Origin of the sequence: Providencia sp. PROV255 (genome assembly GCF_028478065.1) — a bacterium.
GTDB lineage: Bacteria > Pseudomonadota > Gammaproteobacteria > Enterobacterales > Enterobacteriaceae > Providencia > Providencia rettgeri.
Map to the genome: position 1 here is coordinate 1 of NZ_JAMPMI010000011.1, position 57,671 is coordinate 57,671.

Genomic DNA, 57,671 nt, shown 5'->3' on the forward strand with positions numbered 1-57,671 from the left:
CGACTCTATTCCTTATGGAGTTCCCTCTTCACGATAAAGAAGGAACTTAAATTAAAGTTGTTAACCGATAAAAATCGATTATTTAGCGTTACGAGCTTCGATTACAGCTTGTGCAACGTTGTTTGGTGCTTCATTGTACTTCAGGAACTCCATAGAGTATGAAGCACGACCTTGTGTCTGAGAACGCAGGTCAGTAGCATAACCGAACATTTCTGACAATGGTACTTGTGCACGAACGACTTTACCAGTAGGCAGGTCATCCATACCTTCAATCATACCACGACGACGGTTCAGGTCACCAATAACATCACCCATGTAGTCTTCTGGTGTTTCCACTTCAACTTTCATGATTGGCTCAAGCAGAACTGGTTTAGCTTTTTTGAAGCCATCTTTAAACGCGATTGAAGCCGCAAGTTTAAACGCCAATTCAGAGGAGTCAACATCATGGTAAGAACCGAAATGTAAACGAACACCCATGTTAACAACCGGGTAACCAGCTAATGGACCAGATTTCAACTGTTCTTGGATACCTTTGTCAACCGCAGGGATGTATTCAGTAGGAATTACACCACCTTTGATGTCGTTGGCAAATTCGTAATCCATTTGAACGCCGTCTTTATCGTTTTTGTTCAGTGGGAACATATCGATAACGACATGACCATACTGACCACGACCACCAGACTGTTTCGCGTGTTTACCTTCGATATCAGTCACTTTCATAGTGATTGCTTCACGGTAAGCAACTTGAGGTTTACCAACGTTCGCTTCAACTTTAAATTCGCGACGCATACGGTCAACCAGAACGTCCAAGTGCAATTCACCCATACCAGCGATGATAGTCTGATTAGTCTCTTCATCACTTGATACGCGGAATGATGGGTCTTCTTGAGCCAGACGGCCTAATGCGATACCCATTTTTTCTTGGTCAGCTTTAGTTTTTGGTTCGATTGCAACAGAGATTACTGGCTCTGGGAATTCCATACGCTCCAGGATGATTGGTGCATCAACCGCACATAAAGTATCACCTGTAGTTACGTCTTTCAGACCGATAGCCGCCGCGATGTCACCAGCGCGAACTTCTTTGATCTCTTCACGTTTGTTAGCGTGCATCTGTACGATACGGCCAAAACGTTCTTTCTTCGATTTCACTGCGTTCAGAACTGTGTCACCTGAGTTAACAACACCAGAGTAAACACGGAAGAACGTTAAGTTACCAACGAATGGGTCGGTTGCAATTTTAAATGCTAATGATGAGAATGGCTCATCATCACTTGCGTGACGCTCTGCAGGAGTGTCTTTACCGTCGTCCAGAATACCATTGATTGCAGGTACATCTGTTGGCGCAGGTAAGTAATCAACAACTGCATCCAGCATCGCCTGAACACCTTTGTTCTTAAATGCAGAACCACAGGTAACCAGAATAATTTCGCTTGCAAGAACACGTTGACGTAATGCAGATTTAATTTCTGCTTCGGTCAGTTCTTCACCGCCCAGATATTTTTCCATCAGTTCTTCTGATGCTTCTGCTGCGGTTTCGATCAGGTTGTTGTGCCACTCTTCAGCAGCTTCTTGCATGTTCGCAGGGATATCTTCGTATTCGAAGGTAACGCCCTGGTCTTCATCGCTCCACTTGATTGCTTTCATTTTCAGCAAGTCAACAACACCAGTGAACGACTCTTCTGCGCCAACTGGTAATTGCAGTGGAACTGCGTTAGCAGCTAAACGTGATTTTAATTGCTCAACAACACGTAAGAAGTTCGCACCCATACGGTCCATTTTGTTAACGAACGCGATACGTGGAACTTTATATTTGTTAGCCTGACGCCATACAGTTTCAGACTGTGGCTGAACACCACCAACCGCACAGTAAACCATTACTGCGCCATCAAGAACACGCATAGAACGTTCTACTTCGATGGTGAAGTCAACGTGTCCTGGGGTGTCGATGATATTGATACGGTGTGGCTCATACTGTTTTGCCATACCAGACCAGAATGCAGTAGTCGCTGCAGATGTGATAGTAATACCACGCTCTTGCTCCTGCTCCATCCAGTCCATTGTTGCAGAACCTTCGTGAGTTTCACCAATTTTATGGTTTACACCAGTATAGAACAGAATACGTTCAGAAGTTGTGGTTTTACCGGCGTCGATGTGTGCACTGATACCGATATTACGATAACGTGCTATGGGCGTTTGACGGGCCATTTTTTCCTCTCTCGTGGGCGTTCAATGCTTCATATAAAGGGTAGCAAATGGCTACCCTGAGATACATCACTAATGTGGGTAAGAAATAATTACCAACGGTAGTGTGCGAACGCCTTGTTAGCTTCTGCCATACGGTGAACGTCTTCACGTTTCTTAACAGCGGAACCTTTGTTCTCAGCAGCGTCTGATAATTCATTTGCCAGGCGAAGCGCCATAGATTTATCACCGCGTTTACGAGCAGCATCAACGATCCAACGCATTGCCAGGGCATTACGACGAACCGGGCGAACTTCAACTGGAACTTGGTAAGTTGAACCACCAACACGGCGGGATTTAACTTCCACAGTCGGACGCACGTTATCTAGTGCTAATTCGAATGCATCAAGTTCAGTTTTACCAGAACGCTGAGCAAGGGTTTCAAGTGCGTTATATACGATTGCTTCAGCAGTAGATTTTTTCCCGTCTACCATCAGGATATTTACAAACTTGGCCAGTAATTCTGATCCGAACTTAGGATCTGGAAGAATTTTACGTTGACCTATTACGCGACGACGTGGCATGGATATGACTCCGTTGTTAATTCAGGTTTGTCCAAAACTCTACGAGAGTATTTTGACATTAAGATTAAAATGTTTGGCCTTACTTAACGGAAATCCATTAAGCCTTAGGTTTTTTCGCGCCGTATTTAGAACGAGCTTGCTTACGGTCTTTAACACCAGAACAGTCCAGTGCGCCGCGAACGGTGTGATAACGCACACCTGGTAAGTCTTTAACACGACCACCACGGATAAGGATAACGGAGTGCTCCTGCAAGTTGTGGCCTTCACCACCGATGTAGGAAGAAACTTCGAAACCATTAGTTAAACGAACACGGCATACTTTACGTAATGCTGAGTTTGGTTTCTTAGGAGTGGTAGTATATACACGAGTACATACGCCACGTTTTTGCGGGCAAGCTTCCAGTGCTGGAACGTTGCTTTTAACAACTTTCGAGCTACGAGATTTGCGTACCAGCTGATTAATAGTTGCCATTATTAAAAAAGCTCCTGGTTTTATTGCTTCGTAAACACGGATTTTGACCTCGTTCGCCAACATGACGATACACGAGGACGCGAAATTTTATTGCTGACTGGCTCAGGTGTCAAGAAATATACAACTTTTAGTGCCTTTATATGGCAAAATGTTGTTTTTGGACTTCTGTTAGCTTCACAAAACCTTGATATGTGATTACAGAAACTGCGGTTGAGAGGGTATTTTGCAACCCGCGAGCATTGATGTCGGCATCCAAAGCGTACAACTGCGCACCTGTTTTTTGTAATGCAATAAGAAAAGGTGACTGTGCGACTGCCGCAACCACGCCATCTTGCATCAGTAAAACTACGTCTTCCGACGTAATAAAGCCTAGCATCGCAGAAAAATCACATTTAAATGGAGATGTTGCTAATGTATACAGCATAGAAAAGATCCTACTATAGATCAAAACTTAACCCAAGCTCAAAATTCACACAACCGATCAAAAATTAAGCACCACATCACATTCAGCTATTCTCGCTCTGATCTCTTTCTTGTTGAGAATTGTTGGCGTCACGACCCATTTGGTATTTTCCCCTAACCCTCGTTCTTGTAACGAAGAGCTGCAGAGATAAATTTTTTCAATGTCATATAATGGCAATATTTTAAATGTTGCGATGTAATCCCGAGCAAGCACTTCAGCAGGGTGTTGGTTTGCCAGAAGCTGATAGACGCCATCAGAGAGAAAAAACACCTGAATGTCTTCTGTCAGTGCTGAAGTTGCTAATAATGCATCTAGCCCTTCTCGACCACTGGCATTTCCATGGGGCATGGTTGTAAAGACAAAAGCTATTTTTTTCACACGATACCTTGTATTGAGCTGTTCTTAGAATTGAATTGTCCGGTCTGTGGTTATCATCGCTTCCGCAAGGCTTCCTAACCCACTCATTATAAAGCCCTCAGCAAGGTTGGCCGTTGGAAGTGATAAACTTTGCGCTTGTTCTTGGTCAACAACCCCTCGGCGCAAAGCTGCAGAAACACAGATATGCATTTCACACCCTGATTGTTTTGCCAGTTCTTGCCAAGCTGAAACTAAATTGAATTCATCTGTTGCCGGCGAGGTAAGCTGATTCGCATTGAAAACACCTTCACGATAAAAAAATAATGTTTTCAATATATGCCCTTCTTCAAGAAGGGCTTTTGCAAATTGATACGCACTCGCTGCTTGTTGTGTACCGTAAGCGGGACCTGTCACAACTAAGCAGTAGGTTAGCGAATTTGTATTACTCATTCACCGCTCTTGAATTGACGAATATATAAGTAAACCGTGTGTTTAGAAATATTCAGGCGGTCAGCTACTTGGTTGATGGCGTCTTTAATATCAAAAATACCTTTTTCGTATAAGTTAAGAACCACTTGCTTGTTTTTTGCGTTATTCGAGACATTACGATCACCACCCACTTCTTCAATCGTATATTCCAATGTTTGCGCGACAAGGTCATCAACTGAAGAGGCAAAGTTCACATCTGAAGTGACTTCTTGTTTAGTTTCTGGAACAAACGATTGAATAATTTCAGAGAACGGTACATCTAAGTTCATATTGATGCATAGTAAGCCAATCACACGTTGCTTACGGTTACGAATCGCAATAGTAACGGATTTCATTAAATCACCGCTTTTCGCTTTCGTAAAATAAGCTTTCGAGACATTCGATTCTTCGTCTGCCATATCGTGCAGCATTCTCAACGCTAGGTCTGTAATCGGTGAGCCGATTTTACGCCCAGTGTGCTGACCATTTGCGATTCTGACTGCAGAGCAGTTTAGGTCTTCTAAAGAGTGAAGAACAATTTCACAGTGCCCACCGATTAGCATTGCCAGACCATCCACAGCAGCTTCATATGATTTTAAAATCTCATGGTCTGTCTCAGAAAAGGGCTGGTTATCCAATATGTTAATATCGCTGAGGTCGTGTGATTGTATAGAATCAGACATTTCAACATCATCCTTCTAATGTAAAAACTCATCCTGTTGACTAAAAAGGCGTTCATTATTCGACTATTTGGCCTTCATTACTTTGTTCGTAGCCAACAATTGTGATGATAAAAAATAAAATAGAGTCTTCTGAAGTTAAAACTCCACGGCGTTGCCGTCAAGCGAATGAATGCAAGACAGTCTGTTTTATCACAAGTTTTAAACAATTTGAGAATTTTTTTTGATGAGAAATACAAAAAAGCCCAACGCATGAATGTGTTGGGCTTCAAAATACACTTAACTAATGCTTAGTGAATCATTATTTAGCAGCAGGTTTGATATCTAATAATTCAACATCAAAGACTAATGTTGAATTTGCAGGGATACCTGGCACGCCATTTTCACCATAAGCTAACTCAGCAGGGATCACTAACTGCATTTTGCCGCCTTTTTTCAGGTTAACTAAACCTTCAGTCCAGCCTTTAATCACTGAATTTAATGGGATAGTCAGTGGCTCGTTACGTGAATATGAGCTATCGAATTCAGTGCCATCAATCAGAGAACCTTTGTAATGAACGACTACAGTTTCGTCTGCTTTAGGTTTTGCACCTGTACCGTCTTTTTCAATTTTGTACAGCAGGCCTGATTTGGTTTTTACAACGCCTTTTTCTTTCGCGTATTTTTCGCGGTACTCAGCACCTTTTTTCTCATTGTTGGCTGATTCTTCTTTCATTTTTTTGTCGGCAGCTTCTTTGACTTGACCTTCAAACTGACGCAATGTTTCCTCAACTTCTGCATCGGTCATTTTGCTTTTGCCGTTAAATGCATCTTGGACACCAGCAAGTAATTGGGCTTTGTCCAAGTTAATACCAATTGTTTTTTGCTCTTCTAAAGAATTCTGCATGTAGCGACCTAAAGACGCACCCAGTGCATACGCATTACGCTCTTCTGCGTTTTTGAATGCGCTGCTTTGTGCTTTGGCTTCCGCTGCCATCACTTGCGGAGCAGCAAAAGTAAATGCTAGCGTAGTTGCTAAAAGGCTTGCCTTAAACAGTGATTTCATCCTAGTCTCCGATAACTTTTATTCGATTATATTCGAATAGCGAACTATTCGTTTTATGGGTAGGGCTCTTTAAGTTTAGACCCCGTTACCCCATTGAGTATTAAAAAAATATAATAACTACTGAGACCACATTAACAAAAAGTCGTTTCGTCGCCTATATCTTTAACTAAAACTTATCTATTGATTTGTAATGTTCAGTTATTATGATGGTTTAATTACGATATAAACGCTTAAGGAGAGTCGGATATGGACTCATCTGATACATTTGAACAACGCTTAGAACTTTTAGAAAGTAAAGTTGCCTTTCAAGAACTGGCGATTGAGCAACTTAACCAGGTTATTACTGACCAGCAAATGCAAATGAGCCGCCTTCAAGAGCATTTACGCATTGTGGCTGAAAGACTGAAATCATCCCAAGATTCTCACTTAGCAAGGCCAGAAGAAGAAACACCACCGCCACACTATTGATTTCAAAGATAAAACTCTTGATTTCAAATACAAAAAAGGAAGCTTTCGCTTCCTTTTTTTACAAACACTAATACCTTGTATTAGTGGCAGCCGCAGCCGCCTTGTTTGTGTCCGTGACCTTCGCCGCCACCGCAGCAACCGCCTTCTGAACCATGGCTATGACCACCACCGCCACAGCAACCACCTTCGTGATCGTGATCATGGTCGTGACCGCCTGCACCATGGACGTGGCCATGTGCAATTTCTTCTTCTGTTGCTTCACGGATAGCCATGACTTCAACATTAAATTTCAGGTTTTGGCCTGCTAACATGTGGTTACCGTCAACGATAACTTCATCACCTTCAATGCCTGTGATTTCGACAGGAACTGGGCCCATGTCAGTGTCAGCTAAGAAACGCATACCCACTTCTAGCTCATCAACACCCATAAATACATCTTTAGGAACACGTTGAACTAAGTTGTCATCGTATTGGCCATATGCATCGTCTGAAGCGACTTCAACATCGAAGTTTTCGCCCACAGAACGACCTTCTAATGCTTTTTCTAAACCTGAAATTAAAGACCCACGACCATGCAAATAGTCCATTGGTGCGCTTGCTGGTGATTCATCAACTAAAACACCGTCTTCTGTTCTTACTTGATAAGCCAAGCTGACCACCAAGTCTTTTGCTACTTTCATGACATCTCCTACTACCCGTAAGGGAAAAATTTTTTGCCAATTGTACCGAAAAACTATGATGATGTATTGAGAATTGACAAATTTCTATTATTCAGGTGTAAAAATTCCAATAACCTGCTCTTTTTGCCTAACATGACCAGTTGCTTCATCCCCTGCTTGGCGTTGTTGATCGCCGCAATTGACACACTCAACGACATCAATTTTATCTTCACGCCACATCATTAATGTGTCTTGTGACTTACACTTAGGGCAAATCGCCCCAGCAATAAAGCGTTTACGTATTGAAGCCATTTCTAACCCTTACTGTTCATTATTCCAACTATGGGGCTGACGATGCTCTCTTTGCATTTCTTTCTCAAAGAGCTCATTAAGTTCACGACGCGCCTCTTTAATGCGTGAAATTTGCCCGCTATCACTATTTTCATTTTCAGGGTAGATATCCCTGAGCATTTTCATGTCTAAACGGCGAAAATGCTGCTTGGCACGATAAGCTTTATGAGGGTGCATCCCCGTACTGACTAAAGCCTTGCTGCCAAGTTCAAGCGCACTCGAGAATGTTTCACGGCTAAAGTCAGTCACGCCACATTGCAATAGCTCATGAGCCTCAAGACGACCTTTAGCACGAGCAATAATATGCAAGTTAGGGAAGTTTTCTTGGCAAATTTGCACAATGTCCATCACTTCTTCAGGGACATCACTGGTAATCACGATAGATTTGGCTTTATCAGCTCCTGCTGAGCGCAATAATTGCAGTTCACGTGCATCGCCGTAATATACTGTATAGCCGTAGCGGCGCATGGTACTAATCGCCGTAACATCTTGTTCTAGTACTGTAATTTTAACCTTATTGGCCATTAATAATCGGCCAACTACCTGACCCATACGACCAAAACCGACCAAAATAACATGCGGCTCATTATCCTCTACAAACGGTTTTTCACTCGAGGCCGGCTGTTGATTATAACGATAGTTCAAATAAGCATCTATCAATTGCATCACAAGTGGAGTGGTCATCATCGAAAGCGTGACAACCACCAGCAATAAATCCATTTGCCGTTCATTAATCACACTTGCACCAAAGGCGGTTGCATAGATTACAAATGCAAATTCGCCACCTTGGCTAAGCACACCAGAAAATTGCGCTCTCGCACCATTTCGAAGCCTAGCGGCTAAACTCAGTCCGTAAAGTACTAACGCTTTGACAGCGACCAATACTACAACAGCAATCAATACTTGCGGTAAATAGGCCCACAACACATCTAAATTCAATGACATACCTACTGAGATAAAAAATAGCCCCAGTAGCAGACCTTTAAACGGTTCGATATTAATTTCCAATTCATGACGGAATTCTGTTTCCGCTAACATGACCCCTGCCATAAAGGTTCCCAGAGCCATAGAAAACCCAAGGCTTTCCATAATGAGTGCAGAACCTAATACCACCAATAAGGCGGCAGCCGTAAAAATTTCATGAACGCCAGATTTAGCAGCAAGCCTGAACATCGGCCGCAATAAGTAACGGCCAACGACCCATAAGCCTGCGAACGCCACTATCTTCAAACCAATTTTTTGCCAATCACTGGTTGCTGAATCCCCTGCTAACAATGGGATCAGCGCCATAATCGGGATAACGGCCATATCTTGGAATAACAAAACAGAGAAACCGAGTTGCCCGCTTTCTTTGTTGGACATCCCTTTTTCGTTCATCAATTGAAGTGCCATTGCCGTTGATGACATCGCCATACCTAATCCACCGACAATAGCCGCTTGCCAAGAGAATTTGGCTAAAAATAGCAGTGACGCCATGATAGCTGCGGTCACGACCACTTGAAGCGTGCCCACACCGAAAATAGAGCGCCTAAGTTCCCATAATTTAGAAGGTTTTAGCTCTAACCCAATAAGAAACATCAGGAACACCACCCCCATTTCGGAGAAGTGTAAAATATCATCAACATTGCGAATAAAGCCGAAAACAAATGGCCCAATCATGATCCCGGCAAGCAAATACCCAAGCACAGCACCTAAGCGGATTTTTTGTGCGATAGGTACCATAACGACCCCTGCACAAAGGAAGATGATAACGGATTCAAATAGCCCCAGTTCTGACATTAGGATAACCCTCCCGCACCTAGCGGTTGCTGCATCCATTGACGGTAGTCATCGATAAGCTGTTCAAAGCGTTCTTTAGGCTGCCGACGTGCTGCATAAATAATGGTTGGTTCTAACCACTGCATATCACACATTAATGCGGTCAATTCAAATGGGCGAAGTATTTCTGTAAGCGGGTAATGATTATACCCATCATGTTGATAAGCGTGGATAGGCTCCCCCGTCGTGATCACCGAGCGCCAATATTTGCCTTTTAATTTCTGGTACCCCACGTCGGTAGCAAAACGGCGAGTTAACACGCGATCAAACCACTCTTTTAATAAAGCAGGGCAACTATAAGTATAGAGAGGATGCTGAAAAACAATGATATCGTGCTGACACAATAATTTTTGCTCCGCGGTAACATCAATAAAATAATCTGGGTAAATTGCGTATAAATCGTGCACAGTCACATGGTCAAAATCACGTACTGCCCCCAATAACGCCTTATTAGCCATCGATTCGTCGGGGTCCGGGTGAGCGTAGACCACCAACACTTTCGGTGTATTTGACATCTTTCCCTCCTCAAAGGCGTGTCAGACGGAACATTTTCCGTTACCATGCAGCCTGCTAAATAGAGTTTACACCCTAAACATTGCAGTCTTTGTATTATTATTCGGGTGTGTAGATTTGGGTAATTTAACATATTTTTAATAGACGGTTGCTATGATTGTTTTCTCTTCACTCCAAATTCGCCGAGGTGTTCGTGTCCTACTGGACAATGCCACTGCGACTATTAACCCCGGCCAAAAAGTTGGTTTAGTGGGTAAAAACGGCTGCGGTAAATCGACGCTTCTTGCGTTATTAAAAGGCGAATTACAAGCTGAAGCAGGTTCTGCAACCTTCCCAAGCAATTGGTCTATGGCATGGGTGAACCAAGAAACTCCCGCGCTTGATGTGCCCGCTCTTGAATATGTCATTGATGGTGATCGCGAGTTCCGAGCCTTAGAACAAAAACTACAGCAAGCCAATGAAAAAAATGATGGCCATGCCATCGCAGTAGTTCATGGGCAGCTTGATGCGATTGATGCATGGACCATTCGTTCTCGCGCCTCCAGTTTGCTACATGGCTTAGGTTTCAGCCAAACACAGCTAGATTCCCCAGTAAAATCATTTTCGGGTGGATGGCGGATGCGTTTGAACCTCGCGCAGGCACTGCTTTGCCGTTCTGACCTGTTGTTACTCGATGAGCCAACCAACCACCTTGATTTAGATGCGGTCATTTGGTTAGAAAAGTGGTTAAAAAGCTACCAAGGCACCCTGATTTTGATTTCCCATGATAGGGATTTCCTCGACCCGATTATTGATAAAGTGCTGCATATCGAACAAGAAACCATGTTCGAATATACGGGTAACTACTCGTCTTTTGAGCGCCAACGTGCGACAAAACTCGCCCAGCAGCAAGCGTTGTATGAAAGCCAACAAGCTAAAGCTGCGCATTTACAAAGTTATATTGACCGCTTTAGAGTGCAAGCCACCAAAGCCAAGCAAGCACAAAGCCGCATTAAGATGCTTGAAAGAATGGAAATGGTCGCGCCGGCTCATGTGGATAACCCATTCCATTTTTCATTCCGCAAACCAGAAAGCTTACCGAATCCATTATTAAAAATGGAAAAAGTCAGCGCAGGCTACGGTGAAAAGGTCATATTGCAATCCATCAAGCTGAACTTAGTACCGGGGTCACGCATTGGCTTACTGGGGCGTAACGGTGCAGGTAAATCAACTTTAATCAAAATGTTAGCTGGCGACTTGCCACCATTACAAGGAGAAATTTCCCTTGCAAAAGGGATTAAACTCGGTTATTTCGCCCAGCACCAATTAGAGTATTTGCACCCTGAAGAATCCCCCTTGCAGCATCTTGCTCGCCTTGCCCCTGAGCAAACTGAGCAGCAATTACGTGACTATTTAGGTGGTTTCGGTTTTAAAGGTGACCAAGTTACTGACCCAAGTGGCCGTTTTTCTGGTGGGGAAAAAGCGCGCTTAGTTCTCGCTTTAATCGTCTGGCAGCGCCCTAATTTACTGTTGCTCGATGAGCCAACCAACCACTTGGACTTAGATATGCGCCAAGCGCTTACTGAAGCCTTAATGGCCTTCGAAGGCGCTTTAGTTGTCGTTTCCCATGATAGGCATTTATTGCGTACCACGACCGATGAACTGTATTTAGTCCACGGCGGTTCTGTAGAGCAGTTTGATGGTGATTTAGAAGATTACCAACAATGGCTAGCTGAGCAAAACAAGCTCGAATTACAGCAAGTGCGTGATCAACAAGAGAAAGATAAGCCAGCAGCCGCTGCAACGGTGACGGCACAAGATAGAAAAGATCAAAAACGTCGTGAAGCTGAATTTCGTCAGTTAACTCAGCCTATCCGTAAAAAAATTACGGAATTGGAAAAGCAGATGGATAAACACTCTCATGCCCTGAGTGAGTTTGAAGCAAAACTTTCTGATGCAGCCATCTATGAACAAGATAAAAAAGCCGAATTGACGGAATGTTTGAAAAAACAAACTGAACACAAAGCAGCGCTTGAAGACGTGGAAGTGGAGTGGATGGAATTGCAAGAGCAGTTAGAAACCATGACTAGTGAGTTTGAATTAAATTAATTCGTTATAAAACATCACAATCCATTAAAATCACGAAAAGCTATCTTTTGATAGCTTTTCGTTTTTATCATCACTGAATCTTATTCTTTCACACACATCACATAATACTGGCCATCAATAATTTCAGTGCCTTCGGTTTCGTGTTCAAAACCAGGGAATTCGCTATCCCATGCTTGAAGACTATGTAAATAGCCGATATGTGGGCTATTTTTATCGCCAAAGCTTTCCCCCGATAACAACATTGGGATACCCGGTGGATAGGGAATAATCGAGTTAGCAGCAATACGCCCGGCGAGTTTATCTAAAGGAACCGACTCAACACGGTTAGCAACAATTTCTTGGTAGGCATCACGCGGGCTCATCATCACTGCAGGGAGTTGTTCATAAGCCTGATTTAGTTGGCCTCCAGGGTTATTTTTTTGTAGATACACAAACATTTTATTCCCTAAATCACGTAGCCCCATCTCACTATAGATCTCAGGAGCCGCTTCAACCACTTCAGGCAATACCTTTTTCAGTGCCGTATTATTGTCATAGTGGCGCTTAAACGACAGCAGCGCATTGACCAATGTCCCCCATTTTCCTTTCGTAATTCCCATCGAAAACAAGAACATAATTTGGAAATCGGTCGTACGGGTTGGCACAATACCATAATGATTTAACCAAGCTGTGACTAAAGCAGCAGGAACTCCGCTATCCAGTAATTTACCGTCATCTCCCATCCCTGGCGACAAGATACTTACCTTAATTGGGTCAAGCATCGCCCAATTTTCAGGGATATCTTTAAAACCATGCCATTTATCTTCAGGATTCATCACCCAGCAACTTTGCTCTTTCATCAACAGTTCAACAGGGGCATCTTCAAATGCATAGCGTTTACCTGTTGCTGGGTCTTTCACCATTTCTTGATTCCATGGTTTGAAGAACCACTCATCATCATTGATAAATTCTTTGTATAGGAAGCCCAGTGATTGACGGAAGTCGATGGCTTCACGGATGACTTCATCAGTGAGTGAACGCCCACTGTTGCCGTCCATCATATCTGCGGCAATATCATTCGAGGCACAAATTGCATATAGCGGCGAGGTGGTCGCATGCATATGATAAGCTTGGTTAAAACGATTAAAATCAATCGCATTACGGCCATTTCGGACGTGGATAAATGAAGCTTGTGAAAGTGCATTCAATAATTTATGCGTAGAGTGGGTCGCAAAAACGGTAGGTTCATCGTCTTTTCTAGGGTCATCACGCATCGCAAAGTGGTCACGGTAGATAGGGTTAAAGCGCGCGTAGCCGTACCATGCCTCATCAAAATGGATTCTATCCAATGATTCATCAAGCAAATCCTGAACTTTGCGTGCGTGATAGCATACGCCATCGTAAGTACAGTTAGTTACTACACTATATGCGGGTCGTTTGCCTATTTTATCCGAAGTTAATGGGTTTTTAGCGATTTTTTCAGTAATCGCTTCCGGTGTCATCTCTTGAGGGTAAATAGGACCAATAATGCCATAACGATTACGGCTTGGCGTCATATAAACCGGTTTTGCTCCAGTTAAAATCAAACCTTGCTCAATAGATTTATGGCAGTTACGGTCAATGACAACAACGTCATCATCCGTCATACAAGCTTGCATAATCGTTCGGTTCGAACCTGATGTTCCCACGACCACTGAATAAGATTGGTCAGCACCAAAAATACGGGCGGCATTTCTTTCACATTCACCAAATGCGCCGGTATGGTCTAACAGTGACCCCACGGCAACTCGCTCGATACCAATATCGGTACGAAACAAGTTTTCTCCAAAGAAATCATGATAAATGCGGCCCGCCGGGGTTTTGGTGAACCCAACACCGCCCTGATGACCCGGTGCTGCCCATGAATATTCATGTACATCACTGTATTTAATCAAGCTTTTCATCAAAGGGGGCAATAAATTAGCGCGGTAACGGATTATCGCGGCAAGAACTCGGCCTGCGATAAAATCAGCAGAGTCTTCTAAAATCCAAGCAAACTCATCAACTTGCTCCATCATTTTGCGGTCGAATGCCGTCAAAGCTTCTTCACGATCACTTAATAAAAAAACAGGCACATCTTCTTGTCTGCGATGAAGTTGGGTAATTAATTGATGTGCCTGAGTTTGTTCTTGCTTGTCTGACATATCTCGGCCATATAACAAGCAATCAATACTGGTATTTGATCGAATGTATGCCATCCCATCTTCAAAATTACGAATGATCACGGTTTCTACGTGCTCATCTTTAAGTTCACTAGCAAGTCTTGCTACAGCATGGCTAATCACGGAGTCGTCATCGGTTAATTCCGTATAAACTATGAGTGCTCTCATCAATAACTCCCTTTTAACTTTTTAAAATCAAAATACTGATAATATTAGTCTTAACGTAAATAAGGTTTGATTGCAAAGTTATCGATGAGGATTCAAGCCACTAATCACTCATCTAATTTATTAATCACTACTCTTGCATTCATAACTAACGACTTTGCTTTCGCTTCTCGCCGTTGCAATAACGCCATAAAAATCAGGTCAGTAAGCGTATTTTGTGCGGTTCTTGAAGAAATTGATGAACTACGCCATTCATCTTCCTCCGCAATACTTTCAAGAACATAATCAGCAATTTGCCCCAGTGGTGAATCACAGTCACGCGTAATCGCAATGACACATGCCCCTTGCTTACGTGCAATATTCGCTGCTGTTAGCATGTCTTTACGCTTCCCTGTAAAAGAAATAACGATTTGTACATCATGAGCATTGAGAGTGAGTGCCGCCGCAATTTGCACATGATGGTCTGACTCCACGAGCGTTGTAATACCAATTTTTTGTAATTTATAACTTAAATCTTTTGCAGTTAAGCCTGACCCACCAATACCGACAATCTGTACTCTCTGTGATTGGTCTATTCGCTCAACAATGCGTTCAAACTGTCTGAAATCAATTAATTTTGTTGTTTCTGTAATTGAATGATTTTTCTCCATTGCCAATTTCTGAGCAACAACCATCAAGTTATCATCAGGTGCAATGCGGTTATGTAAAGCGGAATGAGGTGCTCCCTCTTTCAGTTGCTGGCGTCCAATAATCTCACTAAGTGCAAGTTTCAAGGCGGGATACCCCTTCACCCCGACTTTTTGACTAAACTTAACGATGGCAGATTGGCTGACATCTAAAATTTCTGCTAATTGCTGAGACGATAAATTCAGTACATTTTCGGGATTTTCAAGGATAAATTGTGCAATTTTACGTTGATTTTCTGCTAATCGCGGTAGTGAGTAAGTAATGATGTCCAATAATGTCATGGTGACCTCTAATAATAGTTGTAATAGCCAGACCTATAGATAAAAAAATAATAATAAATTATTCCTCAACCAAGTCACTGATGCCTGATAAATAATACTTACAATTCAAAGAGTCGTAACTTTAGTCCGTAAAATAAATCACAAAATATTCTTGTATATTCACAAAATAGAATAGATAGCACCGTGATATTAGTCACATATAAGGAATAAATAATTCCTTAATATTAGCCCAATAACTGATCTAGGAGCAATTTTTATGACTATCGACTTAAGCAAAATGGTAACTGAAAGCCGTAATGCAGCCAGTACTAATATCGACCAACTATCAACGGCTGAAATGCTAAAGGTCATTAATAATGAGGACAAACTCGTTCCGTTAGCGGTTGAAAAAGTGCTCCCTGAAATTGCTCAACTGGTTGATAAAGTTGCAGAAGCCTTTTTAAAAGGCGGTCGTCTGATTTACTCAGGCGCAGGAACCTCTGGCCGTTTAGGAATTCTTGATGCCAGTGAGTGCCCGCCGACTTATGGAACGCCCCATGAGCAAGTTGTTGGTTTAATCGCCGGTGGTCATCAGGCTATCTTCCGTGCCGTAGAAAATGCAGAAGATAAACCTGAACTTGGCGAACAAGACCTCAAAGACATTCAATTCAATGATAATGATGTGTTAGTGGGTATCGCAGCGAGTGGTCGAACACCTTATGTATTAGGAGCTTTAGCATACGCGAATGCTATTGGTGCAACCACAGCTGCCATTAGCTGTAACCCAAATAGCCCAATTGCCAATGCCGCAGATATTGCTATCACTCCCGTTGTCGGTGCAGAAGTTGTCACAGGTTCTTCACGCATGAAAGCAGGAACTGCACAAAAATTGGTACTGAATATGATCACCACTGGGGCAATGATCCGTATCGGAAAGGTGTTTGGTAATTTAATGGTTGATGTTGAAGCAACAAATGCCAAACTCATTGAAAGACAAACAAAAATTGTGATGGAAGCGACCGACTGTGACCGAACTACTGCAGAAACCGCCCTTCAACAATGTAATCGACACTGCAAAACTGCCATTTTAATGGTGCTATCGGGCTTGAATGCCGATGATGCACGTCAACTGCTCTTAGACAACAACGGTTTTATTCGTACGGCACTCAATATGGCCTCATCCGCCTAATTTGCGGATTTTAATGGGATAAATAGTATGGCTAAAATAACAATAGAAATGATACAGCAGGTCCTACAACACGTTGGAGGACGCCGTAATATTAAATTAGCGGGTAACTGTATGACCCGTTTGCGCCTCACACTCAACGATGACCAGCTAGTGGATAAAGCCGCACTCAAACAAATCGCAGGAGTGCTTGGTGTCATTGAGAGTGATGAACAGCTGCAAGTGATCCTTGGCCCGGGTAAAGCACAAACTGCCGCAGACTTAATGAACCAACTGTTGGATAGTGGTGAAGAGGATAACCATGAGGCAACAACCCAGCCTCAGGATTTAAACGACATTGCCTCCGCAAATAAGCAGCAACTGAAAAAGAAACAAACCAGTGCCGTTCACCGGTTTTTATCCAAATTTGCCACGATATTTACACCGCTAATTCCGGGTTTTATTGCTGCGGGCTTACTATTAGGTTTTGCGACTCTCGCTAAACAAACCTATTTCCCAGCAGGGCTTCCAACAAAGCCTGAAGAGCAGACCCTACTCGTACATACTATTTTATATATGTCAGTATTTAGCAAAGGGCTGTTTAGCTTTCTAAGCATTCTCATTGGTTATAATACTCAAAAAGCCTTTGGCGGTAGCGCGGTAAATGGTGCCATCATTGCTTCACTGTTTGTTCTTGGATATAACCCTGAAATAGCCAAAGGGTTCTATTCTGACATGAATAGCTTTTTCGGGTTGGCTATCGACCCAAGAGGTAACATTATTGGGGTATTGATTGCGTGTATTTTTGGCGCATGGGTTGAAAAACAGGTACGCAAAATTATCCCAGCTAACCTTGATATGATTTTAACCTCAACAATTACCTTATTAATTGTTGGTGCTGCTGTGTTTATCTTTATCATGCCTATTGGGAGCTGGTTATTCTCTGGCATGTCATGGCTGTTTGTTCATTTAAGCAGCAACCCATTCGGAACTGCCATACTTGCTGGGCTATTCTTAATTGCAGTTATGTTTGGCGTGCACCAAGGTTTTGTTCCGGTATATATGGCACTCGTTGAAACTCAAGGTTTTAACTCACTCTTCCCTATCCTAGCGATGGCAGGTGGTGGCCAAGTTGGTGCAGCAATGGCGTTGTATGTTAAAGCCGCAAAAGATTCAGTGTTACGCAATCAGATTCGTGGGGCTATCATTCCAGGTTTCTTAGGTGTCGGTGAACCACTTATTTACGGTGTAACTCTTCCGAGGATGAAGCCATTTGTCACCGCATGTTTAGGTGGTGCCGCAGGCGGTTTCTTTGTTGGGCTAGTGGCTTGGATGGGTTTACCGGTTGGTTTGAATACCGTCTTTGGCCCTTCTGGCTTAGTCGCTATCCCAATGATGACGTCAGCTGATGGGGTGTTCCCTGGAATGTTAGTTTATGTGGGCGGGTTATTCACATCCTACTTATTCGGTTTTATTTTTACTTATTTTTTCGGAACTAAGAACGTCGATTTAGACTAATCGCCTCCCTTACATGTAAAAAGCAGCCCATGGGCTGCTTTTTGATGAGTCATATAAACTGCACTTTTATCAGAAAATCATTCCAACCAAATCAGGGGAACGCACAAAGCCGTTAAAATCCCCATTACCCAGTTAAAAATAAACCAAGCACGGCGGCTACGCAAAAATAGGCTGATTAATGAACCAAACCCCATCCAGATTAAACCCGCCACTAAGTTAACCACCACAAATGCGATACTCATCATTAAAATAGATTGAGTAAATAACTCACCGGGTAAGCTAAATCCCCCTACGGCTCCCAAACCCATCATCCATGCTTTCGGGTTTAAAAACTGCAATAAGCCACCTTGATACCAAGTCACGCTTTTCGCAACTTCGCTATTCGTCTTCAGTGGTGCATAATTTGCCGTCGCTGTTTTCCATGCGAGCCATAACAGGTAGATGCTTCCGGCGACTTTTAAGGCGATATGAATCGCAGGATAGAGCAATAAAAGTGCAGCAATACCGAATGCAGAAAGATAAAGTATGGACTGCATGCCTAACATAATACCAAGGCATAATATAATCGTATGGCGAAAACCGTAGTTTGCTGCACTTGACGTTAGCAACATATTGTTAGGGCCGGGTGTGACTGCTGCAATGAATAAAAACGTAAAAAGAGAAAAAATCAGCCCCAGTGTCATTTATAATTTAGCCTCAAACTCAAATTTGTTTACTTGCATCACAAAAAAATAACAGTATGTTATGTGACTCACAAGAGTCTCCATTAAATAAAAATAAGGCTATGTCAGAAAACTTTCGTCCAATAAGTTGGGCTAAAAATCCACACCTCCAAACATTACTGCCAAGGATTTTCCGTAGAACACCGAAAATCAAACCTATATGGCAACGGCTTGAATTGCCTGATGGCGATTTTATCGATCTCGCTTGGAGTGAAAAACCCGAGCTAGCAGCGCATAAGCCACGATTAGTGATTTTCCATGGTCTAGAAGGTAATTTTAAAAGCCCTTACGCTCACGGAATGCTAGAAACTGCCCAAAAACATGGTTGGTTGGGTGTGATTATGCATTTTCGCGGTTGTAGTGGTGAACCCAATCGCCAACAGCGAATTTACCATTCAGGTGAAACCAGTGATGCTCGCTATTTTCTCCGCTGGTTGAAACAAACCTATGGTGATGCGCCAACCGCCGCAGTTGGTTATTCTCTTGGTGGCAATATGTTAGCCTGCTATTTAGCTGAAAGCGGTCAAAATGCAGATGTCGATGCGGGTGTTGTTGTTTCAGCTCCTTTGATGTTAGAAGCCTGCTCTTTACGCATGGAAAAGGGCATTTCTCAGTTTTATCAACGTTACTTACTAAATGGCTTGAAACGCAATGCCACCCGGAAATTAGTCCGTTATCCAGGCTCATTACCCTTAAACCTCTTACAATTGAAGCAGCTTAAGCGGATCCGTGAGTTTGATGATGTGATTACTGCTCGTATTCATGGATTTGATGATGCGACAGATTATTATCAAAAATGCAGTGCATTACCCAAGTTAGCTTATATCACTAAACCAACGTTAATTATTCACGCCAAAGATGACCCATTTATGGCGCCTGAAGTTGTTCCTGATTTATCATTTTTACCCCACAATGTGGAATACCAAATGACAGAACATGGCGGGCACGTCGGCTTTGTGAGCGGTACATTCAGAAAACCGCAAATGTGGTTAGAAAGCCGTATTCCTCAATGGCTAACCCCTTATTTAGATAAGGAAATAATGTGATTATTCCTTGGCAAGAACTTGAGCCTGAAACATTGGAAAACCTGATTGAGAGCTACGTATTGCGTGAGGGAACCGACTACGGCTCCCATGAAAAAAGCCTGCAAGATAAGGTTAACGATGTGAAACGGCAGTTAGTTTCTGGCGAAATTGTGCTAGTCTGGTCTGAATTGCATGAATCGGTTAATTTCATGCCTAAGGGAAGTTTTTCTGTATGATGTTTTTATTCCATGGTTCATTTTTACGTCATCTTTTGTCATAAAAAAGTTGCGTGTTTTCCAACATAATCATGTCGTAAAACCATCAAATAAGGCTCACAACCCTAACACCCGTTAATCCGCTTCATGCACTATTGATTAAAATAGTGCTTATAAGCGCAGCACAGGGAGTCCACGATGTCCAAAAAGCACCCAATTATTGCTATCACCGGTTCGAGCGGTGCTGGCACAACGTCAACTAGCCAAGCATTTCGTAAAGTTTTTCACCAATTAAATATCCAGCCTGCAACATTAGAAGGGGATAGTTTTCACCGCTATACACGCCCTGAAATGGATATGGCTATCCGTAAAGCCAGAGAACAAGGCCGGCACATCAGTTACTTTGGCCCCGAAGCGAATGATTTTGCTTTGCTTGAACAAACTTTAGTCGACTATGCAAAAACGGGTTGTGGGCAATCCCGTAAATATCTACATACTTATGATGAAGCGGTACCTTATGGCTTGCAGCCCGGGACATTTACCCCTTGGGAACCGCTGCCAGATAAAACGGATATTTTGTTTTATGAGGGGCTACATGGCGGTGTTGTCACACCGGAACATAATGTCGCACAACATGTTGATTTACTTGTCGGTGTTGTCCCTATAGTCAACCTAGAATGGATCCAAAAATTAATCCGTGATACGACAGAGCGAGGGCACTCCCGCGAAGCCGTTATGGACTCTGTCGTGCGTTCTATGGGTGACTATATTAATTACATCACGCCACAATTTTCTCGCACTCACATCAATTTTCAACGCGTTCCGACGGTAGATACCTCCAACCCATTTTCGGCTAAAGCCATTCCATCACAAGATGAAAGCTTTATTGTGATCCGCTTTCGTGGGCTAGAGCAAATTGATTTCCCCTATTTGCTATCAATGATATCTGGCTCTTTCATTTCTGCAATGAATACAATTGTCGTCCCCGGAGGAAAACTAGGTTTAGCCATGGAATTAATTATGGCGCCAATAGTCGAAAAACTAATTAATCAAAAGGACAACAATTAAATTATTTTTTGATTAATAAATAAGATGCTTATCATTAATTAAGGTAAGCATCTTTTAATTCAAATATACCAATAAAAATTAAATTTATTTTTAGCTTTTTATTTCAAAGCTGTGTGTGACTTCAACGGTTTTCTCTAACATCAATGCGACTGAACAATATTTTTCAGCAGAAAGTTGAACGGCTCGTTCGACCGCTTTTTCCGTTAATTCATTCCCTGTTACAATAAAATGTAAATGGATTTTCACAAAATAACGAGGGGCTTCTTCGCGACGCTGTGAGGTTAATTTCACCTCACAATCCGTAATATCATAGCGGCCCTTTTGTAGAATCGAAACGACATCAATCGCGCTGCAACCACCCGCAGCCATTAGCACCATTTCCATTGGGCTTGGAGCTTTATCACCTGCATTGCCGTCCATCATCACTTGGTGCCCAGACGCAGACTCCCCTAGAAAAGAAAGTCCTTCAACCCACTTAACTCTTGCTTCCATTATATTTCCCCTTGAAATGAAATCGGTTTAAAGGCTACATTGTTCCATAGATACAATGAATGTTATATCAACTTTATTTGGCTGAAGCGATACAGGGAAGACTTTCTTTATTGGATATGCTACAAACAATACTTAGTTGATAGGATTAAGATCAAAACTCAACGGTTTAATTGATCATATTATAGTGTTGATATCAATTTGCGTTACCCAAAGCAATCAAAAACGCTGAAGCAATCAGCTGTTAGATTATTTAAAGGTATATAAGGCAAATTAATATGCTAAGCTAGTGACTTTAAAGCCAGCCTTTCTAGTATGTTTTTCTGAATGGCTGCAATAACATACAGAGGATAACGCTAATGGTTCTCGGCAAGCCACAAACAGACCCTACTCTTGAATGGTTTTTGTCACACTGCCATATTCATAAATATCCATCCAAGAGCACTCTTATCCATCAGGGTGAGAAAGCAGAAACCCTTTACTATATCGTTAAAGGTTCGGTGGCTGTTTTAATTAAAGATGAAGAAGGCAAAGAAATGATCCTCTCTTACCTGAATCAGGGGGATTTCATTGGTGAGCTTGGGTTATTTGAAGAAGGGCAAGAACGTACTGCGTGGGTTAGAGCCAAAATAGCCTGCGAAGTTGCTGAAATTTCTTACAAAAAATTCCGTCAATTAATTCAGGTAAACCCTGATATTTTAATGCGCCTTTCTGCGCAAATGGCTAGTCGCTTACAAACAACATCTGAGAAAGTCGGTAACCTCGCATTCTTAGACGTTACAGGCCGTATTGCTCAAACGCTATTAAACTTAGCTAAACAACCTGATGCAATGACACACCCAGACGGTATGCAAATCAAAATTACTCGTCAGGAAATAGGCCAAATCGTGGGTTGTTCCCGTGAAACAGTCGGCCGCATTCTAAAAATGTTAGAAGACCAAAACCTGATCTCCGCACATGGTAAAACCATTGTTGTTTACGGTACTCGTTAATTAACCTTTCAGCCTGGCCACCTTTGGCTGGGCTATTATTTATCATATTAAATTGTAGTAAAATCGCTTCGTTATATTCCCCCCACCGATTACCCCTATAGAATAATAATTATTATCTTACCAATTAGGAAAATATTTATGACTATTACATTAGGCTATTTATCGGGTAATCCGACGATTTTCAAAAAAATTATTAACTCGGATGATTTTATCAAAAAAATTTTTACGGTTACCTCTTCACTGAAAAAAAGTCCACTTGATACGAATAACCAGCTAAAACCAACTCGTACCTGTAGCACTGAGAGTATTGATTCCGCCTATGAGAGCGACTTAGAAGAAACCAATAATATTAAGTGTTTAAGCACTGGTGAATTTTACGAAAAAGTCAATCAATTGAAAATTAAGCTATACGGAAAATATTCATCTACTTTTCTTTCTGAGCAAAGTACAGACTCATTAATAAAAGAAAATAGAGTTATTCTTGACCAATACAAAGAACTCCCCAAAAAAAATGCTGAATATGCTGATTTTTTATATCGCGATATTAGAATCCCTGGCATTAACAATAAAAGTCTACAAGAAAAAAAAGAGATTATAAAAAAATTTGTATTACCTAAACCTCTAACTAATAAAAATGGTTCAATGCTTCCTTTAAAAAAACAAATCATTCAAGAGTCTATTCGTCATATCACACTACCTTCCGTGGGTATAAAATATAAAACAGAAAGCAAATTTAATAAGAAATTAGTTTATATACATTACAAAATTTGTGAAGAAAATCGGCCTAATCAAAGAATCACCTCTTTGCCAAAAACCACTTTTGAGTTCAAGGGAAATATACCGCAAACAAAGTCATCATTACTAAGAGCACAACGAATAAAAGAACATTATAATTTATCGAGTAAAATTACCACACAGAAAACCAGCCTTAGCAAAGATAACTTAGCAAAAAATAAAATTTTAGTTAATAGTTCTGATTTATTAAAAATAATAGAAAAAGAATACCAATTGACCCAAGAAATGAATAACCATATAAAAATAATCGCTGAAATAGACGCCCAAATGAAGACTAACTCTCAATTACTAGCACTTTACAAGTCACCAATAATAAAATAAGTAAAATCGACTTATTATTCAATTAATTAAAATATTTGCATTGGCTAGAACAAATCCAAACACAAATATCACACACATGTAAATAAATAATCATAAACATCGATTTATTATATTAATTAACCTAAAAACAACCCAAAATAGCATTAATTGATAATTAAGGATCTCTCATGCACATAGACACCATCAATAGAAATGTAAGCAATCCCATCTTTAAAAAAAACATAGCATTAGAAATAGCGGAAAATTATTTCCCAATAATTAAGAAAATACGTAATACTAGATTGAATAATTTCATTCATTTATTTAGTTTTAACAAAAAAAACAAAGTAAATATGGATTCAAAGTTTTACTTAGAGTTAAAAAAAATAGAAACCAAAAAAAATGAGAATAACTCACGATTAAAAGTCGAATTAAATCAAAATAAAATAATATCATTAGAAAATGAACTACTTAAAAAGTCGTTTGAAATATCCCCAACAGTAAAAAACACTAAAGATGAAATTAATAGAAAAATAAGTAACGCATTAAAAATAGACAAACCCTATGTAGAAGAATTAGTCAACAATAAAATAATTAAAGAACAGAATGACCTAATAGACTATTACACATACCATATTAAAAATATAGAATTAATTGAAACTAAAGAACAATTAAAAAATGATATATACAAATTAAAATTAGAGATAAAAAACGAGTCAAAAATAAGAGGGATTTATTATCTTGAAAAAAAACATGAAATATTAGAGTCATCATATAAAGAGATAGAAAATACATTTGGGGTGGAAGACCAAAATGAAAATTTAAAATCATTAATTAATTTACAATTAATCATTAAAAATTTATTAATTAAAGAATTAGATGATATTAAAAACAAAATTCATAATATAACGTTAAATAACTATAATAAAAAATCCATTAACCCCAAAAAAAGTCAAATATCGAAAAAATTAATGGAAGAAAAAAACAGCGTAACCCCAGAAGAGTCAATAATTAAAAAAAATTTAATTATCTGTGATGAAGATGGTACCCCTATTTATCATGATGAGGACCATAACTTTGATTTTGATGACGAATTAACTTTTTTAGCGAAGCCCGAAACCAATGAAATGGAAGATTCGTCATTAGTTAAAACACTAAGACTCGAAAATAGAGAATTAAAAAACTCGCTAGAGGAGTTAAGCAATAACTATTTCACTCTGCTTGATAAATTCCATCATAGGTCACACGAATACATTCTAAATACAATAACTCTTACTGACGTACCTCTAGATGATTTATCTACAAATGAAGAAACTATCGTCAAGCAGCCAAGTGAAATTAAACAAAAAACAATAGATAGTAAAGAGAACGTCACGGCAAAAAATACACAGAACAATCGTAGTTTAATGCAGAAAAAAACAGTTGTGAATTATTCACATTCCCATAACAGTCAATGTCTGGCTGCTGGCATCACCATATCCAGCACACCAGAACAATTGCAACAAAAACAAATAGAATTAAAAGCGAAAAATACAATAAAAATATCTGGCCGAAATAGAACGTAATATTAACGATACAAGTTGCAGAGACAGAAATGCCTCTGCAACTTTTCAATAAACCACTAATTCAATAACTTACCAATCGCCGTTTCTAATTTCGCCATGCCGCTATTAATTTCTTCCTCGGAAATAATCAGTGAAGGCGTAAAACGTAAAACATTGGTGCCGGCATTGAGCATCATCAGACCTTCTACTGCACTGGCTTGCAGGATATCTTTCGAGCGATTCAATAGTTTGCCATCTAATTCAGCGCCAATTAATAACCCCATTCCTCTGATCTCAGAGAAAATGTGATATTTATCATTCAGTTTATTTAAATGAGCGACAAATAATTCACGACGCTTTTCGACACCATTTAATACTTCCTCAGTATTAATAATATCAAACGCCGCATTACCAACTGCACACGCTAAGGGATTGCCACCATAGGTGGTACCGTGCGCACCCACTTCCATGGTTTTTGCCACTTCTTCAGTGGTGATCATTGCACTAATAGGGAAACCGCCACCCAATGCTTTTGCTGTGGTTAGAATATCGGGAGTGACATTGTAGTGCATATAAGAGAATAATTTACCTGTACGCCCCATACCGCTTTGTACTTCATCAAAAATCAACAAGGCATTATTTTCATCACACAGCTTACGAACTCCTTGCAGAAATTCCGCTGTTGCTGCGGTGACGCCACCTTCACCTTGTACTGGCTCAAGAACAACTGCGCAGGTATTTTCATCAATCACCGCTTTGACAGCATCAAGGTCATTAAATGGCACATGAATAATATCCGCAGGCTTTGGCCCAAAACCATCCGCATATTTTGCTTGCCCACCGACCGAAACAGTAAATAATGTGCGTCCGTGGAAAGCTTGTTTGAAAGCGATAATCTTAGTTTTATAGGGGCTGTATTTAGTAATAGCGTAGCGGCGTGCTAATTTAAACGCAGCTTCGTTAGCTTCTGAGCCGGAATTCACAAAAAATGCGCGGTCAGCAAATGTCGCATTCGTGAGCTTTTGTGCTAACTTTAGCGCCTGCTCGTTAGTGAAAATATTACTGACATGCCATAGCTTTTCGCTTTGTTCACGCACCGCAGCCACCAAACTAGGGTGGCAATGCCCCAAAGCAAGAACAGCGATCCCACCAGCAAAATCAATATATTCTTTACCTTGCTGATCCCAAACGCGGCTACCTTCGCCTTTAACTGGAATAAATTCCGCTGGCGAAAAAATAGGTAACATAACTTGATCAAAAGTTTGCCGATTTACTATTGGTTGCTCAGACATACCCCTCACCTGCTCTTATTTAATGCAATTATGAAAATATAAGCATTAAATATGAATAAAAAATCAAAAAAGAGCAATAGCAAAGGGCATAATATGCATAATTAATTTTTTCTGAATACGATTGCTAAATTAATATTTTAGAAAATTGTTTAGTAATTCATGGCCTTGTTCACTCAGAATACTTTCAGGATGGAACTGAACACCTTCTATAGGCAAGGTTTTGTGCCGTATTCCCATGATTTCATCAACATCGCCATTATTCAGTGACCATGCGGATACATCAAAAGAAACAGGGAGTGTCTCTGCTGCAATCACTAACGAGTGATAGCGTGTCACTGTTAAGGGACGATTTAAGCCTTTGAATACACCTTGATGATTATGGTGGATAGCAGAGGTTTTACCGTGCATAACTTCTCGTGCTTTGACGACTGATGCACCAAATGCTTGCCCAATCGCTTGATGCCCTAAGCAAATGCCTAAAATGGGCAGTTTACCTGCAAAATATTTTATCGCCTCAAGGGAGATGCCAGCCTCATCCGGTGTACATGGCCCAGGTGAAATCACAAGATGTGTAGGCGAAAGCTGTTCAATTTCTTCGATGGTAATTTCATCATTACGTTTTACTACAACTTCAGCCCCTAACTCACAAAAGTATTGGTATAAGTTGTAAGTAAATGAATCGTAATTATCAATAAGTAGAAGCATATTAGCCTATCCGACTGATTTTTATCATTATATATTATTTTCTTATGCATATTTTTATCGTGTTGGCAATCAGAACGATGATTAAAACACCATAAAAATAATAAGGGCGGCTATCATAGCACAGCCAAAGCAGGAAAATAGCCTATTTAAGTCAATGATTGTTTTTTCTCAGAGAAAATTTCCATATAAAAATCATGGAATTATATTTACATCCTTATAACAAAGCTGTATTTCGGTTAAGAATTACTTTAAATACAATGAAATAAAAGGCTGTTAAAAAGTAGCAAGCACTGACACATTTTAACTAACATAGTTAATGAAGAAAAACTCAAAGAGGAAGGAAAAGCGTTTTTTAAGAAAAGTGGGCACGTTAAAACAACCTACCCACAGTATTCGACACGACAGCTTTTAATGACTATCGTTTTTAATCACTACGGTTTTTTAATCACTTCAGCAGAAATAATTGTAACCGGTTCAACTGGGACATTTTGATATGGCCCTACGTTTTCCGTTTTTACTTTAGAGATTTTATCTGCAACATCCATCCCTTTTACCACTTTACCAAACACAGCATAACCAAAGTCACGTTGGCCGTGGTCTAAGAAAGCGTTATCAGCAACATTAATAAAGAATTGGCTCGTTGCGCTGTCTTTATTTGCAGTACGCGCCATAGAAATAGTACCGCGTAAATTACGTAAACCGTTATCCGCTTCATTTTTGATTGGAGCGCGGGTTTGTTTTTGCTGTAAATCTTTATTAAAGCCACCACCTTGAATCATAAAACCTGGGATTACACGGTGGAAAGTGGTTCCGTTGTAATAACCTTCATTAACATACTGAACGAAATTTTCTGTCGTAACAGGGGCTTTTTTACTATTCAGTTCTAATTCGATATCACCCGCCGACGTGACTAATTTAACATAAGTCTCACCCGCAGATAATGCAAGAGAAGATGCGCTCATTGCGCAGATGGCCAAAAGTGGCACAAAAATTCGTTTTAACATGTAAGGTCCCTTTCGTTATAGCTCATTACAACTGCAATCAAGCAATTCTAGAGTGAAGCCAACAAGAATGCTGAAGATTTACCTATATTTACGCCAAAAAATAAAAACACACCAAATGCGCTAAATTCTAGACCAATTTTAGTGAAAAACGTCATTAATAATGGTTATTTTTCTATTATTACAATTTCGCAGACTACAACACACAAAAAATAATACCTGACACCAAGGGAAAAGCGGTTAAGAGGATATTTCGAGTTGTCGGGAAGCGCTAAGCAAAGCTATAATCCTCGAGCCTTTTGAGGCTAACTCAGGGAGAAAGACAAATGGCAATTAAAAATCATAACTACCAGATGGCAAAATTTGTCATCAGTGCACCCGATATCCGTCATCTACCTAAAGATACCGGAATTGAGGTGGCTTTTGCTGGCCGTTCTAATGCGGGGAAATCCAGTGCGTTAAACGCATTAACACAGCAAAAAAGCTTAGCACGCACCAGTAAAACACCAGGAAGAACTCAGCTAATCAACCTATTTGAAGTTGAGGAAGGCGTTCGCCTTGTTGACCTTCCAGGTTATGGTTATGCCGAAGTTCCTGAAGAAATGAAACGTAAGTGGCAACAAGCACTCGGGGAATATCTCCAAAAACGCGAATGCATTAAGGGGCTTGTTGTATTAATGGATATCCGTCATCCATTAAAAGACCTCGATATGCAAATGATTGAGTGGTCTGTCGCAATGAATGTGCCAGTTCTGGTTTTACTCACTAAAGCAGACAAATTGGCTTCTGGAGCAAGAAAGAAACAGTTAATAGAAGTGCGTCAAGCACTTGCTCCACTTGAAGGGGATATTGAAGTCGAATACTTTTCAGCACTGAAAAAGATTGGTGTCGATAAACTCCGCATTAAGCTAGATAGTTGGTATAACACACCGGCTTGATTTCTTTAGTAGTGAGCCAGAAATGGTTCATTACACCCTCATACCTTCTAATTCACTGAATTTTAGATAAAAAAATGCTCCAGTCAAATACTTGACTGGAGCAGCTAATATTCAGCTAAATCCGATTACGTGAAGTAAAAGGTCTGAAAGATAGAACATCTTACCTCTGTACCCTACGCCTATTAATGTACTTTATTTTTCGCTCGAAAAAAAGCCTTTTTGTAATTTTTTTTCAAAGCTGTCTACGATTCAGCATGATAATACGAATGAAATAAGACAAAAAACGGATTTTAATTACATATTTATGAGATATATGTCGCATAAAAATGTTAATCATATCCTCAAATTTCATCATGAAATAATTGATTTATTACAGAATTATATTAAATTTCTAGTTAATAATTTCAAATGCATAATTATCTGTTATGTATTCGCTTAAACATAAAAAAACCCCCAATAACGTATTGGAGGTTTTGTAGATTCAATATTGTTAAAAATTAATGGGCTTCATCCCAGTTATCGCCTATCCCCACATCCACTTTTAATGGTACATCCAATTTCATGCTTTGTTCCATTAACAATTGGACCTGAGCTTGGACACGCTCTAACTCAGATTCTTTCACTTCAAAAACCAATTCATCATGAACTTGCATTAGCATATCTGCATGTGGCTTTTCGGTTTGCAACCAATTATCAACAGCAATCATGGCTTTTTTAATGATATCCGCTGCAGTTCCTTGCATTGGTGCGTTGATCGCTTCGCGTTCCGCGGCTTTACGGCGCATCCCATTACTGGACTTAATATCTGCCAGATATAAACGGCGACCTTCGAGGGTCTCTACATAACCTTGCTCAGACGCCTGCAAGCGTGTGTTTTCCATATAACGTAATACACCAGGGTAACGTTCAAAGTAAAGATCCATATAGCGCTGCGCCTCACCACGAGGGATCCCTAATTGACGCGCTAAACCAAACGCACTCATGCCATAGATAAGCCCGAAGTTAATCGCTTTGGCACTACGGCGTTGGTCACTAGTGACTTGTTCCAGTGGTACACCAAAGACTTCAGCGGCTGTTGCTTTATGGATATCTTTCCCTTCCGCAAACGCAGTTAATAGGCCTTTATCTTGGGATAAATGCGCCATAATACGCAATTCAATTTGCGAGTAATCCGCCGCCATCACTTTATAGCCATCACGAGCAATAAAGGCTTGGCGGATCCGGCGCCCCTCTTCAGTTCTAACAGGGATATTTTGTAAGTTAGGATCTCGAGAAGACAAACGCCCTGTTGCTGTGACGGCTTGGTGGTAAGAAGTATGAACGCGCTGAGTACGCGGGTTAATCATTAGCGGCAGTTTATCCGTATACGTGGATTTTAATTTGGCTAAACTACGGTGCTCGAGCAACAATTTTGGCAATGCATGATTCAGCGCCAATTCCTCAAGCACTTCTTCATTAGTCGACGCTGCCCCACTTGGTGTTTTCTTTATCACCGGCAATTGCAATTTTTCGAATAAGATAGTTTGCAATTGTTTTGGCGAAGCGAGGTTAAACTCTTCCCCTGCAAGCTCGAAAGCCTCTTTTTCCAGCTCAGCTAAACGAGCGGTAATCACCTTTGACTGCGCTGCAAGTACGTTTGCGTCAATTAAAACACCTTTGCGTTCCATGCGGACTAACACAGGCACAAGTGGCATTTCAATATTTTGGAAAATATGATTAAGCTTAGGTTCAGCTTCTAATTGTGGGTATAACGCTTGGTGCAGTAATAACGTGACATCCGCATCTTCCGCGGCATAATTAGCTGCTTCTTCTAAGGCGATTTGATTAAATGTCAGCTGTTTTTTGCCTTTACCCGCGATTTCTTCAAAGCTCACAGTTTTGTGGTTCAAATGGCGATCGGCCAAGCTGTCCATATCATGGCGCCCCATTCCCGCAACACTATTTAACACATACGATTCCAGCATGGTGTCATAGCCAATACCTTTTAATTCAATGCCGTAGTTTTCAAGAACTTCTGCATCATATTTCAAGTTCTGGCCAATTTTGAGAATTTTTTCACTCTCAAGCAAAGGTTTCATAACTTCCAAAACCTCTTCCAGAGGGAGTTGTACTGGCGCATCAAGGTAATCGTGACCTAATGGCAAATAAGCGGCATGCCCTGGCTCAATTGCAAATGACATGCCCACTAAACGGGCTTCTTGGGTATCTAAGCTATCGGTTTCAGTATCAAAAGCAAATAACGATGCCTTGCTCAGTTTTTCAACCCAGCGCTCTAAATCCGCTTTTTCTAAAATCGTTTGGTAATTTTCAGCACTCAATGTTGGTGCTGTTGGGATTGATGGCTTGGCAGCTGACGTTGCTGGCGTTGGGCTCACTTTTGTACTTGTGCCTTTCCCCTCCATCCAAGTCCCATTTTCAACATCCGTTAACCAACGTTTAAATTCATAACGGCTGAATAATTGATGTAGTTTATCCACATCTGGCTGAACAACTTGTAATTCTTCACAGGTTTTTTCCAGCTCAACATCCGTTTTAATTGTCGCTAATTGATATGATAAAAAAGCAACATCACGGTTTTCAGCCATTTTAGGGGCTAAGGTTTTAGAGCCTCTAAAACCTAATGGAGCGATAGCTTCAAGGTCATTATAAATTGCTTCTAAGCTACCAATGCCTTGCAGTAAGGCTAGTGCTGTTTTTTCACCAACACCAGGCACGCCAGGAATGTTATCTGACGAATCCCCCATTAAGGCTAAAAAGTCGATAATAAGCTCAGGAGGCACACCGTATTTTTCTTTGACTTCATCAGGCCCTAGAATAGTATTATTCATGGTATTGATGAGCGTAATATTAGGCTCAACTAATTGCGCCATATCTTTATCGCCCGTACTGATTAACACTGGCATACCTTTTCGGCTTGCTTCACAAGCTAATGTCCCGATGACGTCATCGGCTTCCACCCCTGAAACAACAAGTAAAGGTAACCCCATCGCTTCCACCATTTCATGCAATGGAGCAATTTGAGCGCGCAAGTCATCAGGCATAGGTGGGCGATGAGACTTATAGCTTTCGAACAATTCATCACGAAATGTTTTTCCCTTCGCATCAAAGACAACTGCTACATGGCTAGGTTTATACTGCATAATTAAACTGCGTAGCATATTAAGCACGCCATACATTGCCCCTGTAGGCTCACCAGCACTATTGGTCAGTGGAGGGAATGCATGATAAGCACGGTATAGGTAAGAGGAACCATCAACCAAAATAAGGGGGTTTTCTGCAATCTGAGCCATAATCTGTCATCATCTTTTAGTCAGGAACGAATACTAATAGGATGCCATAATGTCGCCTCAGATACATCCCAAGTTTTATATTCCGCTTAATCGCATTGTTAAAAGCACATCAAATCATTCACGATTTCAAATACATTATTTATTACGATTAGTTAAAATTATTATTTACAATTAAATTAATCACACCAATGTACTAAATACCTGATTAACATCCTGTGGATAACCTTGTGTGTAAATTTGTGTTACTCAGTAAATTCAATAAGTAATATGAAGATTAACAGTATAAACAGGAAAGTAAAATCAAAGAGTTAGCACAAGATTGAGTAGATTTAATACACCAGAGAGAACGTCTTAGAATTGTGGATATTGATAGGAGAAAAAAGACGATGGTAAATTTACCACCGTCTATTTACGATTATTTTTTACTGACTAAGAAGTTCACAACGTTAGAGAACTCTTTGCCGTAATCAGCGGCATTATCAACTGAGATACCGTTATTACGAACTTGGTATTTACCATCAACAAATAATGCAGGAACACCACGCAATTTTAAGTCTTGCGCTGCATTTTGCTGTTTCGCAACGATAGATTTTACAACGAAGCTATTTAAAGCTGCATCATACTCATCACCAGAAATACCCGCTTTGATAAAGGCATTACGAATATCTGCTTTGCTGTTGATAGTTTGCGTTTTTTGGATACCTTCAAACAGAATAGGCGTCACTTTGTCTTCTGCTTTCAGGACAATCGCAACGGCCCAAGCTTGGGTTAAATCAGCACCTAAAGGACCAAGAAAATCAACGTGATAACGTTCCATTTTCACGCCTTCTGGCAAGTTTTTCTCTACGGTTTGAGGCACTTTATACACACTCTCAAATTGATAGCAGTGTGGGCAATAAAATGAGAAGAACTCCAGAACTTGCGGTAAATTTGGTACAGCTTTAACATCAGTATACTCTTTACCTTCCGTGTAGTTTGCCGCTGCAGCACTAAAAGACATGGCAATACCAAGCAAAGCCAACATAATTTTTTTCATAGACTACATTCTCCAAAAACAAAAACTTAAAAGTTAAAACTGAGGGGTTAACTGCAAAGGGGCGTCTTGCAACCGTTCAATCTGTTGATTAAATTCGAGCGATTGTTTTTGCCAAAAATCATCAGCTTGTAGCCAAGAAAATGCTCGAGGAAATGCAGGGTCTTGCCAACGGCGGATAATCCACCCGAGATAATGTACCATGCGCATTGCTCTAAGAGGTTCAATAAGCTTCAGCTGTTTTACATCAAAATCACAAAACTCATTATACGTTTCTAATAACGTATCCAATTGAATGACTTGTTCTTGGCGAGAGCCATTAAGTAGCATCCAAAGGTCTTGGATTGCAGGCCCGTTTCGGGCGTCATCAAAATCCACCAGCCAAGCTTCATCGCGCCATAGAATATTGCCTGGGTGGCAATCACCTTGTAGACGAATAGATGAAATTGAGCTAGGCCACTGCAATTTTACTTGTGCAATCAATGCATCTAAAGACGTTATAAATTGGGACTTATAACGTTCTGCAATTAAAGGGCTCGATGCTATCACTTGTCGAGGTTGTGCCAAATATTCATCAAGGCCTATTGTCGGACGAAATGCAAAATTTTTACGCTGACCAATTTGGTGTATACGCCCTAATAAGTGGCCGACACTTTCTAATTGAAACAAGTTATCTGTTTCATATTGTCTGCCACCGACACTCGGAAAAATTGCAAATATAAACCCACCAAATTCCAATACCGTTTGCCCTGCAAATTCAAGAGGTGCAGCTACAGATAACCCTTCATCTCGTAGCTCTAAAGTGAAATCATGTTCTTCTTGAATTTGCGAACGATTCCAACGCTCGGGACGATAAAATTTAACCACAAAGCGTTGCCGATTTTCGTCTTGGAACTGATAAACTCGATTTTCGTAGCTATTTAATTCAAGCAGCCCAGATTCGGGATAAACCCCAACTTCCATTAAGGCGTCTAAAATTAAGTCGGGGGAAATTCCACTAAAATGGAAATTCGAATGTTCTATTTGATCCATCACGTTTTAATCTTTAATAATGCCACGGGCACGCAAAATAGCGGTTTTAAAGTCATCTTCATAATCTTTTTTTAAACCAGGGATCGCTTCATTGCTGTCCGAGCCACGCATTTTTAAATGATAAATCAGCACATCATCTGTTAACTCAGATAAACTGCCTTTAAAACCCGCTTCGTCAGCCAGTTTTTGCAATAATTCTACTAAGTTTAAATCTGAATTATCTTTCCAGACAGGGTGCAGAAGCTCAATAACTTCATTTAAGCGATGGCATTTCATGTTTATTCCTTTATCACGAATATTCGATACAAGTTACCAATAATCATACAAGAGAAAAAGCGAACTGTTGTCAATCTACGTAAAGTTTAACTGCAATACGCGGGAATATTCATTGATTTTATAGCAAAATAGAATAAATTTTAGTAATTACTATACTCGAAAGTGTTTTCTACGAATGTTGAAACATTTTCTTGAAGATATTCAAGGATATTGAACATGTCATTTCGTCAGTCAATAACCGGTGTCATACTTGCAGGCGGCCGAGGAAGCAGGATGGGTGGGCAAGATAAAGGCTTAGTTCCTTTACTCAGTAAACCACTCTACCAGTATATTTTAGCGCGTTTAAGCCCCCAAGTGGGCCAAGTCATCATCAATGCAAACCGCAATCAAGAGCGTTATCGAGAAAGCCAGTTGACCGTTATTTCTGATTTAAATAGTGATTTTTCTGGTCCACTCGCTGGAATGCAAGCTGCACTACACTATGCTAAGACAGAGTGGTTGCTATTTGTACCTTGTGACGTTCCTGATTTTCCACTTAATTTAGCTAAAAAAATGTTTAGTGAGAAAGGCACTCACCTTGCCTGCTATGCACAAGATAATGAGCGAGAACATCCAACATTCGCTTTACTACACAACTCGCTTAAAACTCGCCTTGATGATTACCTTGCAAGAGGCGATCGCAAACTGATGCTATTTATGCGTGAAATCGACGCAAAAGGTATCATTTTCACGTCAGAGTCTGACACGTTTATTAATTTAAATACTCCGGAAGATAGCCGTCTATGGGAGCGGCAACGAAAATAGCCATGAATCAGAATACTCTACCTCTACTTGGCATTACCGCTTATAGCGGCACTGGCAAAACAACATTATTAAAAAAAGTGATCCCGTTACTTCGCAAACGTAATGTTCGCGTTGGTTTAATTAAACATACCCACCATGATATGGAAGTGGATAAACCGGGCAAAGACAGCTTTGAATTACGTAAGGCAGGTGCAGACCAAACGCTCGTTGCTAGTGAAAAACGTTGGGCGTTAATGACCGAAACCCCCGACGCTAATGAAATGGATCTACGCTATTTAGCCAGCCGTTTCGATCCAGCTTCGTTGGACTTGATCCTCGTTGAAGGGTTTAAACATGAGCCAATCGATAAAATCGCATTATTTCGTGCTGAAGTTGGCAAACCCCTCAATGGGTTAATCGATAACTATGTCGTTGCCATTGCCAGTAATGAAATCATTGAGACTCATGTGCCACAATTAGATATCAATAACCCTGAGCAAATCGCTGATTACATTGTGTCTTGGTGGCAAAAAACAATCAAATAGGCACTATACTGCCATTCGTCATGTACAAAAGAGATTGGCTGAATTGAGCGTGTTAGTTCACATTTTCATACTTTGCTGTTTGAATAACCCAAAAAGTTTAATTACAGTACATGAAAATTAAGTTATTGGATTGTTACTGCACTTATCACGCAGGCAAAACCTGATTAGTCAATGAATTGTCATTGCGCTATCAGGTTTTTTTCGTTTTAGGGGAAACAAAATGCAGATCGCAAAAATTTTAAACAACAATGTGGTCGTTGCCCTAAATGAACAGCAGCAAGAAATTGTCGTTATGGGACGTGGGCTCGCCTTTCAAATGAAAGTTAATGACTTTGTCGATACTAAAAAAATAGAAAAAGTCTTTGAGTTACGTAGCCATGAATTAACAAGTCGGCTAAGTGAACTGTTGAGCCAAATACCAATTTCTGTCATGAAAGTCTGTGACAAGATAATTGAAAATGCGAAAAGTAAACTTGGCAATCTGCATGAAAGCTTATATATCGTTTTAACGGATCACTGCAATTATGCGATTGAAAGGCAGCAAAAAGGCCTAGCTATCACTAATACCATGTTATGGGAAATTCAACGGCTTTACCCAAAAGAGTACCAGTTGGGGTTAGAGTCATTGGCATTGATTAAACAAGATTTAGAGATTGAGTTACCCATCGATGAAGCTGGGTTTATCGCGTTACATTTCGTCAATGCACAGTTGACGGGTGAGATGCCAATTGTCATGGAAACGATGGCAATCATGAATGAAATCATGAACATCGTAAAATATTACCTTCAAATTGAATATCATGAAGACACGCTAAGTTACCAGCGATTTGTAACTCATTTGAAGTTTTTCACCCATCGAATGATGAGTAATGAGCCAGTTCCTAATGACGATATTGCGATGCATATTGTCATCAAAGAAAATTATTCAACTTCTTGGAAATGTGCTGAAAAAGTCAGTACTTTTTTAGCTAAGAAATACCAACGCGACTTAACAGATGAAGAACGAATGTATTTAACAATTCATATAGAGCGAATTAGGAAAGAAAAATCGTCACATAAGTGACGCGAAGTAAGCCGAAAAACTATTTATTGATACAAACTGATAAAAACCGATGGATTGCTACTGCCCGTTGGCAGGCAAAACCTGATTTTCACTACTAGCCTTATTCGTGCTGGTGGTGAGTCAGGTTTTTTTTTGCTTATTTATCAATAGTAACGTGGCTTCTATTGTTCAGGTAATAAAGGAAATCAATATGAAATATCAAGCTTTGGCGGAGCAAATTATCGAAAACGTTGGAGGAAAAGATAACGTTGTCGATTTAATACATTGCGCGACACGCCTACGCTTTAAACTGAAAGAAAGTAAAAAAGCCAATGCAGAGCAATTAAAACAAAGTCCAGAGGTTATTACCGTAGTTGAAAGCGGCGGTCAATTTCAAGTCGTCATCGGTAACCACGTTAACGAGGTTTTTAACGCAGTTAATCAGTTAATTGATACAACTTCAAACTCAATAAATCAGCCCCAAAAAGCGGAAAAAAAAGTGGTAAAACAAGATAAAGAAAGCCTACTAGGCTACTTTATTGATATTGTCTCCAGCATCTTTACGCCTATTTTAGGCATCATGGCCGCTTCAGGTATTTTAAAAGGGTTACTTTCATTAGCAGACGCATTAGGTTGGCTATCCACAAGCAGTGGCACTTATCAAATCTGGTTTGCAGCAAGTGACTCTTTATTCTATTTTTTCCCACTGGTACTCGGCTACACCGCAGGGAAAAAATTTGGTGGAAGCCCATTTGTTACCATGACGATTGGTGGTGCACTCATTCACCCAATGATGATTACCGCTTTTCAGCAAAGTCTCGTTGCGGGTTCCACACCTGAATATTTTTTGGGGATCCCTGTCACCTTTATTAACTATGCAGCATCTGTCATTCCGATTATTTTTGCCTCTTGGTTAAGCTGCCTGCTTGAAAAGCGACTAAACCAAATTTTACCTTCTGCAATGAAGAATTTTATTGCACCTTTTCTGTGCTTACTCATTATTGTTCCACTCACCTTCCTTGTTATTGGGCCTTTAGCAACATGGATAAGCATGTTAATTGCGGAGAGTTTCCAAACTATTTATAACTTTGCCCCAGTTATCGCAGGTGCTTTCATGGGAGCCGTTTGGCAAATATGCGTTATTTTCGGCTTACATTGGGGAATTGTCCCTATTGCTATTAATAATTTAAGTGCCCTAGGGCACGATGCGCTATTCCCTTTATTACTTCCTGCTGTAGCTGGGCAAATTGGCGCCACTTTAGGTGTTCTATTAGCAACAAAAAATGCAAAAATGAAAATTATGGCAGGCTCTTCCGTCACAGCTGGCTTATTTGGTATCACTGAGCCTGCTGTCTACGGTGTGACTCTTCCTCTGCGCCGACCTTTTATTTTTGGCTGTATTGGTGGTGGTATTGGTGGCGCAATTGTTGGCTATAGCCAAACTCTGACATTCTCATTTGGGTTGATTAATATTTTCACTTTTGCACAAATCATCCCAGAACATGGTGTTGATAATACTGTTTGGGGAGCCATTATTGGTACAACGCTCTCTTTCTTATTTGCCGCTATTGCAACCCGTTTCTTTGGTATTAAAAAGGAAGCGATATCCCCTGAAATATCGGTTAAAACTGAAATTACTTCGACCCCCAATGACGTTCTTGCCCCATTGAGCGGTGCTGCTATCTCATTAAAAGATACTCCAGATGAAACTTTTGCAAGTGGCTTACTTGGACAAGGCGCGGCCATTATTCCAAATACTGGAGAAGTATATGCGCCATTCGATGGTGAAGTGAGCTCATTATTTAAAACTGGCCATGCATTAGGGCTGTTGAGTCAAAGCGGTATTGAACTGCTCATCCATGTGGGGATCGATACTGTGAAATTAGATGGGCTTCATTTTTCACCTCAAATTAAACAAGGTGACGTTTTCAAAACAGGTGATTTATTACTGACATTTGACCGAGAAAAAATTCTCGAGGCTGGGTATGACTTAACAACCCCTGTCATTATTAGCAACAGTGATGATTATACGTCAATCGAGTTCGTTGAGCTTAATAAATCAATTCAAAGCTGTCAGAAATTTATCACCGTTAACCACAAATAAGGAGCTAAGCATGATTAAATTTCCAAATTCATTTTTATGGGGTGGCGCAATCGCAGCCAATCAAGCTGAAGGTGCTTATTTAACTGCGGGTAAAGGGCTCAGCACATCCGATGTTCAACCTCATGGCATATTTGGTTCATTAATTGAAAGAACACAAAATGAGAGTTTTATTAAAGATATTGCCATCGATTTTTATCACCAATATAAAACCGATATCGCACTTTTCGCTGAAATGGGTTTCACCTGCTTACGAACCTCGATTGCATGGAGCCGTATATTTCCACTTGGTGACGAATTAACGGCCAATGAAGAAGGCCTCGCTTTTTATGATAATTTATTTGATGAAATGGCGAAATATAACATTCAACCTGTTATTACCTTATCCCATTATGAAATGCCCTATCACTTAGTGACACAATATGGTGGTTGGGGAAATCGTAAAACAATTGAGTTTTTCGAACGTTATGCACGCACCGTCTTTGAACGTTATAAAAATAAGGTCAAACTATGGCTGACGTTCAATGAGATTAATATGTCACTACATGCACCAATGACTGGTGTAGGCCTACCTGAAAATAGTTCTCCTTCAGAGGTTTACCAAGCGATTCACCACCAACTTGTCGCCAGTGCAAGGGTCACTAAAGCCTGCCATAGCATTATCCCTGATGCTAAAATCGGTAACATGTTATTAGGAGGTCTCGTTTATCCATTAACTTGTAAGCCTGATGATGTGTGGGAAACCATGATAGAGAATCGCAAATGGCTGTTTTTTGGTGATGTACAATGCAGAGGCCAATACCCAGGTTATATGCTGCGTTATTTTAGAGATAACCAAATTAATATTACAATAACAGAAGAAGATAAACGTGACTTACAAAATACCGTGGACTTTATCTCATTCAGTTATTATATGACTGGTTGTATTACCGCAGATAAAGATGAATATGAGAAAAAACGCGGAAATATCCTTAGTATGGTGCCAAACCCTCATTTAGAAAGTTCAGAATGGGGATGGCAAATAGATCCAAAAGGAATTAGAACACTATTAAATTTATTATGGGATAGATACCAAAAACCTTTATTCATTGTCGAAAATGGTCTAGGTGCAGTAGATGAAATAACCTCTGATGGCCATATTAATGATGACTATCGTATTCAATATATTAATGACCATTTAGTTCAAATCCATGAAGCTATTGAAGATGGTGTTAATATTATGGGTTATACCAGTTGGGGGCCTATCGATATTGTCAGTGCATCCAATGCAGAGATGTCAAAACGTTATGGATTTATCTATGTTGACCGTGATAACCAAGGTAACGGCTCTCTCGAAAGAAAACGTAAAAAAAGTTTCTATTGGTACCAAGGTATTATCAAGAGCCAAGGAGAATTATTAAATCAATAGAATAAATATCCAAATATAATAATACTTTCTCGGGGTAATTTATTTATCTCGAGAGCCCTTATATTAAAAATAAAGCCGCATGAGCCCATTTTCTATTATTGGGTTAAAGCAAACTATTGCTAATAGGTTATATCGGACATGAATAAAAAATTATTATTCTCTTTGTTATTTTTAACATTGCCTGCTATTGCTAATGAACAACAATGGAATGGAACTGTTTTAGGCTTTGAACCCGCATCTAAAGGAATATTCGGTGATATGTTGGGCATACGTCCTATATTATCCGACCACGGTTTTTCATTTCACAGTAATTATTTGAGCCAAATCGCCTATAATGCAAGGGGCGGTTATAATAATGATAAACATACTGCTTATATAGACCAATTTGCTTTCACATTCACACAAGATCTTGAACGTTGGACAGGTATTCCCGATGCTCGTATCGAAGGAAATATTGTCAATCGTAACCATGAAGACAATCTAACAATTAAGCGCCTGCAAGACCCTCGAGTACCTAATAACGACCTTGCACAAGAAAGCTATGGGGGCGGCTCCGTAACGCGGTTAGGTTGGCTTACTTTTGCTCGCAGTTTTGATGATCGCCGACTAACTTGGCGTATTGGGATGATGAATAAAGTACAAGAGTTTGACCAAATTATCCCTTGTGATTTTCAACTACTTAGCCAATGTGGTGGAAAATCAGCCAACGCCCTGACATGGAGCAATTGGAATATTCATACTTGGGGAACGACCGTTAGCTATAAAATCACCCCTGAGATTACCATCAAAACAGGAATTATGGAGCAGAATCCTCAAGCGACGGATAGAAGCCATGCGTGGAGTTGGTCAACCGAAGGCAGTAAAGGTATTTTATTACCCTTAGAAGTTGAAAATCGCACTTTCGTCAATGGGTTGCCTGGTGCCTATAACTTAGGATTATTATATACCAATGCCAAACAGTATGATCTGTATAAAGATAAAAGCTATAACAACACATGGTTTGTCTATGGTGGAATGAACCAACAATTAACTCGCTATCAAGATGATGAAAATCGAGGTTTAAGTTTATCTGTCAGTGGCAGTTATCATGATGAGCGCAGTAATTTCATGAATTATGTTGTTTCAAGTTCCCTTCGCTACCGCGGGGCATTTGATGCAAGGCCTGAAGACTGGATTGGTCTCGGTATCTCGTATATTGAGCTCAGCGACCACTTTGCGAAAAACCAAAAAATACAAAATGAACAGCTCGGGATCACCAATTATAATGACCCGTTATATCACCCTATTACTTCAAACGCGTTAAATGCAGAACTCTATTATCGTTTTAAACCTGTTTATTGGCTGGAACTCCAACCAAGTGTGCAATATTGGCATCAACCAGGCGGTGTCCAGAAAACATCGGATGCATGGGTTTTGGGATTAAAAACGGTTTTAACGTTTTAAATAATATTACTGTGTATTTATCGGTATTGATAAAGGGAATTTTCCATTCCCTTTATCGCCAATTAACATATTAATTAGCATTCAGCTCATTGTTTTTTTACTATAGCTAAATTATCTTTGCTGTTTTTCTCACTCAATAACATTAAGCAGACAACTTCATGACCCGCACTCAGCGCCTACTCACGTTATTACAGATACTCAAAGAGAATCGCTATCCTATTACCGCTGAAGCACTTTCATCACAACTGCAAGTCAGCGTGCGTTCTATCTATCGAGATATTGAATCCCTACGAGACCAAGGTGCTGAAATTGTCGGGGAAGCCGGTATTGGCTACCAATTAAAAACGGGTCTATTACTACCGCCTTTAGCTTTCGATGAAAATGAACTTGAAGCCTTAATATTAGGTTTACGTTGGGTAAAAAGTAATGCAGATAGTGAACTAAAAAACTCCGCAATACGGGCGATAAGTAAGATTAACTCCGTGGTGGCAGGTCATTCACAGAAAATTCTAAATCAAAATACCTTATTTGCTCCTACCACACATTTCTATGAAATTAACGATATCATCGTTAAAGACTTACGTTTAAGTTTACGAGAAGAATGCAAAGCCAAAATGACTTATCTTGATGGACAAAACCAGCCTAGTGAACGAATTATTTGGCCAATTGCAATTGGTTATATGAAAGATTCACAAGTACTGGCTGCTTGGTGTGAATTACGGAAAAGTTATCGCCATTTTCGTTTAGACCGCATTCAATCTTATTGTGCTCTTACTGACAAACTCCCTTATCCAAAAAACTACCTGCTAGAACGCTGGCAAAAAGAAGTATTGTGCGTCTCTCCTGACAATTTCTGACACTCAACTCCCTTATAGTAAGTGCTCAACTTCATATAAGGAAATCACCATGAGCGAACTGGTTCTTTTTACTAATTCAATGTCACGTGGCAACACGGTCGACCTACTATTAAAAATTTTAGATGTTCCTTACAAGCGTATTGAATTAGATTATGGTGCAGATATGCATACGGCTGAATATCTTGCAATTAATCCGATGGCGAAAGTTCCCGCACTTGTTGATGGTGATGCGATTGTGACGGAAACGGCGGCGATTTGTCTCTATTTAGCCGATAAATTTATTGAAAAAGGCTTAGCGCCTGCATTGAATGACCCTAAACGTGCAGATTATTATCGCTGGTTCCTATTTACTGCAGGGCCCATTGAATCCGCATTCACTATCAATAACTTAGGTATTCAATTAGATGAAGAGCAGCAAAAATCTTCTGGTTTTGGTTCTGTCGAACGCACCATGGCTTGCTTAGAAATCGGCTTAAATAACGCTAAACCGTTTATTTGTGGTGAGCAATTTACCGCAGTGGATGTGTATGTCGGGGCGTTTGTCATGTTTTTAGTCAAATACCAAATCATGGAAACGACTCCTGCGATGAAAAAATACCTTGATAGCTTAGCAGTCATTCCTGCGATTGCAGAGCTGTTGGCAAAATAATACAAAAAAAGCTAAGTTCAGATGAACTTAGCTTTTAATTTTAGATAACCAATGCTTAACGCATTGTCACAAATTCTTCTGCCGCTGTTGGGTGAATAGCCACCGTATTATCAAAGTCTTTTTTGGTTGCACCCATTTTTAATGCAACCGCAAAACCTTGTAGGATTTCATCCATTCCGAAACCAATACCATGGATGCCAACGATTTTTTCATCTTCACCAACACAAACTAATTTCATACGGCAAGGTTGACGGTGTGAAGTGACGGCGGTATACATTGCAGTGAAAGATGATTTATAACATTTCACTTTATCAGCACCATATTTTTCAATCGCTTCAGGTTCAGTTAAACCAACAGTGCCAATTGGTGGGTGCGAGAATACCACCGTTGGGATATTACTGTAATCTAAGTGTTCATCCGGTTTATTATTAAATAAACGTTCAGATAAACGACGACCAGCCGCAACCGCTACAGGAGTTAACTCAACCGCGCCAGTGTTATCACCAACCGCATAAACACCCGGCACATTGGTGTTCTGGTATTTATCAACCTTGATATAGCCTTTTTCATTCAGTGCGACGCCTGTTGCTTCAATATTCAGGTTATCTGTCATTGGTTCACGACCAATAGCCCAAATTAATGCATCGACCGTTTGTTCTTGGCCATTTTCCAGTTTTAATGTTAGTGAGCCATCTGCATTTTTCACGACTTCTTTTGGAATTGATTCCGTATGCAGTTTAGGGCCTTCGGTATTCATGACTTCCACTAATGTTTCGACAATCAGCGGGTCAAATGAGCGCAGCGGGGCGTGTTTGCGCACAAATAAATGCGCCTCTGCACCTAAACCATTTAATACACCGGCGAGTTCAACGGCAATATAACCGGCACCCACAACCGCAACACGTTTTGGTAATGCTTCAAGTTCAAAGAAACCGTCAGAAGTCATACCATATTCTGCACCTGGGATAGCAGGGATCACTGGGCGGCCACCCGTCGCAATCAAAATATGGTCTGCGGTGTAGGTTTCACCATTTACTTCAACAGTGTGTGCATCAATAAAACGCGCAAAACCATTGATGACATCAACTTTATTATTACCTAAGACACGGTCATAAGACTGGTGAATGCGGTCAATATAAGCAGTACGACTATCAATAAGTGTTTTCCAATCAAAACGATTAATTGTCGCATCAAAACCATAATCAGGACCATAATTGCGAATAGCTTCTGAGATTTGTGCTGCATGCCACATCACCTTTTTCGGTACGCAGCCCACGTTAACACAAGTCCCACCTAATGCTTTCGCCTCAATTAAGGCACATTTTTGCCCATACATTGCTGCACGGTTCATCGACGCAATACCACCGCTTCCGCCACCAATTGCGATATAGTCGTAATGTTTGCTCATAATTTGGTTATTCCCATTGATTGAATGATTTATGAATGCATTTTCTCGCATCATGCTATTGATTGTCATGGCATAAATAGCGCTTTACGATAGATAACACCTGTTAATTTAATCGGTATTACCTATCAAAAATACAGTTTACTCTGGAACAATCCACTCAACTAACGTATGTCCAGTCCCTTCAGGGACGAGTGTTTTGTGTAACCACGGCAGCACATTCTTCATTTGCTGCTCAAGTTTCCAAGGTGGGTTGATAACAATCATACCGGATGCCGTCATTCCACGTTGATCGCTATCAGGACGTACCGCCAATTCAATTTGTAGTATTTTTCGAATGCCTGTTGCTTCTAATTGATTGACCATACGCTTAATTTGTTGACGCAATACAACAGGATACCAAATTGCATATGTTCCTGTTGCAAAGCGTTTATAGCCTTCCACCACCCCTTTCACGACCGCTTCATAATCCGTCTTCATCTCATAAGGTGGGTCCATTAGCGCAAAGCCACGTCGACTCTGTGGGGGTAATTTAGATTTCAGTTGTTGATAACCATCTTCTCTGAAAACCTGCGCGCGGTTATCCCGTGAAAATTCCGTACGTAATAATGGATAATCGCTCGAATGTAATTCAGTTAATACCAGCTTATCGTGTTCACGTAATAAATATTTTGCCAATAATGGTGAACCTGGATAATAGCGTAAACGCCCATTATCATTCAGCTGGCGCACAATATTCATATACGGCAATAATTCCTCAGGTAAATCCGGTTGCTCCCAAATACGCGCAATCCCTTCAAGATATTCACCTGTTTTTTCCGCATGTTCCCCCGTTAATTGATAACGGCCCGCACCTGAGTGCGTATCTATATACAGAAATGGTTTTTCTTTCTCTTTCAGAGATTCAATGATCAAACTCTGTACCGTGTGTTTTAGCACATCGGCATGGTTGCCTGCGTGAAAGCTGTGACGATAACTTAACATGTAACGTTTATTTCCTGAGGAAATTCAATATTAGCCACTAAGATGACTATTATTAAATAGGTTCTTTAAAGATAGCCTTTTTGAACAAAAAATAGACCGGATTTATTCTTCCGCCTCATTATAGCTAAATTTAGCAACAAATGTCATAACCATAGTCATGCTAAAATTCACATGACCAGAATGAAAGAAAACGCTATCCTAAACACAAATTTAAAAATAAACAGAGGTAAATTATGAATAAGTTACTTATCACCACCAGCGCTTGTGTTTTATTTTTTGCTAGCTCATCGGCAATGGCAGCAAAAACACAAAACGGCTGCGAAATAAAAAAACAACGCATCGAAGAACAAATCAATTACGCTAAGCAACATGGAAATCAGCATCGAGTAAGAGGCTTAGAAGAAGCATTAGATAATGTGAATCGTTATTGTACGCCGGAATCTTTATACCGTGATAGCCAAAAAGAGGTAGCAGAGAAAACAGAAAAAGTGCAAGAACGTGAAGCTGAATTACAAGAAGAAAAACTAGAGGGCAATGACCGTAGCAAAATTGAAAAGCGCGAGAGAAAATTAGCAGAAGCACAAGCTGAATTAAAAGAGGCCCAAGCTGAGCTGAAAGTTTATAAAGATGCGCTTTAGCCTATCGCCCCTTTTCCTCTGATTAATTAATTAGTTACTTTAACTTTAAACAAACATCCCAATGACTATTTATCTCATAACACAGTCATTGGGATGAATTTATTGGCCAATTTAAGCTATAGTATTGTGCATATCATTCATTTATAGGCATTAAATAGGTCGAAAAGTCAGACAATTTTAGTTGCGGGAAAAGGGGATTAAATGTCGAATACGCAGGAAGAAGAACAAAAAGATACCAATAAACTGAAAGCGACACTGAATAAAAGTATTGATGGCAGTAAAAAAGCATTGACCTTCTCAATGCGAGTTGTGAACTTTATTTGTGCGATTCCTTTTATTGCTCATATCATTCGTACTGCACAACGTTTTAACGACCGAATGGGAAACCAGTTTGGGGCTGCAATTACCTATTTTTCCTTTCTCTCTTTAATTCCTGTTTTAATGTTTTCATTCGCCGCTGCCGGTTTTGTATTAGCCAGCAATCCTGAATTACTTGAAAAATTAGTTCGTGGAATTTCTGCAAATATTACTGACCCTACGCTCGCAAATACATTAGAAAGAACAATCGATACGGCAATACGTCAACGTACGACAGTTGGATTAACCGGGTTAGCTTTAGCCGTATACTCCGGAGTTAATTGGGTTAATAACTTACGCTTGGCTATTTTGGCTCAATCACGTTCTGTATGGGAACGTAATGAAGATGAACATGAAAATATTATTTTCCGCTACATTCGCGACTTCTTTGCTTTAATTGGTCTACTTATTGCCTTAATTGTGACAATTACCCTGACTTCTGTTGCTGGCTCTGCACAGGCGACGATTGTCAGTACGCTTGGGCTAGACGGTATAGAATGGCTAAAACCTGCTTGGACACTGATTGGTTTAACCATATCCATTACAGCCAACTTCCTATTATTTTTATGGATTTTTTGGATCCTACCGCGCATGCAACATCGCCGCAGATCACTATTTAAAGGAACATTGCTGGCGGCCATTGGGTTTGAAATCATAAAATCCATTATGACTTGGATTTTGCCTAACCTTGCTTCATCGCCTTCTGGAGCCGCATTTGGTTCAGTCCTTGGGCTAATGGCCTTCTTCTACTTCTTTGCGCGTTTAACTTTATTTTGTGCAGCTTGGATAGCCACTGATGAGCCAAAAGGTTCATTGGATAACGAAATGGTTGAATAGCAGCTTATTGAGGGCGGTGATGTAACCCGCCCTACCACGCTTAAAACTAGCGTTTCATTTCTTCTGCTAACGTTTTAACCAATAAAGACGCTGGCATCTCGCGAGCTTTCGCCACACTCTGCCCCGCCCAATATGCCGCAAACTCATCGCTACCTGACTTCATTGCCGCCGCATTAAGTTGCTTACCAATATCATAAACTAATGGGTAATCAGGTAATTTACTTGTCTCGTAGCCGTTGCCTACTTGAATAAATTGATTAATAATCCCTCTCGCTGGACGCCCTGAAATTGCAGAAGTGAGTAGAGTGTGATCCCCAGTTTGCTGCTTGATCTTAGCTCGGTATCCTGCATTCGCAGCAGATTCAGGACAAAGCAAAAATGCCGTTCCTAATTGCGCGGCGGCAGCACCGCACTCTAAAGCCATATTGATAGCTTGTCCATCCATCATGCCACCAGCTGCAATCACTGGTAAATCAATATGTTGAGAGATTAACGTCACTAATTCATAAGTGGTGAGTTCTTCATCTAAAGCTTGCAAATCAAACATGCCTCGATGCCCTCCCGCTTCAATACCTTGTGCAACAACGGCGTCAATTCCAACCAATTCAATTTGTTGTGCTTCGTGCAAATTAGTAGCCGTCGCCATGGTATAGATACCGTGTTGCTTGAATTGCTGTATCACCTCGGTGGATGGAATATTAAAATGAAAACTCACTACTGCAGGTTTTGTTTCGAGTAACATCGATAACATTTCTGAGTTATCTAAAAAAGTTTGATAAATTTCACTGAGATAAGTAGGGGGAGTCTCATTAAATTGGGCGAAATAAGGTGCTAAATACTGGATCCATCCCTGCTCATTAGCGGGATAACGTTTAGCCGGTAAATGGCAGAATAAATTGACATTGAATGCTTTACTTGTCAGTGCTTGCGTTTGAGTAATCAATTGGCGAGCTTGTTCCACTGAATTTGCGCCTAAGCCTAGCGAGCCAAGCCCACCAGCCTCTGAGACCGCAGCGGCTAGTGCTGGAGTAGAAACACCCGCCATCGGCGCTTGTATGATGGGATAACGCAAACCTAACCGTTGTAGAAATATATTCGAGTTGTTCATGTTCTTTCCTTTACTTCAATATCCGGGTACATTTTATGTTCTTATATTGAAGATAAACATAGCACCAAATTTATATAAAAAGAAAAAACACTTGCCATCATATGGTCGCCAACTTGTTTCTTTAAGCGCATTTAAAGCGTACATTGAATTGTATAAATATGATTAAGATGGCATGCATCTTCATCTTAATCATTTAATAATGAGATTATTATGCCCCTCCCTATTCAACAGCTCGAAAATTTAACTTGTGGTGTCGTCCTTTACTACCATAATCAAACCAAAAATAGCGTGAATACCTTCTGTGCTAGAGGGGCGGATATTGAAGGTATGCCTCTTACTGTTGATACACCGCTGCGAATTGCCAGTAATACAAAGACATTTACCGCCGCTGCCATTTTACGCCTTACTGAAATGGGAAAACTCAGTATTGATGATGCAATACCTAAATATATTGACCCGCAGTATAATGCACTACTCAGTAGCCAATATAACACTCAAGCTATCACTATCCGCCATTTACTGGAGCACAGTAGTGGTCTACTAGACCATGCAGATGGTGACTACCTCAAAGCCGTTCTTAAACAACCTAATTATGTTTGGAGCCGAACCGAACAAATCGAAATATACATGCGTAAACAGTTTCCAACATTTTCGCCTGCTGAATCCTTTATCTATTCAGATACTGGATATATTTTGCTCGGTGATATTATTGAGAGGATCACGGGTAAATCCCTTGGCCTAGCTGTTAGAGAGCTTTTGCATTTCGACACTATTGGTCTTGAAAGTGCCTATTGGGAATCATTAGAACAACCATCCCAAGACTCAGCCCCAAGAGCACGTCAATATTTAGGGAAATGGGATGGAACTCATATTCACGCCTCCATGGATGCCTATGGTGGCGGTGGCTTAGTTATGTCATCGAAACAAATGGCGATATTTTTAGAAGCACTGTTTGAGGGGAATATTTTTTCATCACCGAATACACTAGAGACGATGCTAAGTATGGGGTCTCACGAAGGTGCAGAACACTATCGATTGGGCATTATGGTGAATGTTGTCAATGGCATCACCTTGTATTCCCATTTGGGTTTTTGGGGGTCTGTCGCCTATTACGCACCTGAAGCAAAAACCAGTGCAGCAGGGTTTGTTGATGACAAAGAATCACGAGAAGCGCTAATTTGTGTGATTGAATCGCTATTAAGCCAACAACATTAAATTAAAAGATAGCCACTGAATCATTCAATAGCTATCTTTCATATTTCTATTTTGCCCACTTATTGTGCGGCTGGCTTTTCTGCAACAGGCTTAACAGGAGCCACTTCTATTGATGCTGGCGCGGCAATTTGCGGCCATAACACCTTGGTAAATTTCTGACGAATTCGTTCTGCATCCATCATTTGCTTATCTTTTGGCTGCGCTAATACAAAAGCAGCTTCTTGAGATAACAACCGACGGGCTTCCATATTTACCTGTTCAAGGCTTTGTGAAGCCAAGAAAGTTTGCCTTAACCGCTGGTACTGTTCAGGGGCGATGTCAACGACCCCATTTTGTTGGGAAATCAGACGTTGGCTAATCAAAACATCGGTACTTGTACGCGCGTAGGCGGCAAATAATTGCGATAACTGCACCTGTTTTTCTTTGAGCATGTCGTCAAATAACTCAGCAGCAATACCATTTTGGTTAATCGATGCAAGTTCACTCGCGACGATATCTGTCACCGCTTCCATTTTTTCAGGCGCTGCCGTCACCGTTAATGTGCAACTGGCTTTTTGATATTGCACGCGGCAATCTAGCCCTGGAACAATTTCCCCTTGATTAAATTTCTGATTGAACGCTTTTTGCAAAGAGCGATAAACTGCCTCACGCGCTAAGTCACTCGACCAATAACGCAGTAAAACGTTTGAATCTTTAATGGGTAGCCAATCAATGTCCCAAATTAATGAAAGCGTATCCTGCGCAGGTTGTTCCTGCAAAATATCAATAGATTGCGGTTTTACTGCTGATAATACCGCAACAGAAACAGGCTCAGAGCGCTTACCTTCCAATGAAGAGAACGTTTGTGAGATTGAATCAGATAACATTCGAGAATCTACATGGCCCGCAACATACAATGTCATCACATCCGGTGTGTACCATTTTTGATAAAACGAGTTCACACTATCAAGAGCGACAGTACCATTCGGTTTTTGGCCAGGGTCATACCCCATCATCGTTGAACCCTTTAAACGCGCTCGCCAAACAGGATCGTTGGCATTTAAAGGTAGTGTTGCAACTGGGACATTTTGTGCCGTCAAGCCGTTATGCAATGTCGTTTCTGTATACTCAGCACCTGCAACAGAAGTCGCTAGCCAGCTTAGGGCTTGCTTAATTAAGTCGGGGCGATTATTTGGTAAGCTTAAGCTATAAATAGTGTAGTCATAGGAAACAACCGCGGGTGGAATTGGCATATCAGGGTCTGCGGCCTGGCGCCAGAATTCTTGCAATGTTGTTGTTGGAAATGCTTCAGTTTGATGAAACAACGCCATTTTAGGTATAAGGTAACTGTATCCTTTCTCGCTCGCTTTTTCTGTTAATGAGCCTGTTTTAATTGCTAACCTGAGCTGGATACGGTCATTTGGACGTTGTGGTGTTTGTAATAATTGCCAGCTAAAGCCATTTTCTAGCTTCCCTTGCTGCCATGCTGGATCAGGTTGTAAAGGCTCAGCGCTGGCTAAATGCGCGACTGAGAATAATACAACACCAATGATATACCGAACTTTCAAGCCCTGCATGTAAACCCCTATGTGTTTTATATCTTTATATTTAACCGCAAATAACGACAGATAAATTAACGAAAAACGCGAACTTATCGGGTTAAACGATATAGTTTGGCTTTATTCCATTTTTCATTGTCACCACTATAACGATATTAGACCATAAAGCTGAGTCCATGTTCATGGCTTAGTCTGATTTTTGCTGTTTTCTTTGACGATTATACCCTTTTGCTAGCAAACCTAGCTCATCGTCACGATGATATTCAGACACAGCAATTTGATTAACTTCAGAATTTGTCTGTAACTCAATTGCGATTTTACGCAGTGGCCTTATTATCATACGACTGACACACCACGTCATTCCAATAGCAATAATGAGCACCAACAACAAATAAGTTGTCGTCATCAAAGCAAGGGTGTTGAGCGCAAACCGATAAACACGGTTCGGGTCAACTTGTAATGTCAAATACCCTTGAGGCTTAGCCTGCAACACAACATTCCCGTATGCATACAGTGGCACGGTCATTTCGACAGGGATACCCACAAAATGAGTCACCCAATTAGGTATCGGCTTAGGCGTTGCAAAGCTTAGATTCATTACCGTTGTACCATCAACAGTAATAATCGCATTTCCCATAATGCCTGATGTCTTTAAACTTATCAGTAGCCGTTTAACTTCGTTGAGGTCAGAGCTTAACAATGAATCTGTTAATGGTTTTTGAATTTGTACTACAGCGTTACTGAGTTGGTCTAAATAATCTTGCTTACGTTGCTCAACTAAGTAACTGAATTGAATAGCTAAAAAAAGCGCAAGTGATAGCAACGTAATCATAAAGAATACGACCATACTTTTTAATGTTAGTGAGCGTTGGACTCGGGTATTCATTTGGCCACAACCTTTCTAATCAAGCAGCTTTTTAAAGAAAATGGAAACATCAGCCAGTATACTTGATTTTATCTGCAAAAGAGTAGTTTAAAAAGAAAGATTGGGTATTTAGGACAAACAGCATGTTAACGCCATTTAAAGGCACGATGAAATAAAAAACGGCAGAAAGTTAACCTTTCTACCGTTTCACATATCAGCTCACCGTTATCGTCTGTTTTTCATCTTCATCAACTGCAAAACACGCAACCAACTGTTGGTCATATTCCTTCAATGTTGGCTGGAATTGCGTACATTGGCCAAATGCTCTACGGCACCGCGCTGCAAATGCACATCCCGGTGGTGGGTTTAAAGGGCTTGGTAACTCTCCCGTTAACTTAATACGTTCACGCCGAGCATCTGGATTCAGCCTTGGTGTTGCTGATAATAACGCTTGGGTATAAGGGTGAAGAGGGTTATTAAAAATCTGCTCTTTTGTCCCTTTCTCCACACAGCGCCCTAAATACATCACCATAACTTCATCAGCAATATGCTCTACCACCGATAAATCATGTGAAATAAAGACATAAGACAAACCTAGATCTTGCTGTAAATCCATCATCAGATTTAATACTTGAGCACGAACAGAAACATCCAGCGCGGAAACCGGTTCATCAGCAACCACGATGTCAGGGTCAAGCATTAAACCCCGTGCTATCGCGATACGTTGACGCTGCCCGCCAGAAAACATGTGAGGATACCGGCTATAGTGTTCTGTTTTTAAACCCACTTTTGCCATCATAGATAATACTTTTTCTTTGCGCTGCTCTTTCGACAATGAAGTATTAATCAATAACGGCTCTTCCAAAATTTGCCCCACCTTTTTACGAGGGTTCAAAGAGCCATAAGGGTTTTGAAACACAATTTGGATTTTTTGACGACGCAGTTTCTCTGCAGACTTATCTTTTACTAACAAGTTTTGCTCTTGGTAATACAACTCGCCCTCAGAGGGTTGCTCAATCATGGTTAATAAACGACCTAATGTCGATTTACCACAACCCGATTCTCCAACTACTGCCAATGTTTTGCCTCTTTCTAGCTCAAAAGAAACGCCATCCAATGCTTTCAAGGTTTTTTCCGCAGCAAAAACCCCTCTTTTGACAGAGTAATATTTTTTCAAATCCACCGCTTTGAGCAATGGAGCATGTTGTTTGTCACTCATAATGTTGGCCTCCCCATATCATCCAGCGGCATATGGCATTTGACTTGGCGATCACCAACGGTTTGTAACATTGGCTCTTCTTGACGGCATTTCTCCGTTGCATACGGACAACGTGGATTCAATAAACAACCCATAGGCCTATCATATTTTCCGGGCACTACACCCGGGAGTGAGGCTAAACGTGATTTATTCGTCGCAAATTCAGGCAAAGCACGTAGTAGCGCTTGTGTATAAGGATGACGAGGATGCTTAAAAATATCGTTCGCTTTGGCTGACTCAACCACCTGCCCCGCATACATCACAATAATATGATGTGCAGCTTCTGCCACTAAAGCGAGGTCATGAGTGATAAGTACCAACGCCATATTTTCTTGTTGCTGTAATTCCAACAGCAATTCAATAATTTGCGCTTGAATAGTGACATCTAACGCTGTTGTCGGTTCATCCGCAATCAATAACTTAGGACGACATGCAATTGCCATTGCTATCATTACACGCTGGCTCATTCCACCGGACAACTGGTGGGGATACACATCTAAACGTGATTGTGGATCAGGGATCCCTACCATATCTAAGAGGTCAATAGCCCGCTGTTTACGTGTACTTTTGCTTCCTCCTTGGTGAACTTTCAACGCTTCCATGATTTGATAACCCACAGTAAAACATGGGTTTAAACTGGTCATCGGGTCTTGGAAAATCATTGCTACATCGGCACCAACAATCTGCCTGCGTTCTTTTTCAGGGATCGACAGTAAATCACGCCCATCAAATTTTAAAGAATCAGCCATTACTTTCCCGGGGTAATCAATTAACCCCATAATCGCGAGTGAGCTAACGGATTTACCTGAACCCGATTCACCAACGATACCAACGACTTGGCCTTTATCAACGCTATAACTGATGCGGTCAACGGCGCGAAACGGTGCTTTTTTGTCTCCGAAATGTACCGAAAGTTGTTCTACATTTAACAATGCCATTTGGTTACCTCATCACTGCTTGAGTTTTGGATCAAATGCATCACGTAACCCATCACCCATCAGGTTAAACGCAAGCACCGTCAATAAAATTGCCAGTCCAGGGAAAGTCACAACCCACCATGCGCTTTGTGCAAATTGCAGCACATCAGACAGCATCGTTCCCCACTCAGGAGTCGGTGGCTGTGCGCCCATTCCAAGGAAACCCAAAGCAGCCATATCTAAAATGGCATTCGAAAAACCTAAAGAGGCCTGCACAATCAATGGAGCCAAGCAGTTAGGCAAGATGTTCACAAACATTTGGCGTACTGCCCCGGCCCCCGCAACACGAGAAGCCGTCACATAGTCACGGTTTACTTCCACTAAAACCGCTGCTCGTGTTAATCGAATATAGTGAGGTAATGCAACAAACGTCAAAGCAATCGAGGCATTAACAATAGAAGGACCAAAAATGGCGACCAGCACCAAGGCTAATAATAAACTTGGTAATGCCAGCATGATATCGACAACACGCATAATTAATGCGTCAACGACACCACCAAAATAGCCAGCGATCACACCAATAGTGACCCCCATGATTAATGATAGAACAACCACTAAACAGCCAACTAGCAGTGACAGGCGGGCGCCATACATTAAACGAGAGAGTAGGTCGCGCCCAACATCATCAGTCCCTAAAATAAACTGCCAACTTCCCCCATCTTCCCAAACGGGTGGAGCAAGTAAGAAATCACGGAATTGTTCGTCTGGGGCATGTGGGGCTAATACCCCCGCAAAAATCGCAATCAGTACCATCAGGATAATGTAGAACATCCCGACAACTGCCCCTTTGTTACGTTTAAAATAGTGCCAAAATTCTTGTAATGGGGTCATCGGCTGCGGGGCGCTGACAACGGTTGGCTCAGTAGATTGAGACATTTAGCGCTCCTTATTTTTTATGACGAATACGTGGGTTTACAATGCCATACAGCACGTCGACCACTAAGTTTACGAAGATAATCAATGTCGCAACCAGCAGAACTCCCCCCTGGACAACAGGGTAGTCTCGACGCTGTAGCCCTTCGATTAACCAGCGTCCTAACCCGGGCCATGAGAAAATAGTTTCTGTCAAAATAGCCCCTGCTAACATCACCCCCACCTGCAAGCCAATTACCGTGACCACAGGCAATAATGCATTGCGTAATGCATGAATTAAAATTACGCGCGCGCGGCCAAGACCTTTGGCACGAGCAGTACGAATATAATCTTCTCCCAGCACTTCTAGCATTGATGAGCGAGTCATACGTACAATGACGGCTAATGGGATCGTTCCCAAAACAATGGAAGGCAATATTAAGTGCTCTACAGCATCAATAAAATCGCCATCTTCACCCCAAATTAGGGTATCAATTAACATAAAACCGGTTAGAGGCTGAGAATCATCAAGAAAAACGGTATCACTGACTCGCCCTGCAACCGGAGTGAGGTCTAACTGTACCGACACTAACATGATGAGCATGATCCCCCACCAGAAGATAGGCATTGAGTAACCCGTTAAAGAAAGGCCAATTGCGGTATGGTCAAAAATTGACCCACGTTTTACTGCGGCTAACACCCCAACTGGGATCCCAACAGAAATCGCAAAAATCATGGCGCAAGTTGCCAATTCGACTGTTGCTAAAAAACGAGGTAAAAACTCTTCCCATACCCCGATGCGACTTTTTAGGGAAATCCCCAAATCACCATGAAATATCCCATTGATATAATGGAGATATTGTTTCCAAAGTGGCTGATCAAGCCCTAGTTCAGCCATTAAATAAGCATGCCTTTCAGGGGATAACCCCCTTTCACCAGCCATGATCATCACCGGGTCACCTGGGATCATGTGGACAAAAGCAAAAGTCAATAATGTAATACCGATAAACGTGGGGATCACAAGCCCCAATCGTCGGAGGATAAATTGCAACATATCCTGAATCTCTTTAATAATGCCGTTGACGGCTCTTAGTCCGTTTGGCTACTCAGAAAATCGCTTTTCCGGGTGCTCACAAACAACTCAACTTCTCTGCTTCTTCTAGAGAAGAAAACGCCCTCCGCTCTAAACCAGCAACGAAGGGCATAGACAGATTAGATACGATTACTTCTCAATATCGACGTTTTCGAAGTGGTGTTTGCCTAGTGGGTCAACCACATAGCCTTTGACTTCTTTACGTACTGGTTCAAACACTGTGGAGTGCGCAATAATGAGGGCTGGAGCCTGCTCATTCATCACAACTTGCGCTTGTTTGTACAGCTCGACTCGTTTGTCGTGATCTGCTGTTTGACGTGCTGGTTGGATCAAGTTTTCGAAACTTTGATTACACCATTTTGAGTAGTTAGAACCTTGTTCTTTTGCTGCACAGCTAAACAAGGTTGCAAAGAAGTTATCAGGGTCCCCATTGTCACCCGTCCAACCCATCATTACCGTTTGTGGCTCGCCATCTTTCGCTCGCTTGAGGTATTCACCCCACTCATAGCTGACAACCTTTGATTTAACGCCAACTTTTGCCCAGTCCGCTTGGATCATTTCCGCCATGCGACGGGCATTTGGGTTATATGGTCGTTGAACAGGCATAGCCCATAGGTCAATTTCAAAGCCATTCGGGAAGCCCGCTTCTGCTAATAATGCTTTTGCTTTTTCAGGATTATATTCGTAATCGTTCACCGCATCGTTATAGCCCCACATTGTTGGTGGGATAAGGTTTTTCGCTTTTTGGCCTGCACCTTGATAAACCGCTTCGATAATTGCATCTTTGTTCACCGCCATAGACAGTGCTTGGCGAACCTTTTGATTATCCAGCGGTTTTTTCTCAACGTTATAAGAGAGATAACCAACGTTCAGCCCT

General features: G+C 40.8%; 56 protein-coding genes (1 of these 56 running past the window's edge). 22 read left to right on the forward strand and 34 right to left on the reverse strand.

The genetic code is table 11. The annotated features are described in order from the left end of the window. Positions 1-78: 78 nt before the first annotated feature. The 8 genes from fusA to fkpA form a co-directional block, all read right to left on the reverse strand. The gene (gene fusA, locus PR725_RS13315; protein WP_109912909.1) at positions 79-2,205 is read right to left on the reverse strand and encodes an elongation factor G; all 2,127 of its coding nucleotides are present in this window, start codon (positions 2,203-2,205) and stop codon (positions 79-81) included. 89 nt (positions 2,206-2,294) lie between these two features. Then, positions 2,295-2,765 (reverse strand): 30S ribosomal protein S7, encoded by a 471-nt coding sequence (gene rpsG / locus PR725_RS13320; protein ID WP_004262486.1) that lies wholly within the window; start codon positions 2,763-2,765, stop codon positions 2,295-2,297. 97 nt (positions 2,766-2,862) lie between these two features. Beyond that, positions 2,863-3,237 (reverse strand): 30S ribosomal protein S12, encoded by a 375-nt coding sequence (rpsL, locus tag PR725_RS13325; RefSeq protein WP_004265905.1) that lies wholly within the window; start codon positions 3,235-3,237, stop codon positions 2,863-2,865. A gap of 136 nt (positions 3,238-3,373) precedes the next feature. Then, on the reverse strand, positions 3,374-3,661 hold the full coding sequence (gene tusB, locus PR725_RS13330; protein WP_164528302.1) for a sulfurtransferase complex subunit TusB: 288 nt from the start codon (positions 3,659-3,661) through the stop codon (positions 3,374-3,376). Between the two features lie 57 nt (positions 3,662-3,718). Continuing rightward, positions 3,719-4,078 carry a sulfurtransferase complex subunit TusC gene (tusC, locus tag PR725_RS13335; protein WP_109912908.1) on the reverse strand — a complete coding sequence of 120 codons (360 nt, stop codon included), beginning with the start codon at positions 4,076-4,078 and terminating at the stop codon, positions 3,719-3,721. Between the two features lie 24 nt (positions 4,079-4,102). Beyond that, positions 4,103-4,507, reverse strand: coding sequence for a sulfurtransferase complex subunit TusD (gene tusD / locus PR725_RS13340; RefSeq protein ID WP_115166426.1), 405 nt, complete (start codon positions 4,505-4,507; stop codon positions 4,103-4,105). Continuing rightward, positions 4,504-5,208 (reverse strand): helix-turn-helix transcriptional regulator, encoded by a 705-nt coding sequence (locus PR725_RS13345; protein WP_004262503.1) that lies wholly within the window; start codon positions 5,206-5,208, stop codon positions 4,504-4,506. The genes tusD and PR725_RS13345 overlap by 4 nt, the downstream gene beginning before the upstream one ends. 298 nt (positions 5,209-5,506) lie before the next feature. Next, positions 5,507-6,250, reverse strand: a complete 744-nt coding sequence (gene fkpA / locus PR725_RS13350) for an FKBP-type peptidyl-prolyl cis-trans isomerase (RefSeq protein WP_004262506.1) — start codon at positions 6,248-6,250, stop codon at positions 5,507-5,509. A gap of 246 nt (positions 6,251-6,496) precedes the next feature. On the opposite strand from fkpA, the gene PR725_RS13355 reads away from it, so the two are divergent. Further along, a complete protein-coding gene (locus PR725_RS13355) occupies positions 6,497-6,718 on the forward strand; it encodes a SlyX family protein (protein WP_004262507.1) in 222 nt (73 codons plus the stop codon). Between the two features lie 80 nt (positions 6,719-6,798). Here the strand turns inward: PR725_RS13355 and slyD are convergent, their stop codons facing one another. The 4 genes from slyD to kefG all read right to left on the reverse strand — a co-directional run bounded on the left by slyD (position 6,799) and on the right by kefG (position 10,061). Beyond that, positions 6,799-7,398 carry a peptidylprolyl isomerase gene (slyD, locus tag PR725_RS13360; protein WP_004265922.1) on the reverse strand — a complete coding sequence of 200 codons (600 nt, stop codon included), beginning with the start codon at positions 7,396-7,398 and terminating at the stop codon, positions 6,799-6,801. Between the two features lie 87 nt (positions 7,399-7,485). Further along, positions 7,486-7,689 (reverse strand): YheV family putative zinc ribbon protein, encoded by a 204-nt coding sequence (locus PR725_RS13365; RefSeq protein ID WP_004265924.1) that lies wholly within the window; start codon positions 7,687-7,689, stop codon positions 7,486-7,488. 9 nt (positions 7,690-7,698) lie between these two features. After that, positions 7,699-9,507 (reverse strand): glutathione-regulated potassium-efflux system protein KefB, encoded by a 1,809-nt coding sequence (kefB, locus tag PR725_RS13370; RefSeq protein ID WP_272569372.1) that lies wholly within the window; start codon positions 9,505-9,507, stop codon positions 7,699-7,701. After that, entirely contained in the window at positions 9,507-10,061 is a 555-nt protein-coding gene (gene kefG / locus PR725_RS13375; protein WP_004265928.1) for a glutathione-regulated potassium-efflux system ancillary protein KefG, read from the reverse strand. Before kefG ends, kefB begins: the two co-directional genes overlap by 1 nt. A gap of 151 nt (positions 10,062-10,212) precedes the next feature. On the opposite strand from kefG, the gene PR725_RS13380 reads away from it, so the two are divergent. Beyond that, a complete protein-coding gene (locus PR725_RS13380) occupies positions 10,213-12,147 on the forward strand; it encodes an ABC transporter ATP-binding protein (RefSeq protein ID WP_109912905.1) in 1,935 nt (644 codons plus the stop codon). An 80-nt stretch (positions 12,148-12,227) separates the two neighbouring features. Here the strand turns inward: PR725_RS13380 and adiA are convergent, their stop codons facing one another. Together adiA and PR725_RS13390 are read right to left on the reverse strand one after the other, a co-directional pair. Beyond that, the gene (gene adiA, locus PR725_RS13385) at positions 12,228-14,495 is read right to left on the reverse strand and encodes an arginine decarboxylase (RefSeq protein ID WP_042851454.1); all 2,268 of its coding nucleotides are present in this window, start codon (positions 14,493-14,495) and stop codon (positions 12,228-12,230) included. Between the two features lie 104 nt (positions 14,496-14,599). Beyond that, positions 14,600-15,460 carry a MurR/RpiR family transcriptional regulator gene (locus tag PR725_RS13390; protein ID WP_004265935.1) on the reverse strand — a complete coding sequence of 287 codons (861 nt, stop codon included), beginning with the start codon at positions 15,458-15,460 and terminating at the stop codon, positions 14,600-14,602. Between the two features lie 256 nt (positions 15,461-15,716). Here PR725_RS13390 and murQ point away from each other — a divergent pair, with 256 nt between their 5' ends. Both murQ and murP read left to right on the forward strand, forming a co-directional pair. After that, positions 15,717-16,628 carry an N-acetylmuramic acid 6-phosphate etherase gene (gene murQ / locus PR725_RS13395; protein ID WP_115166423.1) on the forward strand — a complete coding sequence of 304 codons (912 nt, stop codon included), beginning with the start codon at positions 15,717-15,719 and terminating at the stop codon, positions 16,626-16,628. Positions 16,629-16,655: 27 nt separating this feature from the next. Next, positions 16,656-18,122 (forward strand): PTS N-acetylmuramic acid transporter subunit IIBC, encoded by a 1,467-nt coding sequence (gene murP / locus PR725_RS13400; protein WP_210845103.1) that lies wholly within the window; start codon positions 16,656-16,658, stop codon positions 18,120-18,122. A gap of 77 nt (positions 18,123-18,199) precedes the next feature. Here the strand turns inward: murP and PR725_RS13405 are convergent, their stop codons facing one another. Then, entirely contained in the window at positions 18,200-18,805 is a 606-nt protein-coding gene (locus PR725_RS13405) for a LysE family translocator (RefSeq protein WP_109912902.1), read from the reverse strand. A gap of 101 nt (positions 18,806-18,906) precedes the next feature. Between PR725_RS13405 and PR725_RS13410 the strand changes: the two genes are divergently transcribed. The 3 genes from PR725_RS13410 to PR725_RS13420 all read left to right on the forward strand — a co-directional run bounded on the left by PR725_RS13410 (position 18,907) and on the right by PR725_RS13420 (position 21,152). Beyond that, on the forward strand, positions 18,907-19,890 hold the full coding sequence (locus PR725_RS13410) for a hydrolase (RefSeq protein WP_004265945.1): 984 nt from the start codon (positions 18,907-18,909) through the stop codon (positions 19,888-19,890). Beyond that, positions 19,887-20,105, forward strand: coding sequence for a YheU family protein (locus PR725_RS13415; RefSeq protein WP_004262551.1), 219 nt, complete (start codon positions 19,887-19,889; stop codon positions 20,103-20,105). The genes PR725_RS13410 and PR725_RS13415 overlap by 4 nt, the downstream gene beginning before the upstream one ends. A gap of 177 nt (positions 20,106-20,282) precedes the next feature. Further along, entirely contained in the window at positions 20,283-21,152 is an 870-nt protein-coding gene (locus tag PR725_RS13420) for a phosphoribulokinase (RefSeq protein ID WP_110731455.1), read from the forward strand. A 90-nt stretch (positions 21,153-21,242) separates the two neighbouring features. Here the strand turns inward: PR725_RS13420 and PR725_RS13425 are convergent, their stop codons facing one another. After that, positions 21,243-21,644, reverse strand: coding sequence for an OsmC family protein (locus PR725_RS13425; RefSeq protein WP_209102386.1), 402 nt, complete (start codon positions 21,642-21,644; stop codon positions 21,243-21,245). 356 nt (positions 21,645-22,000) lie between these two features. On the opposite strand from PR725_RS13425, the gene crp reads away from it, so the two are divergent. From crp to PR725_RS13440, 3 genes are all read left to right on the forward strand, one after another. Then, positions 22,001-22,633, forward strand: a complete 633-nt coding sequence (gene crp / locus PR725_RS13430; protein ID WP_004262556.1) for a cAMP-activated global transcriptional regulator CRP — start codon at positions 22,001-22,003, stop codon at positions 22,631-22,633. Between the two features lie 138 nt (positions 22,634-22,771). Continuing rightward, entirely contained in the window at positions 22,772-23,749 is a 978-nt protein-coding gene (locus PR725_RS13435; protein WP_228367387.1) for a hypothetical protein, read from the forward strand. A gap of 167 nt (positions 23,750-23,916) precedes the next feature. Next, the gene (locus PR725_RS13440) at positions 23,917-25,293 is read left to right on the forward strand and encodes a hypothetical protein (protein ID WP_123382625.1); all 1,377 of its coding nucleotides are present in this window, start codon (positions 23,917-23,919) and stop codon (positions 25,291-25,293) included. A gap of 56 nt (positions 25,294-25,349) precedes the next feature. On the opposite strand, the gene PR725_RS13445 is transcribed toward PR725_RS13440, so the two are convergent. From PR725_RS13445 to ppiA, 3 genes are all read right to left on the reverse strand, one after another. Further along, positions 25,350-26,564, reverse strand: coding sequence for an aspartate aminotransferase family protein (locus PR725_RS13445; RefSeq protein ID WP_240105541.1), 1,215 nt, complete (start codon positions 26,562-26,564; stop codon positions 25,350-25,352). A 129-nt stretch (positions 26,565-26,693) separates the two neighbouring features. Next, entirely contained in the window at positions 26,694-27,269 is a 576-nt protein-coding gene (locus PR725_RS13450; RefSeq protein ID WP_004265957.1) for an aminodeoxychorismate synthase component II, read from the reverse strand. Positions 27,270-27,700: 431 nt separating this feature from the next. Continuing rightward, a complete protein-coding gene (gene ppiA, locus PR725_RS13455) occupies positions 27,701-28,273 on the reverse strand; it encodes a peptidylprolyl isomerase A (protein WP_004265959.1) in 573 nt (190 codons plus the stop codon). Positions 28,274-28,596: 323 nt separating this feature from the next. On the opposite strand from ppiA, the gene yihA reads away from it, so the two are divergent. Then, complete coding sequence (gene yihA / locus PR725_RS13460) at positions 28,597-29,208, forward strand: ribosome biogenesis GTP-binding protein YihA/YsxC (RefSeq protein WP_004265967.1); 612 nt, start codon at positions 28,597-28,599, stop codon at positions 29,206-29,208. A 111-nt stretch (positions 29,209-29,319) separates the two neighbouring features. On the opposite strand, the gene PR725_RS21875 is transcribed toward yihA, so the two are convergent. The 5 genes from PR725_RS21875 to PR725_RS13480 all read right to left on the reverse strand — a co-directional run bounded on the left by PR725_RS21875 (position 29,320) and on the right by PR725_RS13480 (position 34,839). Next, positions 29,320-29,367 carry a hypothetical protein gene (locus PR725_RS21875; RefSeq protein ID WP_438361642.1) on the reverse strand — a complete coding sequence of 16 codons (48 nt, stop codon included), beginning with the start codon at positions 29,365-29,367 and terminating at the stop codon, positions 29,320-29,322. A gap of 338 nt (positions 29,368-29,705) precedes the next feature. Beyond that, positions 29,706-32,498, reverse strand: coding sequence for a DNA polymerase I (gene polA, locus PR725_RS13465; protein ID WP_109912897.1), 2,793 nt, complete (start codon positions 32,496-32,498; stop codon positions 29,706-29,708). A 415-nt stretch (positions 32,499-32,913) separates the two neighbouring features. Further along, positions 32,914-33,534, reverse strand: coding sequence for a thiol:disulfide interchange protein DsbA (dsbA, locus tag PR725_RS13470; protein WP_004265973.1), 621 nt, complete (start codon positions 33,532-33,534; stop codon positions 32,914-32,916). A 33-nt stretch (positions 33,535-33,567) separates the two neighbouring features. Next, a complete protein-coding gene (locus tag PR725_RS13475; protein ID WP_123382627.1) occupies positions 33,568-34,563 on the reverse strand; it encodes a serine/threonine protein kinase in 996 nt (331 codons plus the stop codon). A gap of 6 nt (positions 34,564-34,569) precedes the next feature. Further along, on the reverse strand, positions 34,570-34,839 hold the full coding sequence (locus tag PR725_RS13480; protein ID WP_004262581.1) for a YihD family protein: 270 nt from the start codon (positions 34,837-34,839) through the stop codon (positions 34,570-34,572). A 216-nt stretch (positions 34,840-35,055) separates the two neighbouring features. Here PR725_RS13480 and mobA point away from each other — a divergent pair, with 216 nt between their 5' ends. The 8 genes from mobA to PR725_RS13520 all read left to right on the forward strand — a co-directional run bounded on the left by mobA (position 35,056) and on the right by PR725_RS13520 (position 43,667). Beyond that, complete coding sequence (mobA, locus tag PR725_RS13485; protein ID WP_117162949.1) at positions 35,056-35,643, forward strand: molybdenum cofactor guanylyltransferase MobA; 588 nt, start codon at positions 35,056-35,058, stop codon at positions 35,641-35,643. Positions 35,644-35,645: 2 nt separating this feature from the next. Then, complete coding sequence (mobB, locus tag PR725_RS13490; RefSeq protein ID WP_210850452.1) at positions 35,646-36,167, forward strand: molybdopterin-guanine dinucleotide biosynthesis protein MobB; 522 nt, start codon at positions 35,646-35,648, stop codon at positions 36,165-36,167. 220 nt (positions 36,168-36,387) lie between these two features. Beyond that, positions 36,388-37,230: a BglG family transcription antiterminator LicT gene (licT, locus tag PR725_RS13495; RefSeq protein WP_272569384.1), complete on the forward strand. Its 843-nt coding sequence runs from the start codon at positions 36,388-36,390 to the stop codon at positions 37,228-37,230. Positions 37,231-37,420: 190 nt separating this feature from the next. After that, complete coding sequence (bglF, locus tag PR725_RS13500) at positions 37,421-39,313, forward strand: PTS beta-glucoside transporter subunit IIABC (protein ID WP_164528290.1); 1,893 nt, start codon at positions 37,421-37,423, stop codon at positions 39,311-39,313. Positions 39,314-39,323: 10 nt separating this feature from the next. After that, positions 39,324-40,718, forward strand: coding sequence for a glycoside hydrolase family 1 protein (locus PR725_RS13505; RefSeq protein WP_210850453.1), 1,395 nt, complete (start codon positions 39,324-39,326; stop codon positions 40,716-40,718). A gap of 138 nt (positions 40,719-40,856) precedes the next feature. Continuing rightward, entirely contained in the window at positions 40,857-42,161 is a 1,305-nt protein-coding gene (locus PR725_RS13510; RefSeq protein ID WP_272569387.1) for a carbohydrate porin, read from the forward strand. A 158-nt stretch (positions 42,162-42,319) separates the two neighbouring features. Further along, positions 42,320-43,018: a helix-turn-helix transcriptional regulator gene (locus PR725_RS13515; RefSeq protein ID WP_109912894.1), complete on the forward strand. Its 699-nt coding sequence runs from the start codon at positions 42,320-42,322 to the stop codon at positions 43,016-43,018. A gap of 49 nt (positions 43,019-43,067) precedes the next feature. Further along, positions 43,068-43,667, forward strand: coding sequence for a glutathione S-transferase family protein (locus tag PR725_RS13520; RefSeq protein ID WP_109912893.1), 600 nt, complete (start codon positions 43,068-43,070; stop codon positions 43,665-43,667). Between the two features lie 55 nt (positions 43,668-43,722). On the opposite strand, the gene gorA is transcribed toward PR725_RS13520, so the two are convergent. Continuing rightward, positions 43,723-45,075: a glutathione-disulfide reductase gene (gene gorA / locus PR725_RS13525; RefSeq protein ID WP_004266020.1), complete on the reverse strand. Its 1,353-nt coding sequence runs from the start codon at positions 45,073-45,075 to the stop codon at positions 43,723-43,725. Positions 45,076-45,213: 138 nt separating this feature from the next. Further along, on the reverse strand, positions 45,214-46,056 hold the full coding sequence (locus tag PR725_RS13530) for a 23S rRNA (adenine(2030)-N(6))-methyltransferase RlmJ (protein ID WP_004266023.1): 843 nt from the start codon (positions 46,054-46,056) through the stop codon (positions 45,214-45,216). Between the two features lie 233 nt (positions 46,057-46,289). Here PR725_RS13530 and PR725_RS13535 point away from each other — a divergent pair, with 233 nt between their 5' ends. Together PR725_RS13535 and yhjD are read left to right on the forward strand one after the other, a co-directional pair. Beyond that, the gene (locus PR725_RS13535) at positions 46,290-46,694 is read left to right on the forward strand and encodes a DUF1090 domain-containing protein (protein ID WP_004266026.1); all 405 of its coding nucleotides are present in this window, start codon (positions 46,290-46,292) and stop codon (positions 46,692-46,694) included. A gap of 201 nt (positions 46,695-46,895) precedes the next feature. Beyond that, a complete protein-coding gene (gene yhjD / locus PR725_RS13540; protein WP_004266030.1) occupies positions 46,896-47,888 on the forward strand; it encodes an inner membrane protein YhjD in 993 nt (330 codons plus the stop codon). Positions 47,889-47,934: 46 nt separating this feature from the next. Here yhjD and PR725_RS13545 read toward each other — a convergent pair whose 3' ends face one another. Then, positions 47,935-48,996 (reverse strand): NAD(P)H-dependent flavin oxidoreductase, encoded by a 1,062-nt coding sequence (locus PR725_RS13545; RefSeq protein ID WP_272569392.1) that lies wholly within the window; start codon positions 48,994-48,996, stop codon positions 47,935-47,937. Positions 48,997-49,206: 210 nt separating this feature from the next. On the opposite strand from PR725_RS13545, the gene PR725_RS13550 reads away from it, so the two are divergent. Beyond that, positions 49,207-50,211: a serine hydrolase domain-containing protein gene (locus PR725_RS13550; protein WP_272569394.1), complete on the forward strand. Its 1,005-nt coding sequence runs from the start codon at positions 49,207-49,209 to the stop codon at positions 50,209-50,211. Positions 50,212-50,270: 59 nt separating this feature from the next. On the opposite strand, the gene PR725_RS13555 is transcribed toward PR725_RS13550, so the two are convergent. The 7 genes from PR725_RS13555 to dppA all read right to left on the reverse strand — a co-directional run. Further along, positions 50,271-51,767: a M16 family metallopeptidase gene (locus PR725_RS13555; protein WP_272569396.1), complete on the reverse strand. Its 1,497-nt coding sequence runs from the start codon at positions 51,765-51,767 to the stop codon at positions 50,271-50,273. A gap of 169 nt (positions 51,768-51,936) precedes the next feature. Further along, complete coding sequence (locus PR725_RS13560) at positions 51,937-52,635, reverse strand: HAMP domain-containing protein (RefSeq protein WP_004266042.1); 699 nt, start codon at positions 52,633-52,635, stop codon at positions 51,937-51,939. A 193-nt stretch (positions 52,636-52,828) separates the two neighbouring features. Beyond that, positions 52,829-53,833, reverse strand: a complete 1,005-nt coding sequence (dppF, locus tag PR725_RS13565) for a dipeptide ABC transporter ATP-binding subunit DppF (protein WP_004266044.1) — start codon at positions 53,831-53,833, stop codon at positions 52,829-52,831. After that, entirely contained in the window at positions 53,830-54,810 is a 981-nt protein-coding gene (gene dppD / locus PR725_RS13570) for a dipeptide ABC transporter ATP-binding protein (RefSeq protein ID WP_272569399.1), read from the reverse strand. The genes dppF and dppD overlap by 4 nt, the downstream gene beginning before the upstream one ends. Before the next feature lie 12 nt (positions 54,811-54,822). Beyond that, positions 54,823-55,725 (reverse strand): dipeptide ABC transporter permease DppC, encoded by a 903-nt coding sequence (dppC, locus tag PR725_RS13575; protein ID WP_109912889.1) that lies wholly within the window; start codon positions 55,723-55,725, stop codon positions 54,823-54,825. A 10-nt stretch (positions 55,726-55,735) separates the two neighbouring features. Further along, positions 55,736-56,755, reverse strand: coding sequence for a dipeptide ABC transporter permease DppB (gene dppB / locus PR725_RS13580; RefSeq protein ID WP_004262635.1), 1,020 nt, complete (start codon positions 56,753-56,755; stop codon positions 55,736-55,738). Positions 56,756-56,923: 168 nt separating this feature from the next. Continuing rightward, a protein-coding gene (gene dppA, locus PR725_RS13585) for a dipeptide ABC transporter periplasmic-binding protein DppA (protein WP_109912888.1) crosses the window boundary here: on the reverse strand, positions 56,924-57,671 show its 3' portion. 860 nt of this gene lie beyond the right edge of the window; 748 of the gene's 1,608 nt are visible here — the last part of the coding sequence; its start codon lies off the right edge, out of view; the stop codon is at positions 56,924-56,926.

Coding starts and splice junctions, on each gene's coding strand:
- fusA (WP_109912909.1), bottom strand. CDS start 2,205: ATGGCCCGTCAAACGCCCATAGCACGTTATCGTAATATCGGTATCAGT.
- rpsG (WP_004262486.1), bottom strand. CDS start 2,765: ATGCCACGTCGTCGCGTAATAGGTCAACGTAAAATTCTTCCAGATCCT.
- rpsL (WP_004265905.1), bottom strand. CDS start 3,237: ATGGCAACTATTAATCAGCTGGTACGCAAATCTCGTAGCTCGAAAGTT.
- tusB (WP_164528302.1), bottom strand. CDS start 3,661: ATGCTGTATACATTAGCAACATCTCCATTTAAATGTGATTTTTCTGCG.
- tusD (WP_115166426.1), bottom strand. CDS start 4,507: ATGAGTAATACAAATTCGCTAACCTACTGCTTAGTTGTGACAGGTCCC.
- PR725_RS13345 (WP_004262503.1), bottom strand. CDS start 5,208: ATGTCTGATTCTATACAATCACACGACCTCAGCGATATTAACATATTG.
- fkpA (WP_004262506.1), bottom strand. CDS start 6,250: ATGAAATCACTGTTTAAGGCAAGCCTTTTAGCAACTACGCTAGCATTT.
- PR725_RS13355 (WP_004262507.1), top strand. CDS start 6,497: ATGGACTCATCTGATACATTTGAACAACGCTTAGAACTTTTAGAAAGT.
- slyD (WP_004265922.1), bottom strand. CDS start 7,398: ATGAAAGTAGCAAAAGACTTGGTGGTCAGCTTGGCTTATCAAGTAAGA.
- PR725_RS13365 (WP_004265924.1), bottom strand. CDS start 7,689: ATGGCTTCAATACGTAAACGCTTTATTGCTGGGGCGATTTGCCCTAAG.
- kefB (WP_272569372.1), bottom strand. CDS start 9,507: ATGTCAGAACTGGGGCTATTTGAATCCGTTATCATCTTCCTTTGTGCA.
- kefG (WP_004265928.1), bottom strand. CDS start 10,061: ATGTCAAATACACCGAAAGTGTTGGTGGTCTACGCTCACCCGGACCCC.
- PR725_RS13380 (WP_109912905.1), top strand. CDS start 10,213: ATGATTGTTTTCTCTTCACTCCAAATTCGCCGAGGTGTTCGTGTCCTA.
- adiA (WP_042851454.1), bottom strand. CDS start 14,495: ATGAGAGCACTCATAGTTTATACGGAATTAACCGATGACGACTCCGTG.
- PR725_RS13390 (WP_004265935.1), bottom strand. CDS start 15,460: ATGACATTATTGGACATCATTACTTACTCACTACCGCGATTAGCAGAA.
- murQ (WP_115166423.1), top strand. CDS start 15,717: ATGACTATCGACTTAAGCAAAATGGTAACTGAAAGCCGTAATGCAGCC.
- murP (WP_210845103.1), top strand. CDS start 16,656: ATGGCTAAAATAACAATAGAAATGATACAGCAGGTCCTACAACACGTT.
- PR725_RS13405 (WP_109912902.1), bottom strand. CDS start 18,805: ATGACACTGGGGCTGATTTTTTCTCTTTTTACGTTTTTATTCATTGCA.
- PR725_RS13410 (WP_004265945.1), top strand. CDS start 18,907: ATGTCAGAAAACTTTCGTCCAATAAGTTGGGCTAAAAATCCACACCTC.
- PR725_RS13420 (WP_110731455.1), top strand. CDS start 20,283: ATGTCCAAAAAGCACCCAATTATTGCTATCACCGGTTCGAGCGGTGCT.
- PR725_RS13425 (WP_209102386.1), bottom strand. CDS start 21,644: ATGGAAGCAAGAGTTAAGTGGGTTGAAGGACTTTCTTTTCTAGGGGAG.
- crp (WP_004262556.1), top strand. CDS start 22,001: ATGGTTCTCGGCAAGCCACAAACAGACCCTACTCTTGAATGGTTTTTG.
- PR725_RS13435 (WP_228367387.1), top strand. CDS start 22,772: ATGACTATTACATTAGGCTATTTATCGGGTAATCCGACGATTTTCAAA.
- PR725_RS13440 (WP_123382625.1), top strand. CDS start 23,917: ATGCACATAGACACCATCAATAGAAATGTAAGCAATCCCATCTTTAAA.
- PR725_RS13445 (WP_240105541.1), bottom strand. CDS start 26,564: ATGTCTGAGCAACCAATAGTAAATCGGCAAACTTTTGATCAAGTTATG.
- PR725_RS13450 (WP_004265957.1), bottom strand. CDS start 27,269: ATGCTTCTACTTATTGATAATTACGATTCATTTACTTACAACTTATAC.
- ppiA (WP_004265959.1), bottom strand. CDS start 28,273: ATGTTAAAACGAATTTTTGTGCCACTTTTGGCCATCTGCGCAATGAGC.
- yihA (WP_004265967.1), top strand. CDS start 28,597: ATGGCAATTAAAAATCATAACTACCAGATGGCAAAATTTGTCATCAGT.
- polA (WP_109912897.1), bottom strand. CDS start 32,498: ATGGCTCAGATTGCAGAAAACCCCCTTATTTTGGTTGATGGTTCCTCT.
- dsbA (WP_004265973.1), bottom strand. CDS start 33,534: ATGAAAAAAATTATGTTGGCTTTGCTTGGTATTGCCATGTCTTTTAGT.
- PR725_RS13475 (WP_123382627.1), bottom strand. CDS start 34,563: ATGGATCAAATAGAACATTCGAATTTCCATTTTAGTGGAATTTCCCCC.
- PR725_RS13480 (WP_004262581.1), bottom strand. CDS start 34,839: ATGAAATGCCATCGCTTAAATGAAGTTATTGAGCTTCTGCACCCTGTC.
- mobA (WP_117162949.1), top strand. CDS start 35,056: ATGTCATTTCGTCAGTCAATAACCGGTGTCATACTTGCAGGCGGCCGA.
- mobB (WP_210850452.1), top strand. CDS start 35,646: ATGAATCAGAATACTCTACCTCTACTTGGCATTACCGCTTATAGCGGC.
- licT (WP_272569384.1), top strand. CDS start 36,388: ATGCAGATCGCAAAAATTTTAAACAACAATGTGGTCGTTGCCCTAAAT.
- bglF (WP_164528290.1), top strand. CDS start 37,421: ATGAAATATCAAGCTTTGGCGGAGCAAATTATCGAAAACGTTGGAGGA.
- PR725_RS13505 (WP_210850453.1), top strand. CDS start 39,324: ATGATTAAATTTCCAAATTCATTTTTATGGGGTGGCGCAATCGCAGCC.
- PR725_RS13510 (WP_272569387.1), top strand. CDS start 40,857: ATGAATAAAAAATTATTATTCTCTTTGTTATTTTTAACATTGCCTGCT.
- PR725_RS13515 (WP_109912894.1), top strand. CDS start 42,320: ATGACCCGCACTCAGCGCCTACTCACGTTATTACAGATACTCAAAGAG.
- PR725_RS13520 (WP_109912893.1), top strand. CDS start 43,068: ATGAGCGAACTGGTTCTTTTTACTAATTCAATGTCACGTGGCAACACG.
- gorA (WP_004266020.1), bottom strand. CDS start 45,075: ATGAGCAAACATTACGACTATATCGCAATTGGTGGCGGAAGCGGTGGT.
- PR725_RS13530 (WP_004266023.1), bottom strand. CDS start 46,056: ATGTTAAGTTATCGTCACAGCTTTCACGCAGGCAACCATGCCGATGTG.
- PR725_RS13535 (WP_004266026.1), top strand. CDS start 46,290: ATGAATAAGTTACTTATCACCACCAGCGCTTGTGTTTTATTTTTTGCT.
- yhjD (WP_004266030.1), top strand. CDS start 46,896: ATGTCGAATACGCAGGAAGAAGAACAAAAAGATACCAATAAACTGAAA.
- PR725_RS13545 (WP_272569392.1), bottom strand. CDS start 48,996: ATGAACAACTCGAATATATTTCTACAACGGTTAGGTTTGCGTTATCCC.
- PR725_RS13550 (WP_272569394.1), top strand. CDS start 49,207: ATGCCCCTCCCTATTCAACAGCTCGAAAATTTAACTTGTGGTGTCGTC.
- PR725_RS13555 (WP_272569396.1), bottom strand. CDS start 51,767: ATGCAGGGCTTGAAAGTTCGGTATATCATTGGTGTTGTATTATTCTCA.
- PR725_RS13560 (WP_004266042.1), bottom strand. CDS start 52,635: ATGAATACCCGAGTCCAACGCTCACTAACATTAAAAAGTATGGTCGTA.
- dppF (WP_004266044.1), bottom strand. CDS start 53,833: ATGAGTGACAAACAACATGCTCCATTGCTCAAAGCGGTGGATTTGAAA.
- dppD (WP_272569399.1), bottom strand. CDS start 54,810: ATGGCATTGTTAAATGTAGAACAACTTTCGGTACATTTCGGAGACAAA.
- dppC (WP_109912889.1), bottom strand. CDS start 55,725: ATGTCTCAATCTACTGAGCCAACCGTTGTCAGCGCCCCGCAGCCGATG.
- dppB (WP_004262635.1), bottom strand. CDS start 56,755: ATGTTGCAATTTATCCTCCGACGATTGGGGCTTGTGATCCCCACGTTT.